Source organism: Ruegeria sp. YTSC230, from assembly GCF_059609665.1.
Genome location: NZ_JBXWMC010000009.1, coordinates 171,151 through 217,940 on the forward strand (window position 1 = coordinate 171,151; position 46,790 = coordinate 217,940).

The following is a 46,790-nucleotide window of genomic DNA, read 5'->3' on the forward strand; positions in this document are numbered from 1 at the left end:
GTATTGGGCAGAGTTCCAGATCCCGGTCTGGCGTATGGGGTTAAAAAGTTGGCCATTGTGGGATGGTCTGACCAACTTTCTTGAGACTGAAGGTGTTCTAAACGATTACGACATCGTATTCATTGATACCCCTCCTGCACTTGGGTACCTAACGATCAACGCATTGGCTGCAGCGGATATCCTTTTGGTCCCGCTTGGAGCGTCATTCCTGGAGTTCGATTCAACCGGCCGCTTCTTTGACATGCTGTATACGACGTTCGCAAGTATCGAAGATGGGGAGAACACTGCCCAGCGAGCAGCTGGATTGCCAGAGTTGAAGTTCGAATGGGATGTCGTTCGGGCAATCATTACCCGATTTGATGCCAGCCAACAGACAGATATGGCGAACGTGATCCAGGCGTATTTTGGCGACTTCATGAACGCTTACCGACAGGACTTCACTGCTTTGGTCGGGCAGGCGGGTGAACAAGTGAACGGTATTTACGAGGCTGACTACCGAGATTTTAACCGCGAAACCTATGTCCGTGGACGTGAAACTTTCGATCGTACCTACGCGGAATTCAAAGAAGTTCTAGTAGGTTGTTGGTGGCGGGATGCCCAAATGGGAGGAGAGTCGAATGGCTAAACGTAGAAGACTTGCTGTTCCAAACACAGCGGAATTAGAAGAGTTGGAGGTGGGTTTCGCCGCGAAACCTTCTTTGAACCCGTTTGACGGTACAACGCCCACACCACCGATTGCACAGGTAGCAGCAGAGGCTGCATCCTTAAGCGGAATGGCGACTGTCACGGACCGTGTGGAATTAGCCAAGGATCAAAGCGACGCAGCAAGGTGGCGAGACGCAAAGGATGCGGGTTTGGTGGCTGAAATGCTACCGATTGAGTCGATTGATGCTGAGTATATTCGTCGAGATCGGATGGTCGAAGACGAAGAGGCTATGGCAGAGCTCTTGGAGTCTTTGAGAACAAACGGGCTGCGTACACCTATTGAAGTGACGCGTGAAGGCGAAAGCTATGGTCTTATTTCGGGGTTCAGGCGCTTAGACGCATTTAGACGTTTGTCAAAAACTGATGATCGGTTTGCGACCATTCCTGCCTTCGTGAGAGGTGCCGGTTCGGGGCAGGGGGCTTACGTATCGATGGTCGAGGAAAATGAGCTACGCTCTAACCTAAGCCCATACGAGCGTGGACGTATTGCAGTTCTGGCAGTAGGGCAGGGGATATTCGAGTCTACCGAGGCAGCAGTTGATGTCCTGTTTGCAGCCGCCTCCAAAGCCAAGAGATCAAAAGTTCGCAGCTTTGCAATGGTCCATGAAGCTCTCGGTGACCTGCTGCAACATCCTGTGGCGCTTTCGGAGAAGGCGGGTTTAAAACTCGCATCGGCGCTGAGAGGGGGGGCTCAGAGCAAACTTCGTCGTGCACTGGCAGAGGCAGAGGTTATTGACCCTAAAACCGAATGGGACGCTCTGGAAAATGCAATGAAGTCGTCTCCTCTGCCTGCTACCGATAAGCCCCGTGGCGGGCGTCCGCAGCTAGTCCAACCGTTGACACCGATCAAGTTGGGTGGAGGGGGGACAGTACAGGCCGAGCTGTCACCAGATGAAGTTCGCATTCGAGTCCGAGTGCGGGGAGTATCAACCGAGGATGCTCAAGAACTGATAGAACAGATCGCGCGCCACCTTGGTTAGTTTTGTGGCGAAATCAGAACAAAGCGGATGATGTACGTTTCCATTGGCCGCATAACATCTAAAAGCTCGCGCAAATGCGAATCATCAATGTAGTGAGCAAAAAGCTGTTTTAATGATCATTATGGAAACTGGCGCTGTGCTATCATAAAACTCCTTGAACTCAAGTTTGCGACAGATCATGGCTGAGCGCGGTGAGAGGGGGGGCTGTCGCAAACTTTGCCTCTACCTGTCAGGTCGAGTGCGTTCCTGGTCGCGTGCACAAGAACATGACAGGAGCAGGCCGTGACAATCTCGTTGAAGGCGCGCATTTTCCGAATGACGTGATCACGCTCGCGGTTTTCTTCTACCTGCGGTTCGGAGTGTCTTACCGGAATTTGGACGAAATCATGGCCCTTTGCGCAGTAAGGCTATAGCCGCGCCATCTACTTGTCCAACAACCAGAATAGACTACTCAACATGACCCCCACATCTCAGGTGCTTGAACCATGTCGCCGAGATGGGGACAACAAATTTATTGGTCCAGAACCAAGGGTTTGCAAACGCAACGATCCGCTTTTGGAGACACAAATTAGGCCGTTTGGCCAAGTTCCAACTCGAAATTATCAAACGGTCGAACTGATGGGGCTCAGAACCGTGTCACAAGCCTTAAGATACGAAGTAAGATGTTATTTCTCCCACTCCTTTTACAAAATGAGTTTGCGCTTCCGCGTTGGACAAATGATCACCCAGTGCATCCTTGGTTTCCGCGGAGATGTGGATGTGCCCTGACCTTCCCGTGGCCTCGAGACGGCTGGCAAGGTTCACGGTTTCCCCCCAAACATCATAAATTGAACGTTTTCGCCCAATCAGACCAGCAATGACGGGTCCGGAATGGATACCGATGCGGATTTGCAAACCCGCGCTACTAACTGTGCTGTCGGACATCGTTCTCAGGATGTCACGTGCAAAGCTTATTGCCGCTAGCGCGTGGTCCTCGCGACGCAAAGGAATACCCGATGCCGCCATGTAGGCGTCTCCAATCGTCTTGATCTTTTCGATACCGTGCAGGGTGGCCAGGTCATCAAATGCAGTGAACAAGTTTGACAATTCCAGGATCAGGTCGCCGGCGTCCATGCGGGCTACTAGTGGTGTAAATTCCACGATATCCGCGAATATTATGGTGGCGCCGACGAAACGATCAGCGATGTTTGTCTCGCCATCGTTTAGTCGTTTGATAACCGGCGCGGGCAGCATCGAGTGCAGCAATTTGTCTGCCCTGTCACGTTCGTAGGTGATCTCATTTGTGAACGCCAATTCCTTAGCGCGCCAGCGACTGCGTTCCATGCAGGCATCCACGCGCGCGTGCAGTAACACCGGGTCGATAGGTTTTGGCAAATAGTCTTCAGCGCCGACACTGATACACTTGGCGATAGCGTTTGTCTCGTTCAGACCTGAAACCATGACCACGGGTATTTCGCGCCAAGACGGATCTTTTTTCATTCTTTCGAGGACGTCGATGCCATTTACCTCTGGCATTAGGATATCCAACAGAACAAGGTCGAAGCCCTCGCGATCTAGTGCTTCAAAAGTTTCGCTGGCCGAGCCGACCGATCGCACACTGTGTCCTCGGCGCTCTAGCAAACGAGTCAGGATTTCCCGATTAGCCGCCTCGTCATCGATCACCAAGATACGCCCGGTCAGGGCTTCGCGACCGGCATCTGAGCTCGCAAGGCTGCGTTCAAGGCTGGCCGCAATTTCCTGATCCCGGTCACTGTCCTCAGCGCTTTGCGGAATGTCCGCATCACTGATGGTGCTGTCGATCTGTAGCGCCAGCTTACGCGCTTCGCTCAGGATCGCGTTTATGTCGCTGCGAGCGGAAGGCTTCAGATCTGCCTCGAAATCATCCAGAACCATTTCGGAATAACCAATGATCGCATTGATCGGTGAGCGTAAATCATGCCGCAATTTTGCCTGAGCGTCTTTGTCGGCCGAGATTTGGTGCGCACCTTTCCCCAACATTTCGACCATCTGAGTAAGGTTGCAGGCGGCGACGCCAATCTTTTGCAAATCCTCCAGCGCAGCCGCTGGCCCTGTTCTGCGTACTTCCTCGGTCAGCAGGTTATGAAACCCTACGATCGCTTCTGACGGCCCATTGAGGTTCTGGGAAATGCGGGTGGCTAGTGCCAACTTGTCTTTCCGGGTCTCTGAAACCATGCTGCGCTACCCGTCCAGCAGTTTTTTAATAATTTCCAGCAACCCAGGCAGTTCGATCGGCTTGGTATAGAATTCGTCGCAACCTGCCTCCATGGCTTTGTCGCGATCACTCTGCATCGCATGGGCAGTCAAAGCGACAACTGGGATAGCTTTTGTGTCTGGGTTTGCTTTTATCTGTCTGGTCGCCTCCCAACCGTCGATTACGGGCAGGCTCATGTCCATTAAAATCAGGTCTGGTTTATCCGATAGGGCTTGTTCAACACCGGCCTGACCATCGCGGGCCGATACGGTTTCGTAGCCTTTTCTCTGCAGTCGGCGCGACAGCATGTCGAGGTTCATATCGTTGTCTTCCACAATAAGTATCTTTGCCATCGCCTTAAACTTTCCGACCTATGAGTAATCCTGTAACTGACGTTTCAGTGCCGCAATCAGATCACCTCGACCGGTATCTCCTTTGCGGATGACCTCATCTGAATGGGCTTTCAACCAATCCAGTTCGTCCCGCGTCAGGTCCTTAGACGTGGCTACGATAACCGGCAAATCGGCAAGCCCATCAGTTGTGCGAACCGTTTTGAGAACATCAAAACCGTCCACATTAGGCATCATAATGTCCAATACCATCAGAGTCGGTCTTTTAGATTTCAACTGGCTGAGCGCGCCGTGACCGTCTGCCGCCTCACGCACTGTCCAACCATTGCGCGTCAAAATACGGCGAAACAGGTTCCGTGTTGACATATCGTCGTCAACGATCAGCACGTCTTTGGCGCGACCTGAGGCGATTGAATCTAGCGTTGCGATCAGCCGAGCAGGATCAATCGGCTTGATCAGGTGCTCGATCGCTCCAAAAGCAAGGCCCATGTCGCGATCCGCGACAATTGTGGCTAGGACGACGGGTGTCTCGCACAGCTTCGAGTCTGCCTTGAGTTCTTTCAACATAGACCAGCCGTCGCGTTCGGGCATAATAACATCCAGTAGAATGACGTCAGGCTTTTGCGCGCGTGCCGTTTTCATGCCCGCCTCCGCGTTCGATGCCATCAAGACATCATACCCTTCCTCGCGTACGATTTGTGCAACCGCGTTTCGTGCGTCTTCTTCATCATCCACGATCAGAACGCGGCCCAAAGCAGTGTCCGGTGACGCTTCACTGTGATCGTCAACCAAGGTGGACACAGCAGCATAACGCGCCGGAATTTCAAAAGAGAAGGTCGATCCAACACCCTCCTTGCTTTCAACTGTGATGTGCCCGCCCATCATACGCGTAAATTCCTGCGCAATGGCGAGCCCGAGCCCGGTGCCTCCGAAATTGCGCGTAGTAGACTGATCAGCTTGTACGAACGCCTGGAACAGCTTGTCGCGTTGCTCCGACGTCATTCCGATACCTTCATCTCGCACCGCAAATCGAAAGAAATCCGTATCATTCTTCCGGAGTTTAGAGACGAGAAGCTCGATCTTACCACCTTCAGTAAACTTCGCCGCGTTGGACAATAGGTTGAAAAGGTTCTGCCGGAGCTTGGTTTTATCGGTTTCGATCTCGTCAGTGTCTTCGAGATCACAAGAGAGAACCAGTTCATTTCCATTCTTGCTCACCAAGGGAACCACCGTCGACGCGACTTCGTCCAACAACGGCCGGAGTGCGAAGCGTTCCGGGTACATTTCCATTTTGCCCGCTTCGATCTTGGACAGATCAAGAACGTCGTTGATGAGCGAGAGCAGATGTCGCCCGGATGCCATGATCTTCTCCAGATCATCCGTCGCAGTCTCGAATCCCATGTCCTGAGCATCTTCAGACAGCATTTCGCTATAACCGATGATCGCGTTCAAAGGAGTGCGCAACTCGTGGCTCATGGAAGCCAGGAACTGGCTTTTGGCCGAGCTGGCGGCGATCGCCTGCGCGTTGGCATCTTCAAGTTGTTCCTGTTTGGACTTAAGGTCAGAAATATCGCTGTAAACAGCGACCGTGCCCCCGTCGGGCGTCTGGCGTTTCGACACCTGAATCCATGCGCCACCCAGCAAGACTTCTTGGCGATCTCCGTCAGGTCTGCGATGTCGTGCAAGCCGGCTACTAATCCACTCTTCGTCAGGAACATCGCCGGTATCCACCGATTTTCGTTCCAGTTGCAGCCGCAAGATGTCTTCGAACCGGGTGCCTGGAACCAGAATGTCGTCCACATGTGCGAAAATGCGGCGGAACCGATCATTGAAGAGTATGAGCTCGTCTTCGTTGTCGAACAATGCAAACCCGTCTGGAATTGTTTCAATTGCTGTCAGAATCGTATTGCGCTGCGCACGCGCTTCTTCTTCTAGTTCGCGCCGTTTGTCCTGGCTGTCGCGAAGCGCTCTTAGCGCTTGGGACATCCGACCTAGCTCATCAGGGCCTTCGGGCGGCAGCGCGACATCCCGTTCACCCCGGATTAGGCCTGAAATCGCAATGTTGATTGCATGCAGTGGTACAACGATCGACCTCAGAGCACGCCACGTAAGAAGCGCTCCCAATATCACAATGATAACACATGCATTGATCGCTCGGTTCATCGCTGCCTTGGCGGCAATCGTTGCTTCATTTCTGGTTTGGTCGGCGCTTTCAGATAGGTCATCGACCAATTGCGTCAGCGTCTTGTCGACGGCATCACTGGCCACTCGGGCCTGTGCAAGTAAAGTATTTCCCAGCACTCTGTTGCCGTCGGTGTAAGCATCGGCTGCTTGCATGGAAGTATCGTAATAGGAGTTTGCCTGCTCTTGTACTCTGGCTGCGGACTCGGGTGCAAAATCGGAGAGCTGTTCGAGGCTGCTATTGAGCTTTGTACTTGCTTCGTTGGCGCGCCGCTCAGAAAGGGTCAGTAAGCTGACAGAAAGATCCGTCAGCCAGTACCTCATTTCTCCAAATTGACGATCTGCCTGGCCTGCCACTTCCAGCCGGTGAAACTCAGTATTTGCGTCTTGTATGCGGGCTTGGTTACGCGCCAGATCGTAGACCATCACGATGGTGCTCACGACCAAAGCAGCTAACAAGAGCGCCGACAGTGATCCTATGCGCACCGGAATAGTATTTTCGGACACCCACCGCCAATTGTTACTCACACCAGATTCTTGTTTCATCTAAAAAGGGTTATGCTAATTGCACCCGCCAGATCACCAAGTTGCCCACCTTCCTTTGGGAAACCAGTCACATCCGTTTCACCCGCTGGCGATCCGTGGCATGAAAGACAGGACTCAGAGTAGTATTCTGGAATCAGCATACGGAAAGCAGGTGTTCCAGAAACGTTGGTTTCTTCGAAAAATGGCTGCCCTTCGGTCCAAGATGTGTCCTTGAACTTTTCCTCTATGACCGAGTTTTCCCAAGTATCCGGACGGGCCATGCGATTGCGGACAAGTTCTGAAGGCGCCGTTACCTTGACCATGGCAGACGTGCCAATTTCATCAGCGAACTGTTCATTTACCAACCGCGCAAAAACCGCCGGAATAAATCCTTTGAATGACACTCCCTCGGCATTTATTATCTCTTGGTTTGCGTCGATTACCGTGACCATAGCGTCCAGCTGCGTTTCTGTAAGCTTTTGCTCCAGTGGGTCCAACCCATCATGCAGTGGTGGTTCACCATTGGCCTCCAAGTAGGCCTCAATAACTTGCTCGTAGAACACATCACCGGACAGCCCTTTGTCGGTAATATCCGGATTGTTGATTAGGTCCTGACTGTTCGACACGACACTTCTGCCGGCCCGTAGCACTGCCGCCAGTCGGTTGCCCGTTTCAACTTCTTCGGCGGTTTGCGCCGCAACACCGTCCAGACTAAGCGGACAGATTGTACTCAGAACGACCGCTGCTTTCAAAATTAGTTTTTTCAATAGACCAACGCCCCCACGTAAAGTCGAGTGCAGTGACAATAAGATAGACTAGCAAAAAATCGCCAAACTGTCTTATGAATTCGGCCCGAATGGAGTGTGCAGCCAAAAATGGCGTGTAGGATGTGACGGAAGAGCTAGTAACCGCGTTGCTTGTGCACCAAATAACTTTGTCCGAAAATCAGACATCGACCCTGCCTTTTGAAAAACCGATGCCGCCCGAAAGAGCCGCAACGCAAAGTGGCAAGATCGATCCGTGAACCATACCGAGACATTGCTAGCGAGGCTGAAACACAGGCACCGTCGCTGCCTGCCAAGACCTCCCTAACTATGTGTGCGAACTTTTTCGGGGTCGTAAATCGGGCTGGACACAATTGTTGCGTTTGTCGCGAAGTCATTTCCTGAAACCTTTAGCGTGGTTCCGATGGTAAGCTCGGGCTGAACATGCGCAAGGGCGAGCGATTTGCCCAAACGGTGCGAGAAGCAGGGGCTGTTGATGACGCCCACCGCCGCGCCATTCAATAACAGGGTTTCTCCGCCATCGACCATGTCAGAATGATCGATATCCAGGCAGAAGTTATTGACCTTTTCGGAACCTTTTGCAGTCATGACGGCCGATTTGCCGCGAAAATCGCCCTTGGATTTGTTGACAGTAAAGCCAAGGCCGACCTCCCAGGGCGTGTTGACTTCGGTCATGTCATATCCGTAGAATAGCAGCCCCGCCTCGATCCGCACCTTGTCGAGTGCTGTAAAGGAGCAGGGCATGACGCCTGCCTCCGCCAGTTTGTCCCAAATGTCGGTGATCACAGAGCCATCGGCAAAAATCTCGTAGCCGCGTTCGCCGGAATATCCGGTACGCGAAATGCGGCAGGGATGACCAAAGAGCACAGCAGGCGCATGTTCAAAGTAGCCCAGTTTGGCGAGATCGATGTTGATATGAGCATTGATGATATCCAGCGAGGCTGGCCCCTGCACGGACAGGTCATGCAAGTCGTCGGTAAATTCGACCTGGACGTCACGCCCTGCCGCCGAATTCTCCAGGAGCGCCATCGTGTTGCCCGAGCCATGCACGATCATCCATTCGTCACCGCTGTTGTTGGACACTATGGCATCGTCGGCGATCCCGCCCTCATCTGTCAGAACGCACAGGTAAGCCGCCTTTCCCGGTGTGACCTTGGAAAGATCGCGTGTGGTAAGGTGATCAAGAACCGCTTGGGCGTCAGGACCGCGCACGAACACCTTTTTCAGAGGCGACATGTCAAACATTCCCGCGCGTTCGCGAACCGCATCGTGTTCATCGTTGGGGTCGGTGCGGTAGGTCCAGGCGGTGCCCATACCATTCCAATCCTCAAGCCCCGATCCAAGCGCGGTGTGGCGGGATGCAAGCGCGGATGTGCGGCTAAGTTCTTCGGCCATGGGGGTTCCTCTCTCTAGTACCATTCGTCCGGCATTCGTGCTTTGCGATCTGACACGAAGTCTTCAAGCGCGGCTTGGATTTCGGGTTCCATTTCGGGGCATTGATAGTCGTTCAACATCTGACGCCACCGCCCAGTGGCACGTTGATCTGTTGTAAGAGCACCATTTTCGGACCAGGTTTCGAAGGGTCCGGCGTCAGAAATCTGTGGCTCAAAATTCGCCGTCGCATAGTGCCGTAGCGTGTGACTGGTCGACAGGAAATTTTCGCCCGGGCCCGTTTCAAAATAGGCATCACGGCCAAAGGCCTCGTCATCCGTTTCGAAGCCCTGCAACAGTTTCAGCATCGCGCCACAGTGGTCGAGATCCATGATGAATTTCTCGTAGGACATCACAAGCCCACCTTCGAGCCAGCCCGCCGCATGCCAAACCTGATGGGCCCCGGACAAAAGCGTGGACCACATTGCACCGGTGCTATCCTGCAACGCTTGCCCGTCGGGCGCATTGGAGGCGGTGATCTGTCCGCCGCCGGACCGCACAGGCACGCCAAGCCTTCGTCCCAATTGAGTAAGCGCCATCGTGGTCATGTTCGCCTCGGGCGATCCAAAGGTCAGAGCGCCCGTACGCAAGTTCATTGTGGAGTGGAACGAGCCGAAGACCACCGGACAACCAGGGCGCACCAGTTGCGCAAGCGCAATGCCAACCATCGCTTCTGCCAGAGTTTGCGCCGCTACCGCCGCCGGCGAAAGCGGCCCCATGGCACCCGCGAAAATCGCTGGGGAGACGCAGACACATTGGCCTGCCTCCGCATAGATACGCAGAGCCGACGACATGGTATCATCATAAACCAGCGGCGAATTGACGTTGATATTTGCCTGCATCACCGCGTGACACTTCATGAAGTCGCGCCCAAAGACTAAGCGAGCCACCTCGATACTATCCCGCGCACGCTCAGGTGCTGTGACAGATCCCATAAAGGGTTTGGTCGACAGCGTCAGATGCGCCAGCATCATGTCCAGATGTCGTTTGTTCACCGGTACATCTGTCGGCTCGACCACCGTGCCGCCGGAATGGTGCAGGGCAGGGGCAGTGTAGGCCAGTTTGACGAAGTTGCGGAAGTCCTCCAGCGTCGCATAGCGGCGGCCATTCGCCAGATCGCTGACAAACGGAGAGCCATATCCCGGCATCAGCACAACGTTGTCGCCGCCAAGTGTCACTGTTTTGGCCGGGTCTCGGCCATGCAACTGAAATTCACAAGGGGCGGTAGCGCAAAGCGCGCGGACGTGACCCGGTTCAAACCGTACACGTTCGCCATCGATGCGTGCACCGGTTTGGGCGAAGTGATCAAGCGCGGTACGATCCCCCCGGAACTCGACACCAATATTGCTTAGAATCCAATCGGCTTGATCTTCGATCCGGGTCAGTGCCGTTTCGCTCAAAAGATTATATGCAGGTATCTTGCGCCCTGTGAACGGCGTGCTTTCAGAGGGCTCATTGTCACGGGCCAAGCGGCGTCGGCGCACGCGTCTGCGGTGTCCCGCCGGTGTTGATTTGTCTGCTACAGCGTTCAAAGGGTCCAACGTCATCTTTTCGTTTCACGCAACTAGATGCAAATTTTGGGCTTAAAAAATTGCCTCGAAAATCGAAAATTTCTTTTCTCAGTGTTCAGAAAATTTGTACGCTGCACTTATGACTGCCCGCTTTTATCACCACGACTTGCTTAGGATATTTGCCGAGATCGCCCGCTATTCCAGCTTTTCGACGGCAGCGTCGGCGCTCAATATGACAAAGGGCGCGATCAGTTATCAGATCAAAACGCTTGAGGCCGATCTGGGGATGGCTTTGTTTCAGCGCACAACGCGCGGTGTCACACTCACCGGTGAAGGGCTGAAACTGCTCGCAATCTGCCAGACCCGATACGAAGAAATCGAAACCGAAATTCAGGCGTTGAAAGGGATTTCATCGCGCTCTTTGACTGTTGGTGTCTCGACCTATTTCGCTGCGCGCTGGCTGTCGCCACGCCTGATGTCATTCATGCAAAACCACCCGGATGTGCAGCTTCGCATTCAACCGATGATCGAGTTTTCGCAGGCAGAGATGCAGGAAGTGGACCTGGCAATTAGGTGGGGCAACGGGAATTGGAGTGATGGCACCGTTACACCGTTCATGCATTTGCGGCCGTATCCAGTAGGTAATCGGGCGGCGGCCGACCTGGTGAATGAGTTGGGAATAGGGCCGGCAATATCGCAACTTACGTTGCTGAGAGATCGTGATGACAGCAGCGCTTGGTCAGATTGGCTGAACGCCGCAAAGCTTCCTCGGCAATCAAGGCGAGATGTGCTGATCGTTCCTGACCCGAATGTTCGGGTGCAAGCGGTCATCGACGGACAGGGCATCGCTTTGATGGATGACTTGGTTGGGGGCGATTTGAATGCGGAAAGGCTGTTTAGATTGTCGGAAACCGTTCTGCCTGAATACGGGTATTTCTTAGTTCAACCGCACAGAACCGCTCCAATTGGCGCAGTGCGGGCATTCTCGGATTGGGTTCAGAGCTAAGCCTGAAGTTTTTCCCCCTTGAGCGTCGCAAGGATATTATTATACGGCATATAAAAATGTGTAGGAGATCCAGACGATGCCCACAGGACATATTATGATGGCAATGAGTCTGGACGGCTTTGTTGCAAGGTCGGATCACAGGCTGGATTGGTTGAATAAGCAACCCACCAAGGATGAAGATCACGGGTTCACAGCCTTTCAGGACAGTGTCGATGTGATCGTAATGGGGTCGGGATCGTACCGGACGGTTAGGGGGTTTGGAGCGTGGCCATACACGAAACCGGTGGTGGTTCTCAGTCGCTCGATGACAGCCGACGACATCCCTAATGACTTGCGCGAGAAGGTTGAGGTTTCAGGCAAAACACCAACCGAATTGATGATGAGCTTTGACGCGCGTGGTTTCAGTCGAGTTTACGTGGATGGCGGAGCAATCATCTGTTCATTCCTCAAAGCCGGGCTGATTGAAGACATGCGGATCACTTTGATTCCCATCCTAATCGGTGAAGGCATTCGGATATTCGGCGAGACACAAGGTGACGTTGATCTGGAACTGGTTTCGGTTAGCAGCTTTCCCTCTGGTCTGGTGGATCTCGATTACAGATTGAAAATCAGATGACGAAAACTGCCCCACCGGGGCGGCCGCCAAAGGCTGAGCAGCGCCTTTCGAAAAAGGTGATCCTGCAGACTGCATTGCCCATCGCCCAAAGCGCAGGTGTTGATACGCTATCCTTTCGCATACTTGCCGATCAACTCGGCGTCACTCCGATGGCCGTGACCTATCACGCAGGTAGCAAGAAACAGCTTTTGACCGATCTGGTGGAAGTGGCGTTTGCAGGCGTGTTGGATGGCGTGGGCGGAGGTGCTCCGGTCAAGCGTGCCCGAGCAATTATGGCGACTTACTATGGTTACGCTTTGAAGAACGCCAATCTACTCCGTGCCATCCTGGACGATGTGACGCTCATGAGCGCGGACCTTATGAACGTGGCGGTGGAACTAAAGGCCAGCACGGACCAACTTGAAAACAGCGATGGCGGTAACGTCCTTGTTCACGTGCTCATCGACTATGCACATGGGTTTGTACTCTCTGCATCCAGCGGAGAAAACAATCCGCTCACAATAGATGACTTTCTGTGTGGGATCGACTGGATTCTTGCTCAAGCAGCAGGTGATGTCAGGTCGATCTGAAATGAAGAACATACGCATCAGAAGCGCCCGCCGGAACAACGTAAAAGACGTGGATATCAACATGAGGTCATGTCTTCGCGTCCGCAGCGAATGGTAGCAATGCGAGCTGCAAGCGCAACATGGCGAGACCTCAACAAGTGACCACTCTGGGCCGTCCCGGATCTTGGCCGACACCTACCTGCTATAATGGAAGCCGCAATGCGGCCCGTCGAACCTGCCGACCCCCGCGGGCGCAGAACCCTGGAGTTAGGTGCACTCACACACCGCGGTAAACTAGTACATTTGCAATTTCGACAAACTATCAAATGGTTCCCAGCTCGACGATGCGGTTCCCAGCGTTTTCTACACAGGTAATTTTTTTGAATGCTCTTTGTTTAGCCGCATTCTGGCTTTCTCATCTCTAGGTCCCAAGCCAACCTAGTTGGCTCTCTGTTCTTATGCCCACATGCCATATATGGCGATATCTTTTGCGATTTGTGCAAACTCGACGTCTGGGGATTACTGATTGCCCAAACCTTCTTGATCGGGAAAACTACGGTTCTTAGACCCTCGTCGAGGACCCGTCACCTAATGTCAGATCTCGTTGAATGGCTGTCACGAATGAAGCTCCTTAATCTGGAGCCGGTTCTGGTCGAGAATGAGGTCGATCTTGATATCCTTTTTGATCTAACAGATGAGGACATGCGCGAGATCGGCCTTTCACTGGGCGCGCGCAAGCGGTTGCGGACTGCCATTGATGCTGGAGAACCCAATCAATCTCATTCTGACGCGACCAGTGTGACGGAAATCAAACGCGAGGCCGAGCGTCGCCATCTAACGACTCTGTTTGTGGATCTGGCCGGATCAACGGCATTGTCGGCGCGGCTGGACCCCGAAGACATGAGCGAGGTGATCAAGCACTATCAAAACACGGTCGCCGGTATTGTCACACGTTATGAAGGGAATGTAGCCAAATATATGGGTGACGGTGTCCTGTGCTATTTTGGTTGGCCGGTGGCGCATGAAGACGACGCCAAACGCGCCGCACGCTCCGCGTTGGAAATCGTGGGATCGATCGCCGAAACGCGTTCCCCTGATGGGCAGGCACTATCTGCTCGAGCCGGAGTGGCGACCGGCATGGTTGTCGTCGGCGACCTCATCGGGGAAGGGGCATCGCGGGAAGAAACTGTTGTTGGCGACACGCCAAACCTTGCTGCACGCCTTCAGACATTGGCCGAGTCGGGACAGGTTCTGGTTCCGGAATCGACAAAGCAATTGATCCAAGACACGTTCGAGTTAGAAGAGTTAGGTCATTTCGACGTTAAGGGATTGGACTCGCAGGTACCGGCCTGGAGGGTGGGAACTGAGCGCAGCCTAGAAAGCCGTTTCGAAACGGAAGATCTCAATCCCGTTCTGCCCATGATCGGGCGTAATCATGAATTGGGGCTGATCATGGAACGCTGGCAGCGCGCTACTTCTGGCGAAGGCCAAGTCGCTGTCCTGATTGGTGAGGCAGGCATCGGCAAGTCCAGGCTGACACGTGCCGTCATTGATGCGGTCTCAACGCAGGATCATTTTCGGATGAACTATCACTGCTCTCCTTATCACACGGATTCGAGTTTCTTTCCTGTTATCCAGCAGCTTACACACGCCATGAGCCACCAGAAAACCGACTCGGCAAGTGAAAAAATCGAAAAGCTCCGCCAGCAACTCCGGGCTGCCGACCCAAAGATCATTGCTGAACTCCTTCAGATTGAGGCGGGTCCATCCGCCGAAAAGCCCATTTTGACGCCACAACAACTTCGCGTCCGGATCATGGAAGAAACTTCGGCAGAAGTGCAGGCCCTTTCACGGGAAAAACCAGTTCTGCTGGTGGTGGAGGACGCACACTGGTGCGATGCCTCGACGCTTGCGATGTTAGAAGCATGTCTGGACCGGATTGCGGCCGAGCGGGTCATGATCTTGATTACGGCAAGGCCGACTTTCCAGCACGCTTTTGGAGGCCATCCAATTGTATCCAAGCTAACATTGAACCGGCTGGGCTCGGAGCAGATCGAAGGTGTTCTCGCAAAGATATCTGGTGGAAAAACCCTTCCCGACGAACTGATCAGGGAAATCATCCACCGAACTGACGGCGTGCCATTGTTTATCGAGGAGCTGACAAAGACCATATTGGAGTCCGGCGATCTTATTGAGACCGAGGACAGTTTCCAACTCACCGGTCCCATCGACCGGGTGACTATACCTGCGACATTGCATGATTCCCTCATGGCCCGGATCGACCGGCTTCAGCCGGTTAAAGAAATCGCCCAGATAGCCGCCTGCATCGGCCGAAGTTTCGACCGAGCCTCCTTGGCAAAAATCGCCCGCGTCGATGATCTGACGCTGGACGATGCGCTGGGACAGCTTGAGCGCAGCGAACTTGTATTTCGGCGGGGGATTCCTCCGGATGCGACATATGTATTCAAGCATGCTCTGGTTCGGGACGTAGCCTATGAAAGCTTGCTGAAACGCCGACGTCTGGAAATCCATCACCGACTTACGGATCTGTTTGAGGCTGACCCGAATGCACCCCCGGAATTGATCGCACATCATGCGACTGAGGCTGGGTTGAGGGAAAAGGCCATTGCTTTATGGGGCGAGGCCGCCAGAAAAGCTCAGGCCCGACCGGCATATATTGAGGCGGGAAATCACCTGCGAAATGCCCTGACGCTGGTCGCGGGTTTACTGGACAAACCTGATTGGCGCGAACGAGAGCTGGCGCTTCTGGTGCAACTCGCGCAGGTACATATCGCGAAGGATGGCTATGCATCAGCTGAAGCCAGCGAAGCATTCTCGAAAGCATTGGAACGGATAGAGGCAACCAAGGACCCGGAACTCACGGTCGCAATCTACTATGGGACCTGGATCGCGCCATATATCGGCAACGATCTGCACAAAGCGTTCGATCTGGTTTCGAGACTGGTAAAGGACGTGGCGAACGAACCTGACCCGATCCCAAAACTGATTTCTCGCCGGATGCGGGCTGCAACCCTGATCGCCAAGGGCAGGTCTGCTGAGGCACTTCAAGATCTCGAAGTCGCTTATGAGCTCTATCATTCGGCCGAGATCGTAGATTTCTCTACGAAATTCGCTCAGGATCCGGGTGTGCAGATCTGGTGCTACATGCTCCTTGCACAATGGATGTGCGGCGACGAAGACATGGCACGGCAGACCTGCGACAAGGCTCTTGCCCGCGCCCGCGAGCTCAAACACGCCAACACAATCTGTTACGCAGGTCTGCACGCAGTCACCCTGACGATCTGGATTGGCGACATAGAAAACGCAACCGAGATCAATGCGGAAATGCGACGGGTCTCGGACGAGCACGACATGGCGTTGTGGAAGGATTTTGTTGCCATTCATGACGCTGTCCTAGCCTGCATGACCGATGTTCCCGGCGCTGTCCATCAACTGGACAAGGCCTTAGAAGAGTATCGCGCAAAAGGATGCTGGCTTTGGGTAACGCTCTATTTGGCTGAACACGCGAAAGCCCTTCTCAGGGCCGGTGATCCTAGCGCTGCCCAACGTACAGTGGATCGCGCATTGCGAGAACAGGATATCACAGGAGAACACTGGGCTGAGGCTGAGTTGCTCCGTATCAAAGGAGAAATCAGTGCGGCACAAGGAGATATCGATTCAGCAAATGCCGCCTTTGACCAAGCTATCTCGGTTGCCCAAAGTCAAAAGGCGCAAATGTTGATCGAGCGCGCGGTTCGTTCAAAACAAAGTCTCCGGGACGCAAACGGCTGAGCAAACGGTTTCCTCGTTCGGATCATGGAACGTGAGCCTGCCCTATCGCGTTGGCAATAGCCCGCTGAACCTGCTCTTCGACAGTACAGGCATCAAGGCGGTAGGGGAAGTTGGGTGGAACGCTCGCAATTTGTGCAAAACAGCCTCGGATAAAAGCACATTGGTCATTGCCGATATTCGTTCTTATTGGATTTCAGGTCGCAATCCACACAGCTTTAATTCTGTTCGCGCCGCGCATCATCAACCGATGTTGCGTGAGGGTTTGCCTGCACCGCCTCCAATTTCTTTAACACTTCTGCTTTCCAGCCCGCTTTAATCTGAATTGCCAATTGGGACGGTGGTCGGTGGTCGGGTTCGAGGAGAGCGTATTCATATCTTAGCGGTTTCTCGAAAGGTAAAAACACAAGCTTTCCGCTAGATAGATTAAGCTCTTTTTCGGTCGCAACAGTCAGCGGGTCAACGATGCTGCAACACTGCCCCGAACTGACAAAGGGGATAAGAGGTAGAAAATACTGGCAGGTAACAGTCTGATTGTACTCCGCGGCAACGTCCTCAAACTCCTGCCGGACTTTCCGTTGGAACGGGTGTGAAGGATGCAGGCCGCCCATTGGCGTTCCGTCAAGATCCGATAGTGTCAGGATCTTGCGCGACGCAAGAGGATGTTCACAGTCAATAGCACAGAAGCAATCAGCCCGGATAAGTTCAGCGGAATACTGGGGTTCTTTGCCGGCCGAATGCTCGAAGTCAGCAAAGCCGAAGTCGATATTTTGCGTCCCGGCAAGTTCCATAATCTGCGGTGAGCTGCGTGTCGAAAGCGTGATGCGAATATCGGGGTTTTCACCAACTGATTGGCTTATGAAACGTGGGAACAAAAAGGCAGATGGACCTGGCATCGTTGCAATATTCAAGCTTCCGGCATGCCCTTTGATAAGTCCTTCCATCGTGCTGGAGATTGTCGCCAAGCGATCCAAAATACCCGTAGTTTCGGCTAAGAGATAGTGCGCCTCGGGGACTGGCACCAATCTTCTTCCCTTACGTTCGAACAACGTCAGGCCCAATGTCTTTTCAAGGTTTTTCAACGCTAGGCTAATCGCAGGCTGCGTGCGATTTAATTTCTTAGCGGTTTGAGAGATGGAGCCGGTCTCCATCACCTCACGAAATACAGTTAACTGAGTTAGGTTCATATTTTTAAATATAAGCAAAACTTTAGTTTAGTGAAATATAACAAATTTGTATTTATGCAGTTTGTCTCTACGCTTGCGGGATCGAAGTTTGGGAAAACCAAAACCGAAATTCCAACAAGGGAGATGATAATGAAATTTGTGAAATGCTTGACTGGTCTTGCATTGGCGGGCGCGCTGGCAGCACCCGCGCTGGCGCAGGACCCAACGTTCTTCCGTATTGGCACTGGTGGCGCTGGCGGAACCTATTTCCCCATCGGTGGCACCATCGCAAACGGAATCTCCGCCCCTCCGGGATCGCGCCCGTGTGAAGAAGGCGGCCAATGCGGTGTTCCGGGCCTGATCGCGATCGCGCAATCCACCACCGCTTCGGTCTTCAACAATGCCGCCGTGCAGAACGGAGAACTTGAGGCCGGGCTGGCTGCAGCCGACGTCACGCGTTCGATGTATCTGGGTGAAGGTAAGTTCGAAGGCAAACCCCATCCCAAACTGCGCATCGTCGCCAACCTGTTCCCCGAAGACCTGCACCTGGTGCTTCCGGCCGGCTCGACGATTAACGATCTGAGTGATCTGGAAGGCAAGCGCGTTGGTATTGCGCAGGCTGGTTCCGGCACGCAGGTTGCCGTTTTGCAGATGCTGGATGCTTGGGGCGTCAACCGTGACAACATGGATGAGGCCGAGCTGAACAACAGTCAGAGCGCCGAACGTCTGGCCGATGGTCAGCTTGATGCCTATTTCTATGCCGCAGGCTGGCCGGTTGCAGCGATGGTGCAGCTGTCTTCGACAAAAGGTATGAACCTGCACTCCTTCTCCGACGAAGATCTGGGCAAGATCAACGAGATCATTCCCGCCTATATCCCCTCAGCCATTCCAGGTGGCGTGTATGAAGGCATCGACGGCGAAACCAAGACCCCTGCGGTCAGCGCGATGCTGGTTGTGTCGTCAGACCTGTCTGACGATCTGGTCTATGAGCTGACCAAGGCGATGTGGAACGACAATACCCGCAAGCTACTGGATAACGGTCATGCTAAGGGCAAGCAGATCACCCCTGATACTGCTTTGGATGGTGTCGAAGCACTAGGCGTTCCGCTGCATCCGGGTGCTGAGAAATTCTACAAAGAAGCCGGACTTCTTCAGTAACCCGTTCTCACCTCAACTCATCGTCCGGTGCCCCTATTTGGGGCACCGCACACTCTAAATGCGCGATATCAGGGGGCCATCATGTCCACGACTCAAAATCTTGATGACCACGAGCTCACAGCCGAAGAACTAGCGGCTATCGAAGAACAGTTCGACGAGGGTGCCGCCGTCCGGCAGGTTACGCCGACAACCGGCAAGGTCCTGCGCGTTGTGGCCCTGATCTTTGCGTTTTACGAATTCTTAACGGCCGGTTTTGGCCTGCCGGCCGATCACTGGCACATGGGCATCTATCTGGCTCTACTGTTCATTCTGGTCTACGCGACAATCCCGATTATCGGGGCCAAAAGCCTTTATGCGCTTAAGGTCAGCCGGTTCCGGATCGGCAACATCCCTCTTTACGATCTGGTCTTCATGGCTCTTGGGATCATAGCGGCGCTGTATGTGGGCGTCGCCTGGCGTGGCATTCCGTTTCTTGGGATTGAGGAACAGACCTTCCGTATGGGTAACCCCAACAGTTATGACGTGATTTTGGGTGTGATCATCATCCTGCTGGTGCTGGATATCGCACGCCGCACGCTTGGTTGGGTACTGCCGCTGATCATCTGCGTATTTATCTCATACGCTTTGCTTGGGCCGTATTTCCCCGGATTGTTGCAGCATCCTGGCGTGAACTTCAAAACCTTCGTTTCGTCGATGTACTTCCCGCAGGAGGGCATCTACGGCGTCACGTTGTGGGTCGTCTCGACGATCGTCTTCCATTTCGTGTTGTTCGGCGTGATCGCGCAACGCACCGGGTTAGGGCAACTTTTCATCGATAACGCCACCATTTTGGCGGGCCGCTATACCGGCGGTCCGGCAAAAGTGTCGGTGGTATCCTCGGCCTTCTTCGGCACGATCTCGGGTTCTTCGGTGGCCAACACCGTATCAACCGGCGCGCTGACAATTCCCAACATGAAGCGCCTTGGATACCCCGGCCATTTTGCGGGTGGGGTCGAGGCTGCTTCCTCGGCGGGTGGTCAGATCACTCCGCCGATCATGGGTGCCGCTGCCTTTATCATGGCAGAGTTTCTTGAGGTTCCCTACACCACCATCGTTATTGCTGCGATTTTCCCAGCACTCCTGCACTATGTTGGCGTATTTGCTGTCGTGCACCTGATGGCACGCAAGCTGAATCTCAAAGGTCTCACCAAAGAGCAACTGCCGCAGCTCAAAGCCGTCTGGGCCGAAGGCTGGGCCAACATAGTGCCCCTGATCGGCCTGCTAGTGGTTCTGTTCACGGGTTACACGCCCTTCATGTCGGCCTTCTGCGGCATATCACTTGCGGTAATCGCGGGCATGTCGCGCTTGAGGCAACCTCCGACGCTGATCTATGCGGCAGCGTTCCTCAGTTTTGTACTGTGGAAGTTCTCAGACGGCGGCTTTGACCTGACCATGACAACAATCCTGTGCGGATTGACGGTGGTCGCAACATTGAACCCTCAGAAACGCATCGAAGTGCCCGAGATGCTGCAGGCGGTAGAATTGGGTGTGAAATACTCGCTAGCCGTGGGTGCCGCCGCTGCTGCGGTTGGTATCGTGGTAGGCGTGATCAACACCACTGGTATCGGGTTCCGTATCGGTTTCATGGTTACACAGGGCGCAGGCAACCTGGCATCGGATCTGTACAACATGATCTCGTTCGGCAGCTTCCAGTTCTTTGCGATGGAAGACTTACAATTGTTCATCTCATTGGTGTTCATCGCCGTCGTCTGTATCTTGATGGGCGCGGGCATTCCGACCACCGCGCTGTACATCATGCTTGTGTCAGTGGCGCAGCCTGCGCTGGCGCAACTGGGTGTTCCACCCATCGCCAGCCACCTTTTCGTGCTCTATTATGGTGTGGTGTCCGAGATTACACCACCGGTCTGTACTTCAGCCTATGCCGCGGCTGCCATTGCGAACTCAAACCCGTTCCGAACTGGTCTTTCTGCTTTCACCCTTGGATTGGGCAAAGTGATTGCGCCCATGGCCTTTGTCTATGCGCCTGTGCTGCTATTCGTGTCGTCAACCGGGTTTAACTTGTGGGAATTCACCTATACCGCGACCAGTTGCATCGCCGGGGTTATTGCCCTGTCGGCGGCTGTGGTTGGGTATTGGTTGAGTCCGCTGAATATCGCATCGCGCATTCTGTTGGCCATCGCTGGGATTATCTTTGTTGCGCCTAGTCTGACGGCAGATCTGATCGCGCTGGCTGTGGCCTCGCCGGTCATTGTCACCCAACTAATCGCCCGCAATCGCAGTCACTCACCGGCCTGAATCGATGACAGAACAAGTGACTATCATCGGCGCAGGGATCGTCGGCATTTGTTGCGCTTTGTCGTTACAGGAACGCGGCATTCCGGTTCGATTGATTGACCGTGGTGAACCAGGTCAGGAAACATCGTTTGGCAATGCAGGTGTCGTCTCACCGTGGTCAATCATTCCTCAAGCGATGCCGGGTATATGGAAATCACTGCCCCGGATGCTGCTGGACCCAAAAAGCGCGCTTTCGGTCAAGCCTGGCTATTGGGCCAAAATGATCCCCTGGGGGCTGCGGTTTTTGGGAAACTCCGGTGAAAAGTCAGTGCGCGAAATCTCGGACGCGATGGAGCTTTTGTGCCGCCCTTCTATCGACCTGTATCGGCGTCATCTTCAAGGCACCGGGCACGAAAACCTGATCACTGACAGCTACTATATTCACGCTTTTCGCCACCGGAAGCAGGCTGATCTGAATGGGCTTGGATATCTGATCCGCCAGGAAAAAGGAGGCGATCTGGAGTTTGTCGATGGTGCCGAGTTGCGCGGCCTGGAACCTGCACTGTCAGAGGAATTCAAAGCCGCGATCGTGATCAAAGGTCAGGCACGCGTAACCTCACCAGGACGTGTGGGGGCAATTCTGGCAGAAAAAGCGCGCTCGCAAGGCGCCGAAATAATTCAAACCGAAGTCACCAAACTGACACCGGCTGAAGATGGTGGTTGGCAGATTACAACCTCGCAGGGCACGTTGCGTGCCGCCAGCATCATCCTCGCGGCCGGTGTGTGGTCCGCCGACCTGCTGAAACCACTGGGGATGCCTGTGCCGCTTGTGGCCGAGCGGGGTTACCACGTCGAATTCCCTAAGCCCTCGGCCCAATTGAACAATTCGGTCATGGATGTAGACGCAAAGGTGGTCGCAAGTTCAATGCAGGACGGTTTGAGAGTCGCTGGCACGGCTGAATTTGGTAGCGTCGACGCGCCCGCTGATCCTCGCAAGAAAAAAATCCTGACCGAACAAGCCAAGGCCATGGTCCCAGGCCTCAATACAGGCGAGGCACAATTTTGGATGGGTCGACGCCCGTCCTTTCCGGACAGTTTGCCGGCCATCGGACCAGTTAACGGGCGGGACGGGCTCTATACCGCGTTCGGGCATTCTCACTATGGGCTGATGATGGCCCCGAAAACCGGCGAGCTTGTGGCCGATCTTGTGTCCGGTCGCAGCCCAAACATCGATCTGGCCCCGTTTTCTCTGGCCCGGTTCTAAAGTTTCAAATCAGAAGGATCCGATGATTATGCCAATCTACAACGGTGGTCAGAACATCTGCGGGGCGTCAATTGGTGTACTGTGCCTTGAAAGCTATTTTCCAAAACCACCGGGCCATATCAAGAACCCTTCCAGTCTGCCATTTCCGGTTCTGTATGAGATGATCGACGGTGTGACGGTCCCGACCTTGCTGCACAACCCTTCGCCCGAGTTACTGGCACCGTTCATCGAAGGCGCCAAGCGGCTTGAGGCTGAAGGCGTGCGAGCCATCACAGGCAGTTGCGGCTTTCTAGCCTTGTTTCAAAAAGAATTGGCTGCTGCGGTTTCAGTGCCTGTCTTTGCCTCCAGCCTGATCCAAGTGCCGCTGGCCTTTCAAATGACCGGTGCCAACGCGCCAGTGGGCGTGCTAACTGCGGATGCATCCGCATTGACGCCCCGGCATTTCGAAGGTGTCGGTGCATCAGGTGTTCCTGTGGCCGTGAAGGGATTGGAAGATACCACAGAATTCGCCGAAGTGATCTTGCGGAACACACGGACCCGGATGGACACGGACCTGATCGAGACCGAGGTCATGGATGCGGCCCGTACTCTGGTTCTTGAAGCTCCGGGCATTCGGTCGTTGGTTTTGGAATGCACGGACCTGCCGCCTTACGCATCGCGGCTTCAGGAAGAACTGCGGCTTCCTGTTTTTGACCTGACCACATTGGCGCAAATGGCGCACGCTGTGACGGCCCGGGCGCAATACTCGGGACTGATGCCGTGGCAGCGCTGACCGTGCCAAAACAGTCAATGAAAGAGAAATAGAATGGACCCTGGCCAAGAACTCAGGATATCTGAGGCCTTGCGACATTGCTTTGGTCCATAGGAGTTTTGGGTGTCCGTTGACTTGTCCATCCTGATGATTGCCATCTGCCTTGGCGCAATGCTGCAAGTCGGTGTTGGTATCGGGTTCAGCATCATCGCGGGACCGCCCATGATGATTTTGCTTGGCACGTCGACAGCGGTTCCCGTTTTGCTTTTGCTAAACACATTTGTATCAGTGGTAGCGACAGACCGGCATGTTCTAAAAAACAACCGTCAACTAATCCGAACCGCGGTCATTGGATGCTGTGTCGGAGTTGCCGCCGGCCTTGTTGTGTATCCCTTTTTGAGCGAAGCATTTGTTCTTGCCCTGACGGCGTGTCTATTGCTGATCGGGTTGATTACGACCTTGCTCCCCTTGCGGGGATCCATTGGCAACGCTGGGTTTTCAGTCGTTACAGGACTGTCTGGGCTTGCGACTGTTTGGGCAGCGACACCGGGCCCTCTTATGGTGTTCGGTTTGATAGCTAAAGGCCGTTCCGCCAAAGAAGTAGCGAAACTGGTTCAACCGATAGCGTTGGTGGCATACGGCATAGCTTTCTTGTTGCACAATTTGTCCGAAGCCCAAGCAATCTCATATGAACCGCAGTTAATAGGGTTCGTTGCGATCACTCTGATCGGCAGCATAATTGGTCGTGCAGCAGGCCCTTATTTGCCACAGCCGATCGTCATCGCAGTGATCCGCGTGGTATCCTTGATTGCCTGCTGCGTTCTGTTCCATCGGGCTTTTTCAATGGCTTAACCTTAAAGGTCACAAGATGACACGAAACAACAATCTGCACAGGTTTCCACGTGCCAATCTTATGTCGGGTCCAACCCCTTTGGAGCGTTTGGACAACTTGTCGGCAAAGCTGGATATCGACCTTTGGCTGAAACGTGATGATCTGACTGGGCTTAGTTTTGGCGGCAACAAAACGCGGCAGCTTGAATTTTATCTCGGAGATGCGCGTCAGCAGGGTGCTGATACCATTCTGATCACCGGCGCCGTTCAATCCAATTTCGTTCGGTCTGCGGCCGCTGCCGCAGCCAAACTGGGCATGCAATCCGTGCTTCAGTTGGAAGAGCGTGTCCCTGACATGGGGGCGGAGTACTATTCGTCCGGGAATGTGCTGCTGGCACAAATCCTTGGTGCCGAGCATATGGGTTACCCTGAAGGTGAAGACGAAGCGGGAGCCGACGCAGCGCTGCATGCGTGCGCAGTTGAATTGAAAGCCAAAGGTCACAAACCGTACGTTATTCATCTGGGGCTGGGCCATCCGCCCTTGGGTGCCTTGGGCTACGTCGTGGCCGGTCAGGAATTGTATCAGCAGATGCCGGACTTTGACGCGGTCGTCGTCCCCTCGGGTAGCGGTGCCACACATGGCGGACTGCTGACCGGTCTGGCGTTAGAAGAAAGCACTGCCTCGGTGTTTGGGATTTGCGTGCGCAGAGATCGTGAAAAGCAGCAGGCCCGAATGAAGGTCGTTTTGCAGAAGCTTGCGGACTTGCTGGATATCGACGCAGGACTTCTACAGGGCAAGATCGATGTTTTCGACGAAGCCTTGCCGCCGGGTTATGGAAAAGTGAATGCAATAACGCGCGCTGCATTGGAAAAGATGGCCCGGACGGAAGGGATTTTCCTCGACCCTGTTTATTCTGCAAAAACGTTCGCTGGCTTGCTGAACCTGGTCGAAAGTGGGAGGATCAAGCCAGGCGAAAAAATCGTATTGTTACATTCGGGTGGATTGCCCGCACTCTTTGGATATCAAAGTGAATTGATTGACAACCCAACTTGAAGCGTTCGCAGTCCTCATACGTTTCAGAAACTTGCTTGCTTCCATTTTTGGTGCCCAAACAAAACTCCTGAAACCCCAGCGATGAGCCATTTGTGTCTGTTTGGCATCGCGCTACAACGGCTAACCGAAAGACATAGGATCACGATTACAGGGTGAACGATTTGAGGGCGAAGCTTCGGTTCTACGTCTGGAGTACGGTGCAGAGCAAATTTAATCAGATTGAACGTTTGGCGATTCAATCGCCGCAACCACCGCCATCTCCTGAGCCACAATCACCTGCATCCTCGTCGGCGAAGGGGTCGTTGCATTCAAAAATTAGCGTCAGCTCACTTTTGGAGGTCAGGCTATTAAGTGTGATCACAAAAACGAAGAGAGGTACGCTTAGCCAAAGTATTCCAAACAAAAAACCGCCACTTTGAACGATGGAACTGGCGCCGATGCAAATGAACACCAGCAAGAAGATCAGCACTATGAAAGTTCCAACTCTGTTTTTCCGCTTCCAAATCCCTTTTGGGGGCGTTCCAAACAAGTCCGAATAGGCTTTGACTGTGGCTTTGTAGTCATCCAGATGTTGGAGACCTTGACCGCCGGGGTTGTGATGTACTGGTTTGCCCAGCTTCTTGCAAAAGACGTCCCAATAGTTGCGGCTGTGTTGCATGTGCAAATGCCAAACCAAATCGACCGCCTTTGAGGGGACGTTGCGTTCTGGTCGGGTGGCACAAAGATACATGAACTTTTGATATTCGGCGATCGCCACATTGGCGGTATCGCGAGAGATGCGGTTTTCGGCCATCAGCTGTTCAATGAATGGCGTGCCTGCAGCATCATCAGGCATTTTATGCGTCTTAATCAGCTCCCATAGCTGAGTATTGAGAGAGGTCATCGGAGCCTCCTATGTTTTCTCTTTTTTGCAACTTTTGACTAGCGCACGAATATGACAGATATGTGACACGTGCGGGAACCTGCTTGCGACATTGAGGCCAGTGGTGAGTTCAGAGCCAAACAAACCTCCATCTACATTCAGGCTGAGCGCCTTGAAAACCGGGTGCTACTTTTGGCGAAGTAATAGTCTCATGAGGTTTTTTGCGAGGTCACTCGACGCTGAAATTTCGCTTTTCTGCCGACAAGCTGGAAAACAAAAACTCGCAACCGAGTTGTTCAGAATTTGATCAGCACGAATTTAGACGTCAGCCACAGTGCTGCGATAAGGATTACGTAAGTTGAAAGAACCCAAGCGGTTGCTTCTCTAATAGGCAGGCTTTTCATCTGCGTGTGATGATGCCCGGCCATTTGGTGCCCGTTTTGGCCTGCCATTTCGCTGTTTTCGTGTGAAACATGACCAAGTGCTGGTGCCGGGCCATCAGCACCGGGAAGCGTCATGCAACCGTGTTTCAGGTGGTTCGCCACCAACCATCGGTTCATTGGAAAAGCGACAACCGCACCGACAACAGCCGCCAGGCTCATGCGAAACCAGAATTGTGGGGTAAGCGGATCCTCGGATCCCGGCCACGCAGCCGCAAGCAGAACCATCGTCGGGATCATTCCGGTCATAACCATGTTCATCGAAACCGTTTCTGCAAAGAGCGTCTTTCGAACGGCCTGCCCGTAACTCCCGAACATTGGCATCATCATCAGCGCCTGGAAGATAAACAAACCAGATACGAACCCAAAGGCATATTCGACCAAGATGTCCCACCCGTTTGAAAGGTCCAGGAAATGGACGAGGATGGCAGCAAAAATGATGCCCGTGGCATCACCTGCAACACAGTGCATTTCGCTATTGATACCTTGTTTCCAAGTTGCGCGCGTATACTGGTCGTGACCTCCCGGGAATGGGCGGCGACATGCAAGCAAGTAGAAGAACAAGCCGACCGGACCTGTGTATAACGTTACGAGTATCCATGCGGTTCGCTGTACCCAACTCGTAACGCCGTTGCTGATCGAATCCCAAATGACAAAGCCCACGCTGACACCAGTCAAAAGAAACCAGACGAGCATCGCACCATTCAGCATATTAATTCCCTATGTTCGGCGGAAAAAACACCGCGGATCGGATTGCGTCAGTCATGTGTTGTCAATTGACCAACTGTCCGGATTGTCCCGAGTGACTCTCTATCTGCATCGATTGGGCCGACCGTTGTTTCGTGCGACCTGATTGCCCCACCGCAACAGGTTGACGTTGCAATCGTCCTGATCAATCAGAACTTCGATCAGGCAAAGACCGTCATGATCCAGAGCTGTTTTGATGGCCTTGTCCAACTCGCCTTCTGTTTTCACCTTGCATCCCCAGGCGTTACCCTCTCCGGCGCCAAACACATCAATCAAACCGGCGTAGTCCCAATTCTTGATGGTGTTATATGGGCCATCGTGGATTTCTACTTCGATCGTGTAGCCGCCATTGTTGATGAGGAAAATAATTGGCTTTGCACCGTACCGGATCATGGTCGAAATCTCTTGGGCGGTCAGTTGGAACGAACCGTCGCCAATGCATGAGATCAACCGGCGCTTCCTGTTACCTAAGGCGTATCCCAGCGATGCACCGACAGACCAGCCAATGGATCCATACTGCATCTGTATCTCGAAACGCGTGCCCTCGGGCAGTTTGGTCTCTATGCCGTTGAACCATGAGTCACCCGTCTCCACGAGTAACGTGCTGTCCTCATCCAGCATCTTCTGCACACGGGCGAATAGTTGGCGAACCGTCACCGGTGTTTCGGCTTCACCGGGCGCTGGCGGGTTTTGTTCGGTTCTGACACGTTCGAAGGCCGCGACAGCACCGCTGTTCGGCGTAAGCTTGTCAGTTAGCGCATCCAGAAATTCATCCATGCGGACATTGCTGAAATGTGTGTCACCCAACTGTATGGACGTTGGATGCACCATAACCGCTTTGCCGGGATCAAAACCAAGCTGATGACCCGTCGTAGTGTAATCGGTGAAAACAGGGCCGACAAACAGCAGCCCGTCGGCGGCATCGACAATTTCCCCACAGCCCGGCGTGCTGACCGGCCCCCAATAAATCCCCATGAAGCCTTCGCTTGTCTCAGGCAGGAAGCTCTTGGCGTTGGGCATAGATGCCTGGGCGTATTCGCAGGCCACGGCAAGGCTGCGCAAGGGGCGTTCGGCCTGACCCGCGCGCACTTTGCTTCCCGCGACAAGTACTGGCCGCTCTGCCGCATTCAGGAATTCAGAAACTTGAGAGACCGCAGTCGCCAATGTGTTCGGATCACTGCTGGACTGCCTAGCGAAACTACGCGGTACAGGCGCGGACGTAGGTGCACCTGCAATATTCGAGGCGATTTCGATATAGACCGGTTTGCGTCGAAGCATTGCGGTGTCTATCGCCCTGTCGATCGCGACAGGCGCAAGAGACGGATGATGAATCTTGACAGCCTCAGCGGTGACGCGGGCGAACATCTCGCGCTGGTAATCGTATTCAACCTCGCCAAGCGTGTGGTGCAGATATTCCCACTCGGCTTCTGAGTTTGTGTTCGGCCCACCGGAAATCGCGATCAATGGAAGATCTTCGGCATAGGCGCCTGCGACGGCATTCAAAAGGCTCAACCCTCCGACCGAATAAGTGACGACAGCCGCTGACGGCCCCCCGGTTGCGCGAGCATACCCGTCTGCTGCGTAGCCTGCGTTGAGCTCGTTACAGCAACTGATCATCCGCAGATCCCGATTGCCAAGCAGCTCATCCAGAAGCACCAAATTGTAATCGCCGGGAACGACAAAATAGTCTGCAATTCCAGCCTCTTGCAATCTCTTTGCTAGATATGATCCGACAGTCCAGCGCCCTGTTGCCATGCCATTACTCCAATACAATTTATCCAAAAGAACTGGGCACATCCTATTCACGAAAGCCGGATTCGCAAAACCAAGAGAGTTTCGCTTGGCTCTATCACGGAGAAGCTGGAAGCCGAAATCTGTTTTGAACTAGTGGGTGCTGTCTGTGTCAAAACTTTACTATCGGTCTGTGCGGCCACCCAGTCGAATGACATCGCGCGATCAAATCAACAGAAAAGATCCTGAGCCTGAATGGACCTTTGTAACATCTCGAACCACAGATTGGACAAATTTACTCTCTGTTGGCGTTTCTGCGCTTCCTATTGGAAGTGGACAACAATGCAGTATGCTCGATCCACCGAACAACCAATTGTGTGTTTGGTATCCGCTCGTTGGGTGTCCACTGAAGATAGTTGAGGGCACCCTCGGACGCGGGTCCATTTGGAGAGAAATGCATGCCGGTAACCGGGCCGCCGCTGGCCGCTCCTGCGGATTTAACGAACCTTTTTCGGCGGGGATTGTCGACGGATCCCAAATCGATTGCTCTTTACGCGTTGGACGGGGCTTTGACCTGGCAGGAGCTGGATACCGCCTGTACACGGCTGGCGCTTCGATATCTGAGCCTGGGGCTTAATCCGGGGGACCGAATAGCTTCGATTATGCCGAACCGGGCGGTGTTGGTGATCCATTATCTGGCCTGCATGCGGGCCGGTTTGGTGGCGATGCCGCTGAACTATCGCTACACGGCTGCGGATATCGACTATGCGCTGCGGTTGGCGACGCCGGCGGCGCTGTTGGTGCATGGCGAACGCGCCAAGGATGTGGCCGCAGTGCCAGGCATAGGGCGACTGCCATTGGGGTTGATATCCTATGCAGGCGAAGTGGACGGGGCGCTCGCCTTGAAGGACCTGATGGACGGTGCGACTGAGGGGACATTGCCGACGATAGGGGCGGACGCCCCGGCGTTTATATTTTTTACTTCCGGGACCACAGGCAAGCCGAAAGGCGTGACGCATAGCCATGCCAGCATGGGAGCTATGGTGGCAAGCAATGCTCAGGGGTTGGGGTTGGGACCCGGGGATGTGGTGCTCCCGGCGTCTTGGATTTCCCATACTGCCGGGTTGCGGCTGACGTTTGCTGGGCTTTGGGCGGGTGCCAGAACGAACGTAGTGAGGCAGTTTTCGCCCAATGAGCTCTTGGGGCTCCTGCGACAGACAAAGCCGACAGTGGCGCAGATATTGCCCGCGCCATTGGCTGCATTGGTAACGGGGCACGGTGCAGTGCGCGAAGACTTTGGTTCACTAAGAACGATGATGGCAGGTGGCGACAAACCCTCGCAGACACTGGTCGACGCCTTTGGTGCGTTGGCAGGTGTGCCGATCGGGGCGTTTTACGGAATGACGGAAATGGGGACGTCACATTCGAACACCCATGGAGGAGTAGAGAAAGTCGGTGCCATTGGATTGAACAATCCAGGCTATGTCTCGGCGCTTCGTGATGAGGTCGGTTTGGAGGTGCCAGTGGGAGTGGACGGCAGGCACTGGGTCAGGAGCCCGACTATGATGACGGGTTATTGGGACGACCCAGGTGCGACAGCGGCAGCGTTTCGGGATGGCTGGCTCGATACTGGCGATTTGATGCGACGGGATGAGGATGGCTATTTCTGGTTCCGGGGGCGGCAAAAACAGATCATCGTGCATGACGGCTCGAACATCAGCCCGGCGGAGGTGGAAGATGTACTGACAGCGCACCCCGCCGTAGCAGCGGCAGTGGTGGTTGGGGTGCGAGACGAGATGCACGGTGAAGATGTTTGGGGATTTGTGAGCTTGGTCGAAGGGGCGAAACCGGTGCGCCCCGGAGATATCATCGACTTCGCGCGGAAACAGATCGGATACAAGGCGCCGGATGTGGTTCGGATCGTTAGTGCATTGCCGTTGACCATGGGAGGCAAATTGGACCGGATGGCGTTGAAGCGGATGGCGGCGAAAGAAAGCAGTGCCGCGCATATACTGTGATACCGTGGACGATCAGGTCGCAGATGCGAAATGCTGACCTGAGATAAGAAGCGGTGACGATGGGCAACGGAACTGAGGATCTCATTCCCTCAGCGCGGAATGCGGCATTGGAAGTCGAACCGCAACTTGTTGTAAATAGGCACTCTTAACCTGCTCAAGCCCTACCGAAAGTATCCGCGACCGAACAGTTAGGATTGCACGGTCAGGTGCCTTGAGGCACGGTGTGGTTCAACCTGGAAGGATGTTCATGGCCGCCGCAAAACCTACCAACCCGTGGCTCATTTTGCTGGGCCTTGCGGTTGGTGTCAGCATATCCAACGCTTTTGGTCGCTTTGCATACGGACTAATCCTGCCATCAATGAAAAGTAGCCTTGGCTGGAGCCTCACTCAATCCGGGTGGCTCAATACGGCCAATTCAATTGGCTACATAGTGGGTTCGATTTTAACGCTTTTACTGATCCGGCATTTTTCTCCGTCGCGATTATTTGCAAGCGGAACTGTGGCGACCGCATTGTGCCTTTTGGCGACCGGGTTTGATGAGAGCCTCGTGTTTCAAACTGCTTGTCGTACTTTGGTTGGGTTGTTTGGTGCACTTTCCTTTGTGTCCGGCGGCGTACTGGCAGCATCGCTGTTCCAGACCAGCGCCCGAAAGAATGCGTTGGCCATCGCCTTGTACTTTGGCGGTGGCGGTGGATTTGGTATCGCATTATGTGGCGCGATCCTTCCGAGTATGTTGGACGTATTCGGACCACAATATTGGGACTGGGCGTGGATCGGGGTCGGGTTGGCAGCCCTGGTCATTTGCCCATTTTCGGTTTGGGCTTCCACAAAATTGAACGAAACCGAACACGACGCCGCGCTTCCTTCCATCCCACCGGTGCGCAGAATGCTTGGCGAACTCGGCGGGTATGCGCTGTTTGGATTGGGTTACATTGTGTACGTCACTTTTATCTCGGTCTGGATGAAAGAGCAGCACTCCAGCGTCCTGTTGACCACCGCAACATGGATGGTTCTTGGGGTCAGTATTATGGCGTCTCCTTTTGTTTGGCGCGGGGTCTTGGCCCGCTTTCCATCCGGAACGCCGTTGGCGCTAATCCTTACCGGGGTCGCATTTGGATCAGCCCTGCCAATCTTGGTTCCATCTGGATATGGATTGATTTTGTCGGCACTGGTGTTCGGGCTATCGGTCTTTATGCCACCCACTGCAGTCACCAGCTTTGTCCGCCAGAACGTGGATCAGCAGGATTGGGGTGCAACCATAAGCTTTTTTACAGTTGTTTTCGCAATTTCACAGACACTGGGACCAATCGGGGCTGGTATCATTGGCGACTTAACCGGAGAAATAGGAGATAGCCTCGTCGTGGCTTCTGCGGTCCTGCTGGTGGGTGCCCTTTGTGCTGCGATGCAAAAGCCGCTCAGGCGTGAGGCGGCGTAGCCGTCGTATTCAGAACCATACTGATTCATTCCCTATTTGGACGCGGTGGGTTCTGAATGCGCAATGTGAGACCTTCCGGTCACTCCAACCTGACCTGCTTTAGGCAATCTCCTCATAATGCGGGGTCCAGAACTTCGCATCTATTGCCGCTTTCAAGTCATTCCCCGAGGATTTAGGCGCAACCCCATCCAACTGCGCCTGTTGACCAACGGCAAATGCGATAGCCTTGCCGACCTCGCGAATGTCCCCCACATCGGGCAGCAAGCTGGCTGTGCGATCGGACTTCGCAGGTGACAACGTGGCGAGCGCCTCGGCGGCGGCCATGAACATTCCGTCCGTGACGCGGTGCGCGCCTGACGCCAGCACGCCCAACCCCATACCGGGGAAAATGTAGGAGTTGTTGCACTGCGCGACATGATGCGTTTTGCCGTTGTAGACAACAGGATCAAACGGGCTTCCGGTGGCAACCAATGCATGACCATCTGACCAGCGTATAATATCCGCTGGTACGGCCTCAATTCGCGATGTCGGGTTCGACAGCGGCAATACGACAGGATGTTCTGTGTGAGCCGCCATCGCCCGAATGATCTCTTCAGAGAACAAGCCTGCCTGACCGCTGACACCCACCAATATGTTGGGTTTGGCCTGATTAATCACATCCAGCAGTGAAATATTACCATCGGACCAACTTTCCACTTTGGTGAGGGGTTGGACGATTTGCGTTTGGAACGGCAGGAGGTCTTTCATCGCATCGGTTAACAACCCATTCCGGTCCACCATGTAGATACGCGCGCGCGCCTCGGTCTCGGGTAATCCTTGGCGGACCATGAGTTGAACAAGTTGCTCGGCGATACCCACTCCCGCTGATCCCGCTCCAAGAAACGCGATGGTAGCGTCCTTTAGCGGTATGCCAGTGACATTTGAGGCAGCCAGCAAAGTGCCCGCCGTTACTGCCGCCGTGCCCTGAATATCATCATTGAAAGTACAGAGCTGATCACGATACCGCGCAAGCAGGGGTGCCGCATGTTGCTGAGCGAAATCCTCGAATTGCAGCAAAACATCCGGCCACTTGCGCTTCACCGCCTGTACAAAAAGATCGACAAAGTCAAAGTACTCATCGCCGCTGACGCGTTCATTCCGCCATCCGATATACAGGGGATCTTCCAGCCGTTCTTTATTGTTGGTGCCGACGTCCAGTACCACCGGGAGCGTTACAGACGGGCTTATTCCGCCCGCAGCGGTATAAAGCGAGAGCTTTCCGATCGGAATTCCCATGCCGCCCGCGCCTTGATCGCCCAAACCCAAAATCCGCTCTCCATCGGTGACGACTATGGCCTCAACTGAGGGTAGGACGGCATTCTCAAGTATGTCATCGATCCGGTCACGCTCGGGGTAGGAAATGATCAATCCGCGTGGGTGATCGTAGATCTCACTGAACTTCTTGCATGCGTCACCCACGACGGGTGTGTAAATTATCGGCATCATCTCTGATAGATGTCGCACCAATAGAGCGTAAAACAGAACTTCGTTGTCATCCTGCAGGCCACGCAGATAGACATGCTTATCCAGCGACGTCTCTTCACGTTCAAAGGCGGCATAGACGCGGTCAACCTGGGTTTCGAGCGTTTCGATGTGTGGTGGAAGAAGACCCAATAATCCAAACTTTTCTCGTTCGTTTAGAGAAAAGGCAGTACCTTTGTTCAGGAGCGGGTTTGTCACAAAGTGCAAATTTGCAGGATCAGTATTGGCCATAGGATGCCCTTTCGGATCGGCACGCACAGGTTGCACGCATCTGTCTGGTAAGGTCAGCATTATACGACAAAAAATGCAACGAGCTTGCGACTGGAACTTTTCGCATTGAGCCAACACACTCGCGCGCAATGGCGTGCCCGAGTAATTCGCGGCCCAGAACCGCCATTCGTCTCAGTTGCTCACGCTGCATTGCAGATTCCCCGAAGCGGACTTTGGCCGGGAATCTCATCCAACAGATAGGTCGCAAGCAGTTCGGAGTACTGCCAGGCTCTGGAGCCAGGGATAGTCAAAAGAGCCGTGTCCCAAATACGAAAATGTTAATCGGTCTGCCGCTTCCATTGTGCCCGCACTCGATACTGCGGAACGATGGACACCCACAATCAATTTGCACGGAAGATGCTAACCTTTAGGCTTTTTCCAACCGTTGCATTGACCAGCTAAGGACCCCGCCCACCCAGATAAATCCGAGCAAAACACCAAGATAGACATTCATTGTTCCACCCGGTGCAACGAACCCTGAATGCCCGAAAATCGTGATGGTTTCGATGGCCTGTTCAACACCAAACACTATACTGAACCAGGTCAACCAGGGTGGAACAATTTTGTTCTCACCAAATCCCAGCACGGCAATTGCGCTGCCCCTTCTGACAGGCCGCTTGGATCATAAGCCAGGCCAGCCCAAGTCCACGCCTGAACTTTTGCCGTCAGAGTGAAACCAAAGACGCCGGCAATAAAAACATAGCGATGAGGCACAGGAAGAAGGGCTGAGAACTGACCAGCAAAAATCATCAGACCGAGAGAGGCAAATGTTGGAGACCAATGCGTTGCCGAAGAAGATTGTGATCGACAAAAACGGTGCCAACATTGCGAGCCTCAAGGCTACCAACAAATGCTGAAGAGCTTCGGTTGGCCGACACCAATAGAGATGGTGAGCCGTTTGATGAAAGGGTGATCTTGCTCAATGATGCTATTCATGGATTTCCGCCTGACCATATCAATCAGGATCGGGTAGCCGAAACTGAGTGCCGGAGGTGGAGGAACACCGCTTGCAGGATCACTTCTTTTGGAAAATGCGCACCTTTGAATGAGATTGCCGCGGCTAGCTTCCGTCTATATCCGTAACGCCTTTTACACGATGGCCTCACCTCAGTCAGAAGGTAAAAAGTTTGCGACAAAGTCATTAAAGATCACGGTTCCTGACGCCGGACAGAACCCTTTTCACATTCAAGTTGGTTGTAGCAAACGCAGTTTTCAACGATCCCAATGGAAATGACGTCAAACAGTCGTCTCAGTTGTTGTGCTCGACGCTCAGGAAAACCAGTGTGCGCTTCTCTTGGCTCTTGTCTTTAATGGCAACCCGATAGACACGGATTCCGGCGTCCAATTCTCTAAGCTTATAGCTGTCGGGATGATTGACATGCGGATCGTTTGGAGCAGGAGTACCGTCTCGACAATGGGTTATTTCAGCCCATGTGTCGTCAAATTAGCTTGCGGCCTCATCGCTTCTAAACTGAAATTCCCAATAGCACGAAACGCCGCGGGAATTACCTAAACCATCGAATGCCAGACATACCGACCCAAATGGCGCAACCCCGGTGTCATTAAAGCTCTCAAGTGCAGAGATTCGTGCGCATCCGGCAGCCAGTCCAATGGTCGGATGAACGAGTATAACCGTTAAAAGTGAAAGCCAAAAACACAACGAGACGCTATTGCGAGGTTCGATATCGGATGCTGGAGCGGGGCAGACAAAACTCTTGCTGTCGCGCAGTTTTGCGAAGGTCATTCTTCGCATACGATGCACCCTGACGGGAGACTCTCTGTGACCAACAGTTTTGTTAAGGAGTCGTCATTCTGCTGCATCAGGAACATCAACAATTGAATAGTTGCCCTTTACGCGTTCCTTTGTCGGGTCAAAATGAGGGAAAGGCACTATTTTGGCTTTCAGACGCTTTTGTTGGCCGTCCAGTTGCCCGATTTCAATGTCAGCTCCGACGACGGCATGAGTGACCGAAACCCGGCCTAACGCAATAACCTTGCCCAGAACGGGTGATTTCATCGCGCTGGTAATCTCTCCAACCTGCGCCTTTCCTAAACGCACACAGTCGCCGGGCGAGGGGACCGTGCCGCCCTCAATCTCGAAACCGACCAGTTTGCGATGAGGATGGGTCTTGCGTTCTTCAATCGCTGCCCGCCCGATAAAATCGTCGGGCTTTGACTTCAGTGGAACGGTGAAGCCGATGCCTGCCTCGAAGGGATCGGTTTGATCGTCGAATTCGGACCCGGCAAAAATCAAGCCACCTTCGATCCGCACCATATCCAGTGCCGCAAGTCCAAGCGGAGCTATGCCATATTCCTGGCCAACCTCCCAGACGCGATCAAAGATCTCGACGGCATCTTTGGGATGGCAGAAGATTTCATATCCCAGCTCACCTGAATACCCGGTCCGAGAAATTACGACAGATGTCCCCTGCACATCACCAACCCGAGCCACGGTAAGCCGGAACCATGGCAGTTCTTCGATCGTCGGTTGCTGAGGCGGTGTCCAAAAGATCTTGGAAAGGATGTCGCGACTGTACCGCCCTTGAACCGCAATGTTGTGCAATTGATCAGTCGAATTGCGCACCCAGACATTCATATTGCGTTTGAGGGCCTGTTCCTGCAGCCACAATCCGCTCGTGTCATTCCCGCCAATCCAGCGAAAGTTTGTTTCACCCAATCGATAAACCGTACCATCGTCGATCATACCGCCGTGTTCATAGCACATCGCGGTATACACGACCTGACCAACGCTTAGCTTTTTCATGTTGCGGGTTACGCAAAGCTGCAACAGCTCTTCTGCATCGGGTCCGACAACTTCGTATTTCCGCAAAGGGCTGAGGTCCATAACCGCAACCTTGTCGCGGCAGGCCCAGTATTCGGCAATCGCGCCGTGATTGGTCATCGTGTTGGGCAGCCAATAGCCGTTATATTCGACGAAATCACGGGTGTGCCGTGCAAAGCAGTCGTGAAATGCAGTTTTCTTGGTTTCTTCCACATCCGCCTCCGCAGATTTTCTATAGCCGTAGGATCTTTTGAAATCCTCGGTCGCCTTGTAGGTTCGCACCTGAATATCGGTTGGATTCCAGCCATTTGCTGGATCAATGTCGCAGGGACAGCCGGTGCTGACGCAGACCAGATCGGTCAGCGCGCGCAACAAGACGAAGTCACCGGGGCGCGACCAGGGGTCGTCCATGCCAATGGCGTTGGTGTCGTCCAGCATCGTGTTGAAAAAGAAGTTGATTGCAGGCCAACCACCACGTGGTTTGATGCCATACTGATCCAAGTCTTTATTGATATTGTCCGAGCAATTCACGTGGCCGGGGTAACCGAGATCTTCATAATACCGCGCCGTACAGGCAAGGCCAAACGTGTCATGGCGTCCGCACGTATCCTGAACGATCTCTATCAGCGGTTCCTGATCTACTGACCAATACTTCGAAAAAATCCCCGGTTTTGGATACAAGCTGCCCATCAGGCTACGCGTTGTTGTGGGATCAATCTCGCGTTCGATCCCCTGATCCAGTGCCCGTCGGCTGAAGGCCTGAAAATCCGAGCACTCACGCCCGCGAACATCGACAATCTGGATGAACTCGCCGGCCCTGACCTCGTACGAGTGGGCATTGCCCGGCTGGATATTGAAGTCCCTGAGCGGATCGGCCAGCGGTTCGGGTGGTCCCACATCGGGTTTTTCCAATCCGGGTGCAGAGCGCTGAATGTACAGGATGATATCCGTGGGAGGGTTGTTATCTTCGGGACGCATCGCCTTGCCGGGTGCAGCCACGATCAGAAGGCCATCACTTTCAGCGACGAAATGCACCATGTCACCGGGGCGCGACCCGTCGGTAAACGCCCGGATCGCGTCACCTTTACCGATGTCAAATCCGGCAACTTTCAGAGCGCGCAGCACTTTCTTGCCAGACGGCGATCCATTTGCCAGCGTCGCAATCAAACCATCCGGACGTCCATGTCCCAAAGCACCCAGCATGGCCGCATCAGAACTCCGGTCAGGGGCAAAGAAGACCATCTCGGCCTGTTGCATCCCGTCGCGGTCCAACAAGGTTATCGTATCACCTTTGGAAATTGGAACAGCGCGCGACCCCATTCCTGGGACCGGGTGGCGTTCCGTTCCAGGCGGCAGGATCGGAAGGCCGGGGGCCAGAACTCCGCTGCGTTCGAACGGAACTTCGAATACCGGCTTCACATTCATAGTGTATCTTCCTGAATGATCTCGGTTGCACCGCGGTGGGTGACAACCAATAGGCATCCGCCCTCGGTTCGCGAATAGTGGCTGGACCCAGAAGCAAGACTGACAAAGTCGCCGCTGCGATAGCAAAATCCATCGTGATCTGTCAGATCGCCTTCGAGGATGAAGAACTCTTCTGGCCCATGGTGGATATGCGGACTTGAACGTGTGCCCGCTGCCATCTTCATCAGATAGCTACCTTGCCCGGTTCCCTCATCAAAGCTGACATTCTTCCACCAGACTTGCTCGGCGGGTCGGCCTTCCATACGCATCCGGACAAATCCGGGATCGTCGAAACGGGTAACGGTGCGTGGGATTTGATGCTGTGCCATCTCAATCAAGCCCCAACCGTTTTTTGCGTTTTTCAGCCCAACTGCTGATCGCCATGTCAAAGGTCAGCGCCATCAGGGACACGTTCAGACCCAGCACAAAGTTCTTGCCCAATTCGGTGCCCGCCAGTGTTCGCTGCAGTTCCTGCCCCAGATCTTGCGTGCCGATGAAAGCGGCAATGATAACCATGAAGAAGGCGAACATGATTGCCTGATTAAACCCAACCGCCATTGTCGGCAGTGCAAGCGGAAATTGCACCGACATCAGCTTTTGCCGACGGGTCGAGCCGGACATGTCTGCCGCCTCGGTCATTTCCGGCGGTACATTACTGAGGCCAATAATCGTGTACCGGATCAGCGGCACGGCGGCGAAGATCAGGATTGAGAACACAACTGCCACATCATTGACCCCAAACAGCATGATCGCGGGGATCAGGTAGATGAAGCTTGGGAAGGTTTGCGCGGTGTCGCAGGCCAGCAGGATGCTTTTGGACCAGCGGTTGGACCGCGCTGCAACAACGCCCAAGGGGATACCGATCATAGTCGCCAGCGCGACTGCTGAAATCACAGTATAAAGCGTGATGACCGACCGATCCCACCAGCCCGAGAAGGCGACAATCGTAAAGAAGATTGCGGCGTAGATGCCGGGCTTTCGGCCACCGACCCAATAGGCAAAGGATACAACCAGCAGGATGAAAGCGGGAGTCGGAATGGCGAGTAGCGTATTCCGGAACGGGATCAAAACCTTGACGTTAAGGAACCAGCGCAGCCATTCGGTTGTGCCCTTGATCGCGTCTATGGCCAGGAGCGACTTTATCACCACGTCGATTTCCTTGCCCTGGCTGAGATGCTGCTTGCGACCAACTTCAGCCAGGATCGGAAACACCTGTGCCAGCAGAGTAAATCCAACAAACAGACCCAGCGCGACCAGCGAAATCTGGTGCCGTTTCCACCACGGTGTCCCGCGTTCGAAGTGCACCGGCTGCTTAACGACCCAGGCCTTTGACATCCGATCCAACGTGACAGCCAGAAGGACGATGGTTACGCCAATCTCGAAAGAACGGCCCAGTTTGAAACTACCCATCATTGCCAGCAGTTTCGCGCCAAGACCGGGCATTCCGATAAAAGCGGTCAGAACAACCATCGCAAGACACAGCATGATCACCTGATTGACGCCGACAAGTACCTCGGTGCGCGCGGCTGGAACGTAGACGTGGCGCAACATCTGCCAGCGTGTGCAGCCAGACATCTGGCCTGCTTCGATCACTTCGGGGCTGACCTTTTTCAGGCCCAGAGTAGTCATCAGGATCATTGGTGGGATGGCAAAGGTAATTGTTGCGACGGCCCCAGCTGTCGGTCCGACCTTAAAGAAGATCACTGCTGGCAAGAGATACGTAAAGAAGGGCAGGGTTTGCAGTACGGACAGGATGGGTTTCAGCAACCGCTCGAACCAGCCGTATTTCCAGGCCGCGATGCCTAGTACCAGACCCAGCAAGAAAGCCAATGGTGCCGCAACCACGATGACGGACATCGTCTGCATGGCGATTTTCCACTGTCCGATTGCCGCGGTCCAGATGAAGGTGCCCGCGCCCAAGGCAGCCAACCTCCATCCACCAACGGCATAGCCGACGACGGCTGCCACAGCGGCAATTGCGGACCATGGGATCGGGCCCAGATAGGGCCAGCGACGCTTGCCTTCCAATAGGTTCGCCGAGGTATCCAGCAGAAACTCTAGCGGGCCTTCTGCAATAAAGCGGGTGACATAGATCAGACCGAGATCGTTTTGAATGAAGTTGAAAATCGCGTCCAAAACCTGTGCCGTTGGCGGGATTGCAGCCTCAGGAATGCGATTTAGCCACTCGGGCAGAATGCCAATTGCCTTAGCCAGGATCAGTGCAATAGCGGTGACCAGCAGCGCGGTTAGGACTTTGGTTTGCCCCCACGGGCCGTCCCTTGTGTCCGATATGTCGGTGGACAGCGTCGCCATCATTCCGCCCCAAGCAGAACATTCAACGCGGTGTCACGTTCCAGAACCCCGGTGACAACGCCTTTGTCATTCGCGACCGGCAACAGGATGCGCTTGTCATTTACCAGTACCCGCGCCAATTCGTGAATAGTCGAGCCGCCATTGATCGGCGCGCCCTCCAAAGCATGACCATTCACAGGCTTTGCAAGCCCCTTCGCATGTACGACCCGGGCCTTGTCGACATCTTCGGTAAATTTGGCCACATACTCGGTGGCAGGGTTCATCACGATCTGATCGGGGGTGTCACACTGTTCGACCGCGCCGTTGCGCATGATGGCAATCCGATCGGCCAGACGCAGCGCCTCATCGAAGTCATGCGTGATGAAGACGATGGTTTTGCCCAGCATTTCTTGCAGACGGAGGAATTCATCCTGCATTTCACGGCGGATCAACGGATCCAGCGCCGAGAAGGGCTCATCCAGAAACCAGATATCCGGCTCAATCGCCAGTGATCGGGCGATACCGACCCTTTGCTGTTGACCGCCGCTGAGTTCACGCGGGAAATATTCTTCCCGACCTTCAAGGCCCACCAATTTGATGACCTCCAGTGCGCGTTCGCGCCGGTCGTAGCGATCTTGCCCGCGCATTTCCAACGGGAAGGCGACGTTGTCCAATACCGTGCGATGTGGCAACAGACCGAAGGATTGGAACACCATCCCCATCTTGTTGCGGCGCAGCTCAATCAGCTCGCGTTCAGTCAGGCTCATGATGTCCTGACCGTCAACTTCAATCGTTCCGCCTGTAATATCGTGTAGGCGTGAAAAACACCGCACTAGCGTGGACTTGCCTGATCCTGACAGGCCCATAATGACCAGCATCTCGCCACGAGCGACCTCAATCGAGACGTCCTTGACTCCGGCGATGTACCCATCCGCGCGGATCTCATCGAAACTGCGGCCAGCGGGCAGAGATTTCAGATAGCTCTCTGGCGAGGGCCCAAACAGTTTCCAGACGTTTTTGGCTGAGATGACAGGCGCTGAGGCTGACATGGCTGCCTTTCTTTCGTGTTGAGCGCGGCCTTGCATCGCTGAGATGTTCAAGGCCGCGCCAGTTTCGGTGGATGCAACCGGATTATGTACTGCAGGCACTGATCCAAGGATCAATGACGGCGCGGTTGGCGTCCAGCCATTCTTCGGCTGCCTCTTCCGGCTCAAGCTCATCAGTGTCGACCAGCTTCGCCATCTCAGCAATCTGAGGGTTGGTGAAAGAAATCTCGGTCAGGGCGCAATACGCGGCCGGCCATTTGTCTTTCATGCCATCCCAAGCTGCCTTTTTCAGGTAACCCTCGGCAGGGTTGCCACAATCATACAGCGCTTCCGGGTTGGGACCCTTGGCTGGATCCTTGTCGCAACCATCTTCCCATGCCGGGAACTCAACGAACTCACCAGGCCAAACAGCTTCGGCGAAGTTTGGTGTCCAGTTAAAGACCAAAACCGGCGTTTTGTCGGCCTCTGCCGCGCCAATTTCGGCCCAAAGGGCTGCGGCTGAACCCGCATTGATCACTGTAAAGTTCAGATCCAGTGCTTCGGCGCGTTCTTTACCATGCTTCAACCAGTCGACCGGCCCATCCAGATACCGGCCCTTGTCGCCAGTTTCGGCTGTCGCGAACAGGTGCGCGCAGTCGTTCAGAGCTTGCCAGTCCGGCAGGCCCGGGCAGGATTCCTTGGTCCACATCGGATACCACCAATCCTCGCGCGTGACCGCATCATGATCGCCCGCATCATGCAGACCACCTTTTTCCAGTGCCGCCCGATAGGATGCACCAAAGGCACCTTCCCAGACTTCCATCTCCAGCGCGACATCGCCCAAACGTACCGATTCATAGACGGCCTGACTGTCGGTGGTGACATATTCTACGTTGTTGCCCATCTCTTCGAAGATCAGGCCTACAACATTCGACATGACGATCTGGCTGGACCAGTTGTGAATGGGGATTACGATCGGGTCGCTGCTGTCTTCGGCAGCCGCGCCAGTTCCCGCTACTGCTGCCAAGGTTGCAGCAGAAAGTAGGTTTGTAAGTTTCATGTTTGCTCCCTGAGTGACATTCATTTTTGAGTTGAGGACTCTTCCGGCCCCGAATTCATGCATTCTGCCCAAGATCGTCTAATGTGCAGAACAGAAATTTGAGGGGCTTTGACCATAATTTCTTGAGGCTAATCCGACTTTTTGCTATCTTAACAGACAGTTGCCTGATCGAATGCCGCCTGTTGCGGGCAAATGTTTTTGATCGCGCAGTCGTCCAGCTCGGGAAAAGGCCCCCAAATGCCAAAAAAAGCGCCAGTCACCGGGAAAGTCTTGCCGCCGCTGGACTATTTGTTGGCATTTGAAGCCGCTGCCAAGGTACAGAGTTTTGCGCAAGCCAGCAAAGTGCTGAATATCTCAGAGACCGCAATCAGCCGCAAAGTGCGCTTGCTGGAACAGCACTATGATGTGCCCTTGTTTGTACGGGGGCATCGTTCTGTTTCCCTTACTCAGCAGGGTGCCATCCTTCTGGCAACCGTGGAAAAGTCACTAGACCTGATGCGGGATGTCAGCCGCGACATGCTGGCCAAGCATCAGGCCAATACGGTTTCGATCTCGGCGACCAATTCTGTTGCGTCTCTTTGGCTGATGCCGCAACTTCGCAAGTTCAACAAATCCAATGGCCGTATCCGCATCTCTTTGGTGTCTTCTGACAGTGATGCAGAATGCCTGTCAGATTCTATGGACCTGACAATTCTGCGGGGGGATGGCGACTGGCCGGGGTATGAGGCAAAGCTTCTATTCGGAGAAACCGTTTTTCCGGTTTGCAGCCCCGAGTACCTCAAAAGTAATCCCAATGCGGCGGATCTTTCTGCGTTACCGGAACTTGACCTTATTGAGGTCACCAGCGGCCATGCAGAATGGATGACATGGCGTGCATGGTTCAGTGGCAATGGTGTATCGACGTCATCAATGGAACAGGCTGTCGCGTTCAACACCTATCCATTGTCTGTACAGGCAGCGGTTGATGGGTTGGGAATTGCATTGGGTTGGGCCCATCTTGTTGACCCATTGCTGGAAAGCGGCGCTTTGGTCAGGCCAGTCCAGGACGCATCGGTGCGAACGGAGTCAGGATACTACCTGCTGAAAAGGCCTTTCAACAGTGCTTTTCCAGAGCAGTTGATAGTCGAAGATTGGCTGCTGGGTCTTAGTGAAGGTCGGAAAAGATACGCCTGAATTGGGTTGTTGGTGGCTGGGCATTGATGGTGAGTTTGGCTGTGGGCTGTTTGGCAACTACAACTCGCGTATTGACCCAGGGGAATAATTATTTACTTTAAAGAAAAATAAACGAATCTGGGTTGGTGCGCTGCCGATCCGGCCAAGACGTTGTCAGACTTTTCCAACCGGGGGTTTTGCCCAATGAGCTATAAATCGGACATTGAAATTGCGCGCGAGGCGCAGAAGAAGCCTATTCAGGAAATCGGCGCTAAGATCGGCATCGATTCTGCTGATCTGCTGCCCTATGGCCATGACAAGGCGAAGGTGAGCCAGGAGTTCATCAACTCGGTTCAGGGTCGAGAAGACGGCAAGCTGGTGCTGGTCACCGCGATCAACCCGACGCCTGCGGGTGAGGGTAAGACGACCACGACCGTTGGTCTGGGTGATGGTCTGAACCGCATTGGCAAGAATGCGATGATCTGTATCCGCGAAGCCTCGCTGGGCCCGAACTTCGGCATGAAGGGCGGCGCTGCAGGGGGCGGTTACGCGCAGGTTGTTCCGATGGAGGAAATGAACCTGCACTTTACCGGGGATTTCCACGCGATCACCTCGGCGCATTCGCTGCTGTCGGCGATGATCGACAACCACATTTACTGGGGCAATGAAGCCGAGATCGATGTACGCCGCGTCGCATGGCGTCGCGTGGTCGACATGAATGACCGTGCCCTGCGTCAGATCACGGCGTCCCTGGGTGGTGTGTCGAACGGCTTCCCGCGCGAAACCGGCTTTGACATCACCGTGGCGTCCGAGGTCATGGCGATCCTGTGCCTGTCCAACGACCTGAAGGATCTGGAAAAGCGTCTGGGTGACATCATCGTGGCCTATCGCCGCGACAAGACCGCTGTTTACTGCCGCGACATCAAGGCCGAAGGCGCAATGACCGTGCTGCTGAAAGACGCGATGCAGCCGAACCTGGTGCAGACGCTGGAAAACAACCCAGCCTTTGTCCACGGTGGCCCGTTCGCCAATATCGCGCATGGCTGTAACTCGGTCATTGCCACCAAGACTGCTTTGAAAGTGGCTGACTACGTTGTGACTGAGGCTGGCTTTGGGGCCGATCTGGGCGCCGAGAAGTTCATGAACATCAAGTGCCGTAAGGCGGGCATCGCGCCGTCTGCAGTGGTGCTGGTTGCCACCGTGCGTGCAATGAAGATGAACGGCGGCGTTGCCAAGGCCGATCTGGGTGCGGAAAACGTCGACGCAGTCAACTCGGGCTGTGCCAACCTTGGTCGTCACATCGAGAACGTGAAATCCTTTGGCGTGCCAGTTGTGGTTGCCATCAACCACTTCGTCACCGACACCGATGCCGAAGTGCAGGCGGTCAGCGACTATTGCGCCGAACATGGGGTTGAGGCGGTTCTGTCGCGTCACTGGGAGCTGGGCTCGGAAGGCTCTGCGCCGCTGGCAGAGAAGGTTGTCGAGATCGTCGAAGGCGGCAGTGCCAACTTCGCACCGATCTATCCCGATGACATGCCGCTGTTCGAGAAGATCGAAACCATCGCCAAGCGCATCTACCGCGCCGACGAGGTTCTGGCCGACAACAAGATCCGCAACCAGCTGCGTGAATGGGAAGAGGCCGGATACGGCAATCTGCCGGTCTGCATGGCCAAGACGCAGTATTCGTTCTCGACCGATCCGACCTTGCGCGGCGCGCCCACCGGCCATTCAGTTCCGGTGCGTGAGGTACGCCTGAGCGCGGGTGCCGGCTTCATCGTGGTTGTCTGCGGTGAGATCATGACCATGCCCGGTCTGCCACGCAAACCGGCTGCGGAAACCATCTGCCTCAATGACGCAGGTGAGATCGAGGGCTTGTTCTAAGCCGCCGAATAGGACATCTCGTGGTCCGGGGTTTTCCCGGGCCATGAGGAGATCGCGATGCCCACTCTGACACCGCCGCAAGACTGTGCAACGATGCAGGATCTGCGGGTTCAGATCGACAAGCTGGACCGCCAACTGATCGAAATGTTGGTGGCGCGCGCAGGCTACATTGACCGCGCGTCCGAGCTGAAGCCGGGCGAGGGCCTGCCTGCCCGTATCCCGGACCGTGTCGAAGACGTGGTGCACCGCGTGCGCGCAAGCTCGGCCGAGTTGGGAATGGATCCGGATTTGGCCGAAAGACTGTGGCGCATGTTGATTGACTGGTCGATTGCACGTGAGGAACGTGTTCTCGGCCCGGACTGAATGACCGGGCGCTTCACGCGCCCGATCCGTTTTTGAAAGAAGGGATCAAAGGATGGTAGCCCAGGTTATCGACGGCAAGGCCTTTGCGGCCAAGGTCCGTGCGCAAGTGGCCGATCAGGTTGCAAAGCTGAAAGAAGAAAACGGCATCACCCCCGGTCTGGCGGTGGTTCTGGTGGGCGAAGACCCGGCCAGCCAGGTCTATGTCCGCTCCAAGGGCAAGATGACCGTCGAGGTCGGCATGAACTCGTACGAGCACAAGCTGGATGTCGATACCTCGGAAGAGGACCTGCTGGCGCTGGTCGAAAAGCTGAACAACGATCCGGCTGTGCACGGAATCCTGGTTCAACTGCCGCTGCCCAAGCATCTGAACGAGGACCTGGTGATCAATTCGATCGACCCGGCCAAGGATGTGGACGGGTTCCATATCTCCAACGTGGGCCTGTTGGGCACCGGTCAGAAATCGATGGTGCCCTGCACCCCGCTGGGCTGTCTGATGATGCTGCGTGACCACCATGGTTCGCTGTCGGGGATGGATGCGGTTGTGATCGGACGCTCGAACATCGTTGGCAAGCCGATGGCGCAGTTGCTGCTGGGCGACAGCTGCACCGTG

General features: G+C 54.4%; 36 protein-coding genes and 3 pseudogenes (1 of these 39 running past the window's edge). 20 read left to right on the plus strand and 19 right to left on the minus strand.

Annotated features, from left to right (window positions below; all coding sequences use genetic code 11):
• Both AC2FD9_RS18110 and AC2FD9_RS18115 read left to right on the plus strand, forming a co-directional pair.
• On the plus strand, nt 1–625 hold the end of the coding sequence (locus AC2FD9_RS18110) for an AAA family ATPase (protein ID WP_496761156.1). Its footprint begins 761 nt before the window's first position; only the last 625 of its 1,386 coding nucleotides appear in the window; its start codon lies beyond the left edge, outside the window; its stop codon occupies nt 623–625.
• Nucleotides 618–1,685 carry a ParB/RepB/Spo0J family partition protein gene (locus AC2FD9_RS18115; protein ID WP_496838209.1) on the plus strand — a complete coding sequence of 356 codons (1,068 nt, stop codon included), beginning with the start codon at nt 618–620 and terminating at the stop codon, nt 1,683–1,685. Before AC2FD9_RS18110 ends, AC2FD9_RS18115 begins: the two co-directional genes overlap by 8 nt.
• Nucleotides 1,686–2,330: 645 nt before the next feature.
• On the opposite strand, the gene AC2FD9_RS18120 is transcribed toward AC2FD9_RS18115, so the two are convergent.
• The 6 genes from AC2FD9_RS18120 to AC2FD9_RS18145 form a co-directional block, all read right to left on the minus strand.
• Entirely contained in the window at nt 2,331–3,878 is a 1,548-nt protein-coding gene (locus AC2FD9_RS18120; protein ID WP_496838211.1) for an adenylate/guanylate cyclase domain-containing protein, read from the minus strand.
• 6 nt (nt 3,879–3,884) lie between these two features.
• Nucleotides 3,885–4,250, minus strand: a complete 366-nt coding sequence (locus tag AC2FD9_RS18125) for a response regulator (protein ID WP_496838213.1) — start codon at nt 4,248–4,250, stop codon at nt 3,885–3,887.
• 18 nt (nt 4,251–4,268) lie between these two features.
• Nucleotides 4,269–6,974: a response regulator gene (locus AC2FD9_RS18130; RefSeq protein WP_496838215.1), complete on the minus strand. Its 2,706-nt coding sequence runs from the start codon at nt 6,972–6,974 to the stop codon at nt 4,269–4,271.
• The gene (locus AC2FD9_RS18135; protein WP_496838216.1) at nt 6,971–7,720 is read right to left on the minus strand and encodes a Tll0287-like domain-containing protein; all 750 of its coding nucleotides are present in this window, start codon (nt 7,718–7,720) and stop codon (nt 6,971–6,973) included. The genes AC2FD9_RS18130 and AC2FD9_RS18135 overlap by 4 nt, the downstream gene beginning before the upstream one ends.
• A 321-nt stretch (nt 7,721–8,041) precedes the next feature.
• Nucleotides 8,042–9,133, minus strand: a complete 1,092-nt coding sequence (locus AC2FD9_RS18140) for an aminomethyl transferase family protein (protein ID WP_496837857.1) — start codon at nt 9,131–9,133, stop codon at nt 8,042–8,044.
• A gap of 14 nt (nt 9,134–9,147) precedes the next feature.
• Nucleotides 9,148–10,716 (minus strand): trimethylamine methyltransferase family protein, encoded by a 1,569-nt coding sequence (locus AC2FD9_RS18145; RefSeq protein ID WP_496838218.1) that lies wholly within the window; start codon nt 10,714–10,716, stop codon nt 9,148–9,150.
• Between the two features lie 103 nt (nt 10,717–10,819).
• Here AC2FD9_RS18145 and AC2FD9_RS18150 point away from each other — a divergent pair, with 103 nt between their 5' ends.
• From AC2FD9_RS18150 to AC2FD9_RS18170, 5 genes and pseudogenes are all read left to right on the plus strand, one after another.
• A complete protein-coding gene (locus tag AC2FD9_RS18150; protein ID WP_496756834.1) occupies nt 10,820–11,686 on the plus strand; it encodes a LysR substrate-binding domain-containing protein in 867 nt (288 codons plus the stop codon).
• 97 nt (nt 11,687–11,783) lie between these two features.
• Complete coding sequence (locus AC2FD9_RS18155; protein WP_496838221.1) at nt 11,784–12,302, plus strand: dihydrofolate reductase family protein; 519 nt, start codon at nt 11,784–11,786, stop codon at nt 12,300–12,302.
• Nucleotides 12,299–12,871, plus strand: a complete 573-nt coding sequence (locus AC2FD9_RS18160; protein ID WP_496838223.1) for a TetR/AcrR family transcriptional regulator — start codon at nt 12,299–12,301, stop codon at nt 12,869–12,871. The genes AC2FD9_RS18155 and AC2FD9_RS18160 overlap by 4 nt, the downstream gene beginning before the upstream one ends.
• Nucleotides 12,872–13,441: 570 nt before the next feature.
• Nucleotides 13,442–16,642 carry an ATP-binding protein gene (locus AC2FD9_RS18165; RefSeq protein WP_496838225.1) on the plus strand — a complete coding sequence of 1,067 codons (3,201 nt, stop codon included), beginning with the start codon at nt 13,442–13,444 and terminating at the stop codon, nt 16,640–16,642.
• Between the two features lie 28 nt (nt 16,643–16,670).
• Nucleotides 16,671–16,769: pseudogene (locus AC2FD9_RS18170) on the plus strand (IS5/IS1182 family transposase); the annotation flags it as partial.
• Between the two features lie 88 nt (nt 16,770–16,857).
• Here AC2FD9_RS18170 and AC2FD9_RS18175 read toward each other — a convergent pair.
• On the minus strand, nt 16,858–17,826 hold the full coding sequence (locus AC2FD9_RS18175) for a LysR family transcriptional regulator (RefSeq protein ID WP_496838226.1): 969 nt from the start codon (nt 17,824–17,826) through the stop codon (nt 16,858–16,860).
• Between the two features lie 129 nt (nt 17,827–17,955).
• On the opposite strand from AC2FD9_RS18175, the gene AC2FD9_RS18180 reads away from it, so the two are divergent.
• The 6 genes from AC2FD9_RS18180 to AC2FD9_RS18205 all read left to right on the plus strand — a co-directional run bounded on the left by AC2FD9_RS18180 (nt 17,956) and on the right by AC2FD9_RS18205 (nt 25,137).
• Nucleotides 17,956–18,963, plus strand: a complete 1,008-nt coding sequence (locus tag AC2FD9_RS18180; RefSeq protein ID WP_113788396.1) for a TAXI family TRAP transporter solute-binding subunit — start codon at nt 17,956–17,958, stop codon at nt 18,961–18,963.
• Between the two features lie 81 nt (nt 18,964–19,044).
• Complete coding sequence (locus AC2FD9_RS18185; protein ID WP_496838228.1) at nt 19,045–21,258, plus strand: TRAP transporter permease; 2,214 nt, start codon at nt 19,045–19,047, stop codon at nt 21,256–21,258.
• A gap of 4 nt (nt 21,259–21,262) precedes the next feature.
• A complete protein-coding gene (locus tag AC2FD9_RS18190) occupies nt 21,263–22,501 on the plus strand; it encodes an NAD(P)/FAD-dependent oxidoreductase (RefSeq protein WP_496838229.1) in 1,239 nt (412 codons plus the stop codon).
• A gap of 28 nt (nt 22,502–22,529) precedes the next feature.
• Entirely contained in the window at nt 22,530–23,273 is a 744-nt protein-coding gene (locus AC2FD9_RS18195) for an aspartate/glutamate racemase family protein (protein WP_496838231.1), read from the plus strand.
• Nucleotides 23,274–23,375: 102 nt separating this feature from the next.
• Entirely contained in the window at nt 23,376–24,104 is a 729-nt protein-coding gene (locus AC2FD9_RS18200) for a TSUP family transporter (RefSeq protein ID WP_496838233.1), read from the plus strand.
• A 16-nt stretch (nt 24,105–24,120) separates the two neighbouring features.
• Nucleotides 24,121–25,137: a D-cysteine desulfhydrase family protein gene (locus AC2FD9_RS18205; RefSeq protein WP_496838235.1), complete on the plus strand. Its 1,017-nt coding sequence runs from the start codon at nt 24,121–24,123 to the stop codon at nt 25,135–25,137.
• Nucleotides 25,138–25,372: 235 nt separating this feature from the next.
• On the opposite strand, the gene AC2FD9_RS18210 is transcribed toward AC2FD9_RS18205, so the two are convergent.
• The 3 genes from AC2FD9_RS18210 to AC2FD9_RS18220 form a co-directional block, all read right to left on the minus strand.
• A complete protein-coding gene (locus AC2FD9_RS18210) occupies nt 25,373–26,020 on the minus strand; it encodes a UCP032817 domain-containing protein (protein ID WP_496838237.1) in 648 nt (215 codons plus the stop codon).
• A 275-nt stretch (nt 26,021–26,295) separates the two neighbouring features.
• On the minus strand, nt 26,296–27,150 hold the full coding sequence (locus tag AC2FD9_RS18215; protein WP_496838239.1) for a DUF4396 domain-containing protein: 855 nt from the start codon (nt 27,148–27,150) through the stop codon (nt 26,296–26,298).
• Nucleotides 27,151–27,249: 99 nt separating this feature from the next.
• Entirely contained in the window at nt 27,250–28,941 is a 1,692-nt protein-coding gene (locus tag AC2FD9_RS18220; protein WP_496838241.1) for a thiamine pyrophosphate-binding protein, read from the minus strand.
• Nucleotides 28,942–29,375: 434 nt separating this feature from the next.
• Between AC2FD9_RS18220 and AC2FD9_RS18225 the strand changes: the two genes are divergently transcribed.
• Together AC2FD9_RS18225 and AC2FD9_RS18230 are read left to right on the plus strand one after the other, a co-directional pair.
• Nucleotides 29,376–30,935 (plus strand): class I adenylate-forming enzyme family protein, encoded by a 1,560-nt coding sequence (locus tag AC2FD9_RS18225; protein ID WP_496838243.1) that lies wholly within the window; start codon nt 29,376–29,378, stop codon nt 30,933–30,935.
• 247 nt (nt 30,936–31,182) lie between these two features.
• On the plus strand, nt 31,183–32,370 hold the full coding sequence (locus AC2FD9_RS18230) for a YbfB/YjiJ family MFS transporter (RefSeq protein ID WP_496838245.1): 1,188 nt from the start codon (nt 31,183–31,185) through the stop codon (nt 32,368–32,370).
• A 99-nt stretch (nt 32,371–32,469) separates the two neighbouring features.
• On the opposite strand, the gene AC2FD9_RS18235 is transcribed toward AC2FD9_RS18230, so the two are convergent.
• From AC2FD9_RS18235 to AC2FD9_RS18245, 3 genes are all read right to left on the minus strand, one after another.
• Nucleotides 32,470–34,182, minus strand: a complete 1,713-nt coding sequence (locus AC2FD9_RS18235; RefSeq protein ID WP_496838247.1) for an NAD-dependent malic enzyme — start codon at nt 34,180–34,182, stop codon at nt 32,470–32,472.
• 346 nt (nt 34,183–34,528) lie between these two features.
• Nucleotides 34,529–34,708 (minus strand): hypothetical protein, encoded by a 180-nt coding sequence (locus tag AC2FD9_RS18240; protein WP_496699264.1) that lies wholly within the window; start codon nt 34,706–34,708, stop codon nt 34,529–34,531.
• Nucleotides 34,705–34,911, minus strand: a complete 207-nt coding sequence (locus tag AC2FD9_RS18245; RefSeq protein WP_496699266.1) for a hypothetical protein — start codon at nt 34,909–34,911, stop codon at nt 34,705–34,707. The genes AC2FD9_RS18240 and AC2FD9_RS18245 overlap by 4 nt, the downstream gene beginning before the upstream one ends.
• A 14-nt stretch (nt 34,912–34,925) precedes the next feature.
• Between AC2FD9_RS18245 and AC2FD9_RS18250 the strand changes: the two are divergent.
• Nucleotides 34,926–35,059, plus strand: a pseudogene (locus AC2FD9_RS18250) (IS6 family transposase); the annotation flags it as partial.
• Here the strand turns inward: AC2FD9_RS18250 and AC2FD9_RS18255 are convergent.
• The 6 genes and pseudogenes from AC2FD9_RS18255 to AC2FD9_RS18280 form a co-directional block, all read right to left on the minus strand.
• Nucleotides 35,056–35,142 (minus strand): annotated as a pseudogene (locus AC2FD9_RS18255) (IS6 family transposase); the annotation flags it as partial. The pseudogenes AC2FD9_RS18250 and AC2FD9_RS18255 overlap by 4 nt on opposite strands.
• An 826-nt stretch (nt 35,143–35,968) precedes the next feature.
• The gene (locus tag AC2FD9_RS18260) at nt 35,969–38,368 is read right to left on the minus strand and encodes a trimethylamine N-oxide demethylase (protein ID WP_496838249.1); all 2,400 of its coding nucleotides are present in this window, start codon (nt 38,366–38,368) and stop codon (nt 35,969–35,971) included.
• The gene (locus AC2FD9_RS18265) at nt 38,365–38,736 is read right to left on the minus strand and encodes a cupin domain-containing protein (RefSeq protein WP_282170263.1); all 372 of its coding nucleotides are present in this window, start codon (nt 38,734–38,736) and stop codon (nt 38,365–38,367) included. The genes AC2FD9_RS18260 and AC2FD9_RS18265 overlap by 4 nt, the downstream gene beginning before the upstream one ends.
• A 1-nt stretch (nt 38,737) precedes the next feature.
• Complete coding sequence (locus AC2FD9_RS18270; RefSeq protein WP_496838251.1) at nt 38,738–40,720, minus strand: ABC transporter permease; 1,983 nt, start codon at nt 40,718–40,720, stop codon at nt 38,738–38,740.
• Nucleotides 40,720–41,748: a quaternary amine ABC transporter ATP-binding protein gene (locus AC2FD9_RS18275; RefSeq protein WP_472724876.1), complete on the minus strand. Its 1,029-nt coding sequence runs from the start codon at nt 41,746–41,748 to the stop codon at nt 40,720–40,722. The genes AC2FD9_RS18270 and AC2FD9_RS18275 overlap by 1 nt, the downstream gene beginning before the upstream one ends.
• 82 nt (nt 41,749–41,830) lie before the next feature.
• Complete coding sequence (locus tag AC2FD9_RS18280; RefSeq protein ID WP_058277107.1) at nt 41,831–42,784, minus strand: ABC transporter substrate-binding protein; 954 nt, start codon at nt 42,782–42,784, stop codon at nt 41,831–41,833.
• Nucleotides 42,785–43,021: 237 nt separating this feature from the next.
• On the opposite strand from AC2FD9_RS18280, the gene AC2FD9_RS18285 reads away from it, so the two are divergent.
• The 4 genes from AC2FD9_RS18285 to AC2FD9_RS18300 all read left to right on the plus strand — a co-directional run.
• Nucleotides 43,022–43,957 (plus strand): LysR substrate-binding domain-containing protein, encoded by a 936-nt coding sequence (locus AC2FD9_RS18285; protein ID WP_496756910.1) that lies wholly within the window; start codon nt 43,022–43,024, stop codon nt 43,955–43,957.
• A 183-nt stretch (nt 43,958–44,140) separates the two neighbouring features.
• Nucleotides 44,141–45,817, plus strand: a complete 1,677-nt coding sequence (locus AC2FD9_RS18290) for a formate--tetrahydrofolate ligase (RefSeq protein WP_058276920.1) — start codon at nt 44,141–44,143, stop codon at nt 45,815–45,817.
• 57 nt (nt 45,818–45,874) lie between these two features.
• Nucleotides 45,875–46,180, plus strand: a complete 306-nt coding sequence (locus AC2FD9_RS18295; protein ID WP_058272292.1) for a chorismate mutase — start codon at nt 45,875–45,877, stop codon at nt 46,178–46,180.
• Between the two features lie 52 nt (nt 46,181–46,232).
• On the plus strand, nt 46,233–46,790 hold a 558-nt coding region (locus tag AC2FD9_RS18300), incomplete at its 3' end, for a tetrahydrofolate dehydrogenase/cyclohydrolase catalytic domain-containing protein (protein WP_496838253.1).

Coding starts and splice junctions, on each gene's coding strand:
- AC2FD9_RS18130 (WP_496838215.1), bottom strand. CDS start 6,974: ATGAAACAAGAATCTGGTGTGAGTAACAATTGGCGGTGGGTGTCCGAA.
- AC2FD9_RS18165 (WP_496838225.1), top strand. CDS start 13,442: ATGTCAGATCTCGTTGAATGGCTGTCACGAATGAAGCTCCTTAATCTG.
- AC2FD9_RS18115 (WP_496838209.1), top strand. CDS start 618: ATGGCTAAACGTAGAAGACTTGCTGTTCCAAACACAGCGGAATTAGAA.
- AC2FD9_RS18125 (WP_496838213.1), bottom strand. CDS start 4,250: ATGGCAAAGATACTTATTGTGGAAGACAACGATATGAACCTCGACATG.
- AC2FD9_RS18185 (WP_496838228.1), top strand. CDS start 19,045: ATGTCCACGACTCAAAATCTTGATGACCACGAGCTCACAGCCGAAGAA.
- AC2FD9_RS18230 (WP_496838245.1), top strand. CDS start 31,183: ATGGCCGCCGCAAAACCTACCAACCCGTGGCTCATTTTGCTGGGCCTT.
- AC2FD9_RS18190 (WP_496838229.1), top strand. CDS start 21,263: ATGACAGAACAAGTGACTATCATCGGCGCAGGGATCGTCGGCATTTGT.
- AC2FD9_RS18150 (WP_496756834.1), top strand. CDS start 10,820: ATGACTGCCCGCTTTTATCACCACGACTTGCTTAGGATATTTGCCGAG.
- AC2FD9_RS18145 (WP_496838218.1), bottom strand. CDS start 10,716: ATGACGTTGGACCCTTTGAACGCTGTAGCAGACAAATCAACACCGGCG.
- AC2FD9_RS18295 (WP_058272292.1), top strand. CDS start 45,875: ATGCCCACTCTGACACCGCCGCAAGACTGTGCAACGATGCAGGATCTG.
- AC2FD9_RS18260 (WP_496838249.1), bottom strand. CDS start 38,368: ATGAATGTGAAGCCGGTATTCGAAGTTCCGTTCGAACGCAGCGGAGTT.
- AC2FD9_RS18270 (WP_496838251.1), bottom strand. CDS start 40,720: ATGGCGACGCTGTCCACCGACATATCGGACACAAGGGACGGCCCGTGG.
- AC2FD9_RS18245 (WP_496699266.1), bottom strand. CDS start 34,911: ATGATTTTTGCTGGTCAGTTCTCAGCCCTTCTTCCTGTGCCTCATCGC.
- AC2FD9_RS18210 (WP_496838237.1), bottom strand. CDS start 26,020: ATGACCTCTCTCAATACTCAGCTATGGGAGCTGATTAAGACGCATAAA.
- AC2FD9_RS18285 (WP_496756910.1), top strand. CDS start 43,022: ATGCCAAAAAAAGCGCCAGTCACCGGGAAAGTCTTGCCGCCGCTGGAC.
- AC2FD9_RS18180 (WP_113788396.1), top strand. CDS start 17,956: ATGAAATTTGTGAAATGCTTGACTGGTCTTGCATTGGCGGGCGCGCTG.
- AC2FD9_RS18290 (WP_058276920.1), top strand. CDS start 44,141: ATGAGCTATAAATCGGACATTGAAATTGCGCGCGAGGCGCAGAAGAAG.
- AC2FD9_RS18205 (WP_496838235.1), top strand. CDS start 24,121: ATGACACGAAACAACAATCTGCACAGGTTTCCACGTGCCAATCTTATG.
- AC2FD9_RS18280 (WP_058277107.1), bottom strand. CDS start 42,784: ATGAAACTTACAAACCTACTTTCTGCTGCAACCTTGGCAGCAGTAGCG.
- AC2FD9_RS18160 (WP_496838223.1), top strand. CDS start 12,299: ATGACGAAAACTGCCCCACCGGGGCGGCCGCCAAAGGCTGAGCAGCGC.
- AC2FD9_RS18275 (WP_472724876.1), bottom strand. CDS start 41,748: ATGTCAGCCTCAGCGCCTGTCATCTCAGCCAAAAACGTCTGGAAACTG.
- AC2FD9_RS18220 (WP_496838241.1), bottom strand. CDS start 28,941: ATGGCAACAGGGCGCTGGACTGTCGGATCATATCTAGCAAAGAGATTG.
- AC2FD9_RS18265 (WP_282170263.1), bottom strand. CDS start 38,736: ATGGCACAGCATCAAATCCCACGCACCGTTACCCGTTTCGACGATCCC.
- AC2FD9_RS18195 (WP_496838231.1), top strand. CDS start 22,530: ATGCCAATCTACAACGGTGGTCAGAACATCTGCGGGGCGTCAATTGGT.
- AC2FD9_RS18140 (WP_496837857.1), bottom strand. CDS start 9,133: ATGGCCGAAGAACTTAGCCGCACATCCGCGCTTGCATCCCGCCACACC.
- AC2FD9_RS18235 (WP_496838247.1), bottom strand. CDS start 34,182: ATGCTGACCTTACCAGACAGATGCGTGCAACCTGTGCGTGCCGATCCG.
- AC2FD9_RS18155 (WP_496838221.1), top strand. CDS start 11,784: ATGGCAATGAGTCTGGACGGCTTTGTTGCAAGGTCGGATCACAGGCTG.
- AC2FD9_RS18215 (WP_496838239.1), bottom strand. CDS start 27,150: ATGCTGAATGGTGCGATGCTCGTCTGGTTTCTTTTGACTGGTGTCAGC.
- AC2FD9_RS18120 (WP_496838211.1), bottom strand. CDS start 3,878: ATGGTTTCAGAGACCCGGAAAGACAAGTTGGCACTAGCCACCCGCATT.
- AC2FD9_RS18175 (WP_496838226.1), bottom strand. CDS start 17,826: ATGAACCTAACTCAGTTAACTGTATTTCGTGAGGTGATGGAGACCGGC.
- AC2FD9_RS18225 (WP_496838243.1), top strand. CDS start 29,376: ATGCCGGTAACCGGGCCGCCGCTGGCCGCTCCTGCGGATTTAACGAAC.